Annotated in this window: 49 protein-coding genes (1 of these 49 only partly in view); 19 read left to right on the plus strand and 30 right to left on the minus strand. The window is 69.9% G+C overall.

The genetic code is table 11. The annotated features are described in order from the left end of the window. Positions 1-67: the beginning of a hypothetical protein gene (locus IEZ21_RS30505; RefSeq protein WP_246568286.1), read on the minus strand. It extends 368 nt beyond the left edge of the window; 67 of the gene's 435 nt are visible here — the first part of the coding sequence; it begins with the start codon at positions 65-67; its stop codon lies off the left edge, out of view. Between the two features lie 148 nt (positions 68-215). Between IEZ21_RS30505 and IEZ21_RS30510 the strand changes: the two genes are divergently transcribed. Then, entirely contained in the window at positions 216-632 is a 417-nt protein-coding gene (locus IEZ21_RS30510) for a helix-turn-helix domain-containing protein (protein ID WP_189325074.1), read from the plus strand. A gap of 20 nt (positions 633-652) precedes the next feature. Here the strand turns inward: IEZ21_RS30510 and IEZ21_RS30515 are convergent, their stop codons facing one another. Further along, complete coding sequence (locus IEZ21_RS30515; protein ID WP_189325075.1) at positions 653-1,258, minus strand: ClpP family protease; 606 nt, start codon at positions 1,256-1,258, stop codon at positions 653-655. 1 nt (position 1,259) lies between these two features. Next, positions 1,260-1,931: a ClpP family protease gene (locus IEZ21_RS30520; RefSeq protein ID WP_189325076.1), complete on the minus strand. Its 672-nt coding sequence runs from the start codon at positions 1,929-1,931 to the stop codon at positions 1,260-1,262. Between the two features lie 293 nt (positions 1,932-2,224). On the opposite strand from IEZ21_RS30520, the gene IEZ21_RS30525 reads away from it, so the two are divergent. From IEZ21_RS30525 to IEZ21_RS30535, 3 genes are read left to right on the plus strand one after another with little or no spacing between them, the layout of a single operon-like run. Beyond that, positions 2,225-3,571, plus strand: coding sequence for an extracellular solute-binding protein (locus IEZ21_RS30525; RefSeq protein WP_189325077.1), 1,347 nt, complete (start codon positions 2,225-2,227; stop codon positions 3,569-3,571). Continuing rightward, the gene (locus IEZ21_RS30530) at positions 3,561-4,460 is read left to right on the plus strand and encodes a carbohydrate ABC transporter permease (protein WP_189325078.1); all 900 of its coding nucleotides are present in this window, start codon (positions 3,561-3,563) and stop codon (positions 4,458-4,460) included. The genes IEZ21_RS30525 and IEZ21_RS30530 overlap by 11 nt, the downstream gene beginning before the upstream one ends. Continuing rightward, a complete protein-coding gene (locus IEZ21_RS30535; protein WP_246568288.1) occupies positions 4,457-5,296 on the plus strand; it encodes a carbohydrate ABC transporter permease in 840 nt (279 codons plus the stop codon). The genes IEZ21_RS30530 and IEZ21_RS30535 overlap by 4 nt, the downstream gene beginning before the upstream one ends. Before the next feature lie 25 nt (positions 5,297-5,321). Here the strand turns inward: IEZ21_RS30535 and IEZ21_RS30540 are convergent, their stop codons facing one another. Beyond that, on the minus strand, positions 5,322-5,552 hold the full coding sequence (locus tag IEZ21_RS30540; RefSeq protein WP_189325079.1) for a hypothetical protein: 231 nt from the start codon (positions 5,550-5,552) through the stop codon (positions 5,322-5,324). A gap of 79 nt (positions 5,553-5,631) precedes the next feature. Beyond that, positions 5,632-6,792 carry an ROK family transcriptional regulator gene (locus tag IEZ21_RS30545; protein ID WP_189325080.1) on the minus strand — a complete coding sequence of 387 codons (1,161 nt, stop codon included), beginning with the start codon at positions 6,790-6,792 and terminating at the stop codon, positions 5,632-5,634. A 175-nt stretch (positions 6,793-6,967) separates the two neighbouring features. On the opposite strand from IEZ21_RS30545, the gene IEZ21_RS30550 reads away from it, so the two are divergent. The 4 genes from IEZ21_RS30550 to IEZ21_RS30565 are packed head-to-tail and all read left to right on the plus strand — an operon-like array spanning position 6,968 to position 11,431. Next, positions 6,968-7,921 (plus strand): carbohydrate ABC transporter permease, encoded by a 954-nt coding sequence (locus IEZ21_RS30550; RefSeq protein ID WP_189325081.1) that lies wholly within the window; start codon positions 6,968-6,970, stop codon positions 7,919-7,921. Between the two features lie 18 nt (positions 7,922-7,939). After that, the gene (locus tag IEZ21_RS30555; RefSeq protein WP_189325082.1) at positions 7,940-8,860 is read left to right on the plus strand and encodes a carbohydrate ABC transporter permease; all 921 of its coding nucleotides are present in this window, start codon (positions 7,940-7,942) and stop codon (positions 8,858-8,860) included. A 10-nt stretch (positions 8,861-8,870) separates the two neighbouring features. Further along, a complete protein-coding gene (locus IEZ21_RS30560; RefSeq protein WP_189325083.1) occupies positions 8,871-10,214 on the plus strand; it encodes an ABC transporter substrate-binding protein in 1,344 nt (447 codons plus the stop codon). A gap of 14 nt (positions 10,215-10,228) precedes the next feature. Then, complete coding sequence (locus IEZ21_RS30565; RefSeq protein ID WP_189325153.1) at positions 10,229-11,431, plus strand: Gfo/Idh/MocA family protein; 1,203 nt, start codon at positions 10,229-10,231, stop codon at positions 11,429-11,431. A 64-nt stretch (positions 11,432-11,495) separates the two neighbouring features. Here IEZ21_RS30565 and IEZ21_RS30570 read toward each other — a convergent pair whose 3' ends face one another. Next, on the minus strand, positions 11,496-12,191 hold the full coding sequence (locus IEZ21_RS30570; RefSeq protein WP_189325084.1) for a L,D-transpeptidase family protein: 696 nt from the start codon (positions 12,189-12,191) through the stop codon (positions 11,496-11,498). Between the two features lie 244 nt (positions 12,192-12,435). On the opposite strand from IEZ21_RS30570, the gene IEZ21_RS30575 reads away from it, so the two are divergent. The 3 genes from IEZ21_RS30575 to IEZ21_RS30585 all read left to right on the plus strand — a co-directional run bounded on the left by IEZ21_RS30575 (position 12,436) and on the right by IEZ21_RS30585 (position 15,602). After that, a complete protein-coding gene (locus tag IEZ21_RS30575; protein ID WP_189325085.1) occupies positions 12,436-13,413 on the plus strand; it encodes an alpha/beta hydrolase in 978 nt (325 codons plus the stop codon). A gap of 80 nt (positions 13,414-13,493) precedes the next feature. Continuing rightward, positions 13,494-14,537: a helix-turn-helix domain-containing protein gene (locus tag IEZ21_RS30580; protein ID WP_189325086.1), complete on the plus strand. Its 1,044-nt coding sequence runs from the start codon at positions 13,494-13,496 to the stop codon at positions 14,535-14,537. Positions 14,538-14,660: 123 nt separating this feature from the next. Then, positions 14,661-15,602 carry an SGNH/GDSL hydrolase family protein gene (locus IEZ21_RS30585; RefSeq protein ID WP_189325087.1) on the plus strand — a complete coding sequence of 314 codons (942 nt, stop codon included), beginning with the start codon at positions 14,661-14,663 and terminating at the stop codon, positions 15,600-15,602. Between the two features lie 114 nt (positions 15,603-15,716). On the opposite strand, the gene IEZ21_RS30590 is transcribed toward IEZ21_RS30585, so the two are convergent. The 7 genes from IEZ21_RS30590 to IEZ21_RS30620 form a co-directional block, all read right to left on the minus strand. Continuing rightward, a complete protein-coding gene (locus IEZ21_RS30590; protein WP_189325088.1) occupies positions 15,717-19,370 on the minus strand; it encodes a LamG-like jellyroll fold domain-containing protein in 3,654 nt (1,217 codons plus the stop codon). A gap of 327 nt (positions 19,371-19,697) precedes the next feature. Beyond that, the gene (locus IEZ21_RS30595) at positions 19,698-20,390 is read right to left on the minus strand and encodes a TetR family transcriptional regulator C-terminal domain-containing protein (protein ID WP_189325089.1); all 693 of its coding nucleotides are present in this window, start codon (positions 20,388-20,390) and stop codon (positions 19,698-19,700) included. Further along, positions 20,357-22,399 (minus strand): CocE/NonD family hydrolase, encoded by a 2,043-nt coding sequence (locus IEZ21_RS30600; protein ID WP_189325090.1) that lies wholly within the window; start codon positions 22,397-22,399, stop codon positions 20,357-20,359. The genes IEZ21_RS30595 and IEZ21_RS30600 overlap by 34 nt, the downstream gene beginning before the upstream one ends. Further along, a complete protein-coding gene (locus IEZ21_RS30605; RefSeq protein ID WP_189325091.1) occupies positions 22,396-24,135 on the minus strand; it encodes a dipeptide ABC transporter ATP-binding protein in 1,740 nt (579 codons plus the stop codon). The genes IEZ21_RS30600 and IEZ21_RS30605 overlap by 4 nt, the downstream gene beginning before the upstream one ends. Then, positions 24,135-25,034, minus strand: coding sequence for an ABC transporter permease (locus IEZ21_RS30610; RefSeq protein ID WP_189325092.1), 900 nt, complete (start codon positions 25,032-25,034; stop codon positions 24,135-24,137). Before IEZ21_RS30610 ends, IEZ21_RS30605 begins: the two co-directional genes overlap by 1 nt. Beyond that, entirely contained in the window at positions 25,034-25,987 is a 954-nt protein-coding gene (locus tag IEZ21_RS30615; RefSeq protein ID WP_189325093.1) for an ABC transporter permease, read from the minus strand. Before IEZ21_RS30615 ends, IEZ21_RS30610 begins: the two co-directional genes overlap by 1 nt. Positions 25,988-25,989: 2 nt before the next feature. Then, positions 25,990-27,573, minus strand: coding sequence for an ABC transporter substrate-binding protein (locus tag IEZ21_RS30620; RefSeq protein ID WP_189325094.1), 1,584 nt, complete (start codon positions 27,571-27,573; stop codon positions 25,990-25,992). 318 nt (positions 27,574-27,891) lie between these two features. Between IEZ21_RS30620 and IEZ21_RS30625 the strand changes: the two genes are divergently transcribed. Continuing rightward, entirely contained in the window at positions 27,892-28,827 is a 936-nt protein-coding gene (locus tag IEZ21_RS30625) for an MHYT domain-containing protein (protein WP_189325095.1), read from the plus strand. Positions 28,828-28,906: 79 nt separating this feature from the next. Here the strand turns inward: IEZ21_RS30625 and IEZ21_RS30630 are convergent, their stop codons facing one another. Together IEZ21_RS30630 and IEZ21_RS30635 are read right to left on the minus strand one after the other, a co-directional pair. Beyond that, positions 28,907-29,389 carry a VOC family protein gene (locus IEZ21_RS30630; RefSeq protein WP_189325096.1) on the minus strand — a complete coding sequence of 161 codons (483 nt, stop codon included), beginning with the start codon at positions 29,387-29,389 and terminating at the stop codon, positions 28,907-28,909. 360 nt (positions 29,390-29,749) lie between these two features. Further along, positions 29,750-31,087, minus strand: a complete 1,338-nt coding sequence (locus IEZ21_RS30635) for a DUF6777 domain-containing protein (protein WP_189325097.1) — start codon at positions 31,085-31,087, stop codon at positions 29,750-29,752. A gap of 161 nt (positions 31,088-31,248) precedes the next feature. Between IEZ21_RS30635 and IEZ21_RS30640 the strand changes: the two genes are divergently transcribed. The 3 genes from IEZ21_RS30640 to IEZ21_RS30650 are packed head-to-tail and all read left to right on the plus strand — an operon-like array spanning position 31,249 to position 33,791. Next, positions 31,249-32,529 (plus strand): streptophobe family protein, encoded by a 1,281-nt coding sequence (locus IEZ21_RS30640; RefSeq protein ID WP_189325098.1) that lies wholly within the window; start codon positions 31,249-31,251, stop codon positions 32,527-32,529. Between the two features lie 30 nt (positions 32,530-32,559). Continuing rightward, on the plus strand, positions 32,560-33,258 hold the full coding sequence (locus tag IEZ21_RS30645; RefSeq protein ID WP_189325099.1) for a class I SAM-dependent DNA methyltransferase: 699 nt from the start codon (positions 32,560-32,562) through the stop codon (positions 33,256-33,258). Positions 33,259-33,299: 41 nt separating this feature from the next. After that, the gene (locus tag IEZ21_RS30650; protein ID WP_189325100.1) at positions 33,300-33,791 is read left to right on the plus strand and encodes a carboxymuconolactone decarboxylase family protein; all 492 of its coding nucleotides are present in this window, start codon (positions 33,300-33,302) and stop codon (positions 33,789-33,791) included. A 149-nt stretch (positions 33,792-33,940) separates the two neighbouring features. Here IEZ21_RS30650 and IEZ21_RS30655 read toward each other — a convergent pair whose 3' ends face one another. The 11 genes from IEZ21_RS30655 to mgrA all read right to left on the minus strand — a co-directional run bounded on the left by IEZ21_RS30655 (position 33,941) and on the right by mgrA (position 48,020). Continuing rightward, the gene (locus IEZ21_RS30655; protein WP_189325101.1) at positions 33,941-34,735 is read right to left on the minus strand and encodes an aminotransferase class IV; all 795 of its coding nucleotides are present in this window, start codon (positions 34,733-34,735) and stop codon (positions 33,941-33,943) included. Positions 34,736-34,790: 55 nt separating this feature from the next. Continuing rightward, complete coding sequence (locus tag IEZ21_RS30660; protein ID WP_189325102.1) at positions 34,791-35,969, minus strand: FAD-dependent monooxygenase; 1,179 nt, start codon at positions 35,967-35,969, stop codon at positions 34,791-34,793. Further along, positions 35,966-37,534 (minus strand): class I adenylate-forming enzyme family protein, encoded by a 1,569-nt coding sequence (locus IEZ21_RS30665; protein WP_189325103.1) that lies wholly within the window; start codon positions 37,532-37,534, stop codon positions 35,966-35,968. The genes IEZ21_RS30660 and IEZ21_RS30665 overlap by 4 nt, the downstream gene beginning before the upstream one ends. Positions 37,535-37,593: 59 nt before the next feature. After that, entirely contained in the window at positions 37,594-39,168 is a 1,575-nt protein-coding gene (locus IEZ21_RS30670; protein ID WP_189325104.1) for an AMP-binding protein, read from the minus strand. Further along, complete coding sequence (gene pabB, locus IEZ21_RS30675) at positions 39,165-41,288, minus strand: aminodeoxychorismate synthase component I (protein ID WP_189325105.1); 2,124 nt, start codon at positions 41,286-41,288, stop codon at positions 39,165-39,167. The genes IEZ21_RS30670 and pabB overlap by 4 nt, the downstream gene beginning before the upstream one ends. A 28-nt stretch (positions 41,289-41,316) precedes the next feature. Next, positions 41,317-41,898, minus strand: coding sequence for a putative antibiotic biosynthesis monooxygenase (locus IEZ21_RS30680; protein ID WP_189325154.1), 582 nt, complete (start codon positions 41,896-41,898; stop codon positions 41,317-41,319). Between the two features lie 236 nt (positions 41,899-42,134). Beyond that, positions 42,135-43,133 carry a serine/threonine-protein kinase gene (locus IEZ21_RS30685; RefSeq protein ID WP_189325106.1) on the minus strand — a complete coding sequence of 333 codons (999 nt, stop codon included), beginning with the start codon at positions 43,131-43,133 and terminating at the stop codon, positions 42,135-42,137. Continuing rightward, on the minus strand, positions 43,133-43,921 hold the full coding sequence (locus tag IEZ21_RS30690) for a hypothetical protein (RefSeq protein ID WP_189325107.1): 789 nt from the start codon (positions 43,919-43,921) through the stop codon (positions 43,133-43,135). The genes IEZ21_RS30685 and IEZ21_RS30690 overlap by 1 nt, the downstream gene beginning before the upstream one ends. 5 nt (positions 43,922-43,926) lie before the next feature. Beyond that, the gene (locus IEZ21_RS30695) at positions 43,927-46,272 is read right to left on the minus strand and encodes an ABC transporter ATP-binding protein/permease (protein WP_189325108.1); all 2,346 of its coding nucleotides are present in this window, start codon (positions 46,270-46,272) and stop codon (positions 43,927-43,929) included. 70 nt (positions 46,273-46,342) lie between these two features. Beyond that, positions 46,343-46,753, minus strand: a complete 411-nt coding sequence (locus tag IEZ21_RS30700; RefSeq protein ID WP_189325109.1) for a hypothetical protein — start codon at positions 46,751-46,753, stop codon at positions 46,343-46,345. Positions 46,754-47,030: 277 nt separating this feature from the next. After that, on the minus strand, positions 47,031-48,020 hold the full coding sequence (gene mgrA, locus IEZ21_RS30705) for an L-glyceraldehyde 3-phosphate reductase (RefSeq protein ID WP_189325110.1): 990 nt from the start codon (positions 48,018-48,020) through the stop codon (positions 47,031-47,033). A 120-nt stretch (positions 48,021-48,140) separates the two neighbouring features. Here mgrA and IEZ21_RS30710 point away from each other — a divergent pair, with 120 nt between their 5' ends. Beyond that, a complete protein-coding gene (locus tag IEZ21_RS30710) occupies positions 48,141-49,040 on the plus strand; it encodes a LysR family transcriptional regulator (protein ID WP_189325111.1) in 900 nt (299 codons plus the stop codon). An 85-nt stretch (positions 49,041-49,125) separates the two neighbouring features. After that, positions 49,126-49,836 (plus strand): dienelactone hydrolase family protein, encoded by a 711-nt coding sequence (locus IEZ21_RS30715; RefSeq protein WP_189325112.1) that lies wholly within the window; start codon positions 49,126-49,128, stop codon positions 49,834-49,836. Positions 49,837-49,854: 18 nt separating this feature from the next. Here IEZ21_RS30715 and IEZ21_RS30720 read toward each other — a convergent pair whose 3' ends face one another. Further along, on the minus strand, positions 49,855-51,228 hold the full coding sequence (locus IEZ21_RS30720; protein WP_189325113.1) for a phosphoinositide-specific phospholipase C-related protein: 1,374 nt from the start codon (positions 51,226-51,228) through the stop codon (positions 49,855-49,857). A 250-nt stretch (positions 51,229-51,478) separates the two neighbouring features. On the opposite strand from IEZ21_RS30720, the gene IEZ21_RS30725 reads away from it, so the two are divergent. Together IEZ21_RS30725 and IEZ21_RS30730 are read left to right on the plus strand one after the other, a co-directional pair. Then, positions 51,479-53,197 (plus strand): IlvD/Edd family dehydratase, encoded by a 1,719-nt coding sequence (locus tag IEZ21_RS30725; RefSeq protein ID WP_189325114.1) that lies wholly within the window; start codon positions 51,479-51,481, stop codon positions 53,195-53,197. Between the two features lie 76 nt (positions 53,198-53,273). Next, the gene (locus IEZ21_RS30730; protein WP_373302337.1) at positions 53,274-54,107 is read left to right on the plus strand and encodes an aldo/keto reductase; all 834 of its coding nucleotides are present in this window, start codon (positions 53,274-53,276) and stop codon (positions 54,105-54,107) included. 22 nt (positions 54,108-54,129) lie between these two features. On the opposite strand, the gene IEZ21_RS30735 is transcribed toward IEZ21_RS30730, so the two are convergent. The 3 genes from IEZ21_RS30735 to IEZ21_RS30745 are packed head-to-tail and all read right to left on the minus strand — an operon-like array spanning position 54,130 to position 56,245. After that, positions 54,130-54,468 (minus strand): VOC family protein, encoded by a 339-nt coding sequence (locus tag IEZ21_RS30735; RefSeq protein WP_189325116.1) that lies wholly within the window; start codon positions 54,466-54,468, stop codon positions 54,130-54,132. Positions 54,469-54,488: 20 nt separating this feature from the next. Then, positions 54,489-55,271, minus strand: coding sequence for a response regulator transcription factor (locus IEZ21_RS30740; protein ID WP_189325117.1), 783 nt, complete (start codon positions 55,269-55,271; stop codon positions 54,489-54,491). Then, complete coding sequence (locus IEZ21_RS30745; RefSeq protein WP_246568290.1) at positions 55,268-56,245, minus strand: sensor histidine kinase; 978 nt, start codon at positions 56,243-56,245, stop codon at positions 55,268-55,270. The genes IEZ21_RS30740 and IEZ21_RS30745 overlap by 4 nt, the downstream gene beginning before the upstream one ends. Positions 56,246-56,301: the final 56 nt, after the last annotated feature.

Consider the following 56,301-nt stretch of genomic DNA (forward strand, 5'->3'; position numbering starts at 1 on the left):
CCATCAGCAGGGTGCTCAACAAGGCCGCCGCGACGGTGCACATGGGGCGGAGGCGGGATCTTGTCACCGTGGTTTCCTTCCTGGACATGACCATGGGCCGGGGCATGGACCGGTTGTGCCAGGAGGTACGGGAAGTGGTGACGGGGCGTTCAGGATTCGCCGAGGGCGGAACGCGATCCCCTTCCCGTCATGCGTCACGCTTCTAGGCTGGAGCGGTGAGCAGCCACGCGCCCGACGAAGCCCGCGTCATTCCCCTGCGACCGCGACCTGTACCGGCGGATCCGACGGAACCTGCTGTGCCCGCCGAGCCGGCGCCCAAGGAGCCGCTGTGGCGGGACGTCGTCGGTGACGTCCTGCGACGCGAACGGCTCGCTCAGGAACGTACGCTCAAGGATGTCGCCGACGCGGCCCGGATCTCGATGCCGTACCTCTCCGAGCTGGAGCGCGGCCGCAAGGAGGCCTCGTCCGAGGTCCTCGCGGCCGCCGCCCACGCGCTCGGACTCGGCCTCGCCGACCTGCTGGCCCGCGCCCACCACCAACTCGTCCGGCCCGCCCGGCCGCTCAGGTCCCGCACCGCGCCCCGCTCCACCGAGGCGCAGTCGCGGTTCGGCGATGTACGTCTGGCCGCCTGAGTCCGGGCGGACCGGCTCCGTTACGCCGCTGCCAGCACCCGTCGGCTGAGCACCTGGTCGGCGAGGCCGTACGCGACGGCCTCCTGCGCGGTGAACACCTTGTCGCGGTCCATGTCGACGCGCAGGGTCTCCACGGAGTGCCGCGTGTGGACCGACAGCACCTCCTCGACCTGGGAACGGATGCGCATCATCTCCTTGGCCTGGAGGCTGAGGTCGGCGGCCGTTCCCCGGGCGCCGCCGCTCGCGGGCTGGCCGAGCAGCACCCTGGCGTGCTCCAGGATCAGCCGCCGTCCGGGGTCGCCCCCTGCCAGGAGCACCGCCGCGGTCGAGGCGGCCTGGCCGACGCAGAACGTCGAGATCGGCGCGCTGACGTAGGTCATCGTGTCGTAGATCGCCATGAGCGAAGTGAACGAGCCGCCGGGCGAGTTGATGTAGATCCCGATCTCCCGCTCGGGAGCGGACGACTCCAGGTGGAGCAGCTGGGCGATGACGACGTTGGCGACGCCGTCGTCGATCTCGGTGCCGAGGAAGATGATCCGCTCGGCGAGCAGCTTGCTGTAGATGTCGTACGCGCGCTCGCCCTGCGGGGTGCGTTCGACCACGTTGGGGATCGTGTACTGGGCCATGTCAGAGTCCCATCCGTCGCTTCGAGGCGGCCGGGCGGACGTCGTCGAGGGACTCGACGACGCGGTCGACCATGCCGTACGCCTGCGCCTGCTCGGCCGTGAACCAGCGGTCGCGGTCGCCGTCGCGGGCGATCGTCTCCTCACTCTGTCCGGTGTGCTCGGCGGTGATCCGTTCGACGGTCTTCTTGGTGAACTCGAGGTTCTCCGCCTGGATCGCGATGTCGGCGGTGCTGCCGCCGATGCCGCCCGAAGGCTGGTGCATCATGATCCGCGCGTTCGGCAGCGCGAAGCGCTTGCCGGGCGTCCCGACGGTGAGCAGGAACTGGCCCATGCTCGCGGCGAAGCCCATGGCAAGGGTGGCGACGTCGTTCGGGATCAGCCGCATCGTGTCGTAGATCGCCAGGCCCGCCGACACGGATCCGCCCGGGCTGTTGATGTAGAGGCTGATGTCGGTGCGCGGGTCCTCGGCGGACAGTACGAGCAGTTGGGCGCAGACGCGGTTCGCGGACACCTCGTCGACCTGCGTGCCGAGGAACACGATGCGCTGGCCGAGGAGTTGGGCGGCCAGGTGGTCGTCGAACCGTGACGGAGGCGTGTCGCCCTCCTCGGCTCGGGGTGTCAGGGCCGGGGCCCAGCCGGTGGCCGGGGACCGGCCGGTGCTCAGTGGTGCCATCGCTCCTCCTTGTGGTGGCTGCCGCATCGCCGCGGTGCTCTCCACCCTCGGCCCGACTCGGGCGTGGCGTAAGGAATCTCGGCCCGTAGCAGATTCGCCGACAGCAGAGCGCGCGGTGCCGGTCAACTGCCGGACCGGTCCCGCTACTTGGTGGCCATGAGGGGGCATCCGGGGGTCTGGGCAGCCGCATGCCGCTTTGGTACGGTCCACAGCCACGTCAGCGACTCCCCAGCCAGCGCCTCCGAAGGGGGCTGACGCACCGGTCCGCCCGACGAGACCACGCAAGGAGGCCGATGCCGAAGAGCACGCAACGCTTATGCCGCCGTATCGCCCGGGCGGCCTGCGCCCTCGCCCTCGTACTGCCGCTCGCCGCCTGCGACGCCCTGACACCCGGGAGCACGGCCGCGGTTCCGGGTCCGCGCAGCGTCCCGTCCTCGACCGCCGTGCCGGAGGGGGACGTCACCCTGCGCGTCCAGTTCGCCGACGCCCCGCTGATGGTGGACGCGCTGATCGCCGCGTTCGAGAAGGGCCATCCCGGGATCAGCGTGGAGCCGCAGTACAAGACGTTCTCCGACTACGTGCAGAACCTCAAGCTGACCATGACCTCCGATTCCGCCCCCGACATCGCGCAGTACGCGGTGGGGATGACCGACCTCGCTCAGGACGGCCACATCCTCGACCTGGCGCCGTACCGGGAGGCGTACGGCTGGGACGAGTCGATCCCTCCGGTCAGCCTCGACCAGCTCACCGCGGGGCGGAAGAGCGAGGCCACCGGCGGGCGGGCCCTGTTCGGGGTCCCGGCCGGTCTGTCGATGACCGGGATCTACTACAACAAGGAGCTCGCCGAGCAGGCCGGGATCAAGGGTCCGCCCAGGACGCTGGCGGAGTTCGAGGAGCAGCTCGCCGCCGCGAAGGACGCGGACCTGACGCCGCTCGGTGTCGGCGCACTTACGGAGGGGGGCCTGCACCTGTGGGCCGCGCTTCTCAACCAGCTGATGCCCACGGACGACTACTGGGACTGGGTCAACGGCACCAAAGGCGCCACCATCGAGAACCAGGCCGGGATCACCGCCAGCGAGCTCGTCGTCGAGTGGAGCCGCAAGGACTACTACCACGAGTCCGCCAACGGCACCGGACAGATCGACTCCACAGCCCAATTCGCCAAGGGCGACAGCGTCTTCCTGATCAACGGCAACTGGGCCGCCGGACAGCTGGCGACCACCATGGGAGACAACGTCGGCTTCTTCCCGATGCCGGGCGAGAACGCCGGCGCCCCCACGGTGGCCTCCGGCTTCAGCGTCGCCTACGCCGTCTCCTCCCGGACCGAACACCCGGGAGCGGCAGGCGCGTTCCTCGACTTCCTGACCTCGCCCGAGGCCGGCCAGATCATCAGCGACAACGGCTTCCTGCCGCCCAACCCCGAGGCCGTGGCGAAACCGGAAGGCGTACTCGCCGACATCGCGGAGGGCCATCGACGGGCCATCGCCGACGACGGGATCACGACGTTCCCCGACTTCGCCGCGCCCGCCATGCTCGACCGGCTGCGCTCCGGAGTGCAGAAACTCATCGCGGATCGCGTCGAGCCCGCGGACTACCTCGACTCACTTCAGGACGAGTGGGAGGAACACCATGCCGAGTAGGCCGCCGGTCCGGCCTCCGGGCACCCGCGGGCGCGGTGCGTGGCGCGGCTATGTGTATGTACTGCCCGCATTCCTCGTCTACGTCGCCTTCGCGGTGCTGCCCGCCCTGCACACGGCGTACCTGTCGCTGTTCGAGTGGGACGGGGTCACGCTGGGCGAGTGGGTCGGCCTCGGCAACTATCAGGAGATCCTCCAGGACTCCGTGCTGCGCCGGTCGGTGTTCAACGCCCTTGTGCTGGTGGTGTTCTTCTCGTTCGTCCCCATCGCGCTCGGCCTGGCGATGACCGGGCTGCTGGCCCGCTACCGGCGGCCCGGCATGGGGGCGTACCGCTTCCTGTTCATGTTGCCGCAGGTCATCCCCCTCGTCGCGGTGGGTGTCACCTGGCGCTGGCTGTACGGGGACGACGGGCTGGTGAACCAGGCGTTCCGTACGGTCGGCCTGGACGGTGTGACGCGGGCGTGGCTGGGTGACTTCGACGCCGCGCTGGTCGCCGTGGGCCTGGTCGGCACGTGGGTGCTGAGCGGCCTGTGCATGATGCTCTTCCTCAGCGGCGTGCAGAAGGTGGATCCCAGCCTGTACGAGGCGGCGCGGCTCGACGGGGCGGGCCCGGTCCGGGAGTTCGTCTCCGTCACCCTGCCGCATCTGCGCGGTGAGCTGGCCGTGGCCATGACCGTGACGACGGTAGCCGCGCTGGCCAGCTTCGACATCGTGTACGTGACGACGAACGGCGGGCCTGGTGAGCAGACGACCGTTCCCGGTCTCCTCGTGTACCGGCTGGCGTTCTCCGAGGGCAAGGTGGGGCTCGCGGCGGCCCTGGCCGTCGTTCTCGGCTGTCTGATCCTCGCGATCGTCTACCTCATCAACCGTCTGTCGAGGACGGAGACATGACCGGCGCCATGACCACCGCCACGCGTTCGGAACGCTGGTCCGGCTACGGGCTTCTCACCATCATGGCGATCGCCGTCGTGATCCCGTTCCTCAGCGTCTTCCTCGCCTCCGTGCAGCCCGCGGGCACGCCGGTGGTGGGCCTGACCTGGCCGGAGAGGTGGAGCTGGGACAACTACCAGCAGGCCTGGTCGGTGGCCGGGTTCTCCGATCTCATCCGGCACAGCCTGATCATCGCGGTCGGTGTCGTCCCCGCCTGTCTGGTGCTCGCCGCGCTGGCGGGCTACGCGCTCGGCACCATGCGGCTGCCGGGCGGCAACGCGGTCGCGGCCTTCTTCATCGCCGGACTCACCATCCCGGTCGAACTGATCGTGGTCCCCCTCTACTTCGACCTGCGGGGCCTCGGCCTGACCAACTCGTACCTGGGTGTGATCCTGGTGGAGATCGCGCTGTTCATGCCGTTCAGCGTGTTCTGGATGCGCACGCACTTCCAGTCCACCCCTCAGTCGCTGGTGGAGGCGGCCCGCATCGACGGCGCCTCGTCGGCCACGATCCTGCTCCGGGTGCTGCTCCCGCTGGCCCGCCCGTCCCTGATGACGCTCGGTCTGCTCGTCTTCATGTGGTCCTGGAACCAGTTCCTGTTGGTGCTGGTCCTCATCCAGGACACCACCAGGCACACCGCGCCGGCCGGCCTCGGTTTCTTCGTGGGTCAGAACACCACGGACATCCCCACGCTGGCCGCGGGCACGATCATCGTGATGCTGCCGATCCTGATCCTCTTCGTGGTCTTCCAGCGCAGCTTCATCGCGGGACTGCTTCAGGGGGCGATGAAGGGATGACGAGGCGCTTGAAGGGCCCGCCCGGTCACGCCGCCTCGCGGGAGTCCGCGGGCGGTTGGGTCACAGGGGTGTTCGAGGCGCGTTCGTAGGCGGCCGCCCACTCCAGCACCAGCCGCTGGTACTCCTGCCGCTGTTCGCCGCTGAGCGTGCCACCCGTCCGCAGCCACAGGGCGCGGATCTCCTCGTTGACCTCGGCGGCCGAGCGCCCGCCGGAGGTCGACGCACGGTGTGGAGTGGTGGACATACCGTGAATCATACGGGCCTCGGTGTGAAGGCCAGGTGAGTGGTCGCCGTCATCGCGGCTACTCGCAAGTAGCGGCTGAGCTGCGGCGATCTCACGCTTCGACGCCTCCCAGCACCAGCACCTGGATCGCCAGTACGGCCGCTCCCCGTGCCCAGTCGTGGAAGTCGGACACCTTGGTCTCCAGGTTGACCGGTTCCGCCCGCGGGTGGCGGTTGGCCTGGATGGCCTCCTCGACCGCCGGGCCCGCGACGTCGACCAGGCCCACGCCCTCGCCGGCGAGGAGGATCTTCTGGGGCATGGCGAAGTTGGCGATCTGCGCGACCAGGGTGCCGAGGGCCCGGGCCGCCTCGTCGATGACGCGGGCAGGCATGGGATCACCGGCGGCGGCGAGAGCGAGGATCTCCTCGTACGACAGGTCCTGGCCGGTGGCGGCCTGGATCTGGTAGCGGATGTTGTGGCTGGTCAACAGGGAGACGGCGCTGCCGCGTCGGCCGTCGGGGGTGAGCGGGCCGTTGGGGTTCACGATCCAGAAGCGGCCGTAGCCCACTCCATCCTCCGCGGTCGCGACCCGTTTGCCGCCGATCACCAGGGCGTAACCGATGCCCGCGCCGATGGTGAGGACCGCGAACCGGTCGAGGCCTCGGCCGGCGCCGAACCAGCTCTCGGCCTCGACGAGTGCGGCCACGTCGTTCTCGACGACGACGGGCAGCCCGGTGCGCTCCTCGACGAGTCGGCCCAGGGGTACGTCGTGCCAGTCGAGGAAGGCCGACTCGTCGACGACGGACCGGTCGTGGGCACGGCCGCCCACGCCGATGCCGATCCCGGCGAGGCCGGGGAAGTCGCGCGCGAACTCGTCCGTCAACTCCCGTAGTACGTCGACGATTTCGTCCGGTTCATGGCCGGTGATCGGACGGTCGCGGCGGGCCACGATGTCGCTTCTGAGCGTGGTGACGACGCCGTACACCATGTCCTCGGTGATCTTGAAGCCCACGAATCTGCGGGATTCGGCGACGATGTCCAGGGGCTGGGAGGGGCGGCCCTGGCGGACCTCGGCGAGCGTGGCACCCTCGGCGACCTCGACCAGCAGGCCCGACTCGATGAGCGGCTTCGTCAGCCGGGTGACGCTGCCCGCGGAGAGGTCGAGTCGCCGGGCGAGTTCGCTGCGCGACAGCGGGCCGTGGGTGAGCACCTCGATCGCCACGGCACGCTCGCCGGGACTGAGCGGCAGCCAACTGGCGGCAAGTGTGGTCATGACCGAATCCTCGCACGTTTTATTTTGCTACGGAAGCAATAGGGAAGCGATACGGCCACCCCGAGGCCGGAAGAAGCGCTTCGAGAAGATGCGTGCACGGCTCTTGACGTACAGATTATTCCGCATCAAAAGTAAGTGAGGCCCGAGGACGAGCCGCAGAGCAGGGAGTCCCCCGATGACCGTCGCCTCCAGCAGCCCACCATCCCGCCTACCACTCAGCGGTGCCGAAGCCGTGGCGCCCATGAAGAAGGTCAAGGCCCGCGCCCAAGGTGACGGCGCCCTCGCGGCCGTCTTCATCGCACCGGCCATGCTGGGCTTTCTGGTCTTCCTGCTCTGGCCCACGCTGCGCGGCATCTGGCTCAGCTTCACCCGGTACAACCTGCTGACTCCGGCGGAGTTCGTGGGCCTGGACAACTACGTCCGTATGGTCAACGACCCGATCTTCTGGGACTCGTTGTGGGTCACCGTCGAGTACGTGGTCCTCAACATCGGTGTCCAGACGGTCGCGGCGCTCGCCATCGCGGTCCTGCTCCAGCGGCTCACGCAGTCGTCCCTGCTGCGGGGCATCGTGCTCACCCCGTATCTGATGTCGAACGTCGTCGCCGGCCTCGTCTGGCTGTGGATGCTCGACACCCAGCTCGGCATCGGCAACGAGATCATCAGCGGTCTCGGCGCCGACCGCATCCCCTTCCTCGCCGACGAGACCTGGGCCATCCCCACCATCGCCCTGATCAACGTCTGGCGGCACGTCGGCTACACCGCCCTGCTCCTGTTCGCCGGGCTCCAGGCCATCCCGAACGACATGTACGAGGCGGCCAGGGTCGACGGCGCGAGTGAGTGGCGGATGTTCTGGCGGATCACGATGCCGCTGCTGCGGCCGGTACTGGCGGTGGTGCTGATCATGACCGTGATCGGTTCGTTCCAGGTCTTCGACACCGTCGCGGTGACCACCGCGGGCGGCCCGGCCAACGCGACCAACGTCCTGCAGTACTACATCTACGGCTCCGCCTTCGGCCGCTTCCAGTTCGGCTACGCCTCGGCGATGTCGGTGGCCCTGCTGGTCGTGCTGAGCGCGATCACCGTCCTGCAGTACCGGCTCACCCGGGCCGGCCAGAGCGACCTCGGCTGACGGAAGGGAGATACCGACATGGCTGCCGTAACAGCGACCAACACCGGGATACGACCGGAGCGGCGCAGGTTCTCCTTCGGACGGGCCGCGGCCTGGACCGGAATGGTCCTGATCGTCCTCATCACCATGCTGCCCTTCTACTGGATCCTGCGCACCGCGCTCTCCACCAACGCGGGCCTGGGCGCCGACCCCACCAACCCGCTGCCCGTCGACCTCACCACCAGCGGCTTCGAGCGGGCCCTCGGTCTGCAGTCGGCCGAGGAGGCGGTCGCGCAGGGCGGCGCGGGCGGCGGGCTCGACTTCTGGCGCTATCTGCTCAACTCGGTGGGCGTCTCGACGGTGATCACCGCGTGCCAGATCTTCTTCTCCGCGATGGCCGCGTACGCCTTCGCACGGCTGCGCTGGCGCGGCCGGGACAAGGTGTTCGCCCTGTTCCTGGCCGGACTGATGGTGCCGACCATCTTCACGCTGCTGCCGAACTTCGTGCTCATCAAGGAACTCCAGCTGGTGGACACGCTGTTGGGGATCGCGCTGCCGACGATGTTCATGACGCCGTTCGCGGTCTTCTTCCTGCGGCAGTTCTTCATGAACATCCCCCGGGAGGTCGAGGAGGCGGCGCTGCTCGACGGCGCCGGGAAGATCAAGATCTTCTTCCGGGTCGTCCTGCCGATGGCGTCCACCCCGATCATCACGCTGTCGGTGCTGACGTACATCACGTCCTGGAACGACTACTTCTGGCCGCTGATGGTGTCGTACAGCGACAGCTCGCGCGTGCTGACCGTGGCGCTGGCGGTCTTCCGGGCGCAGACCCCGGCGACCGGCGTCGACTGGTCCGGGCTCATGGCGGCGACGCTGATCGCCGCGCTGCCGATGCTGGTGCTCTTCGCCTGCTTCGCCCGCCGCATCGTCAGCTCCATCGGCTTCACCGGGATCAAGTGAGGGAATGACCATGCGACTTCGTACGCTGACCGCGCTGGCCGGAGCGCTGACCTTGTCCCTGGTGACCGGCTGCGCGAACGGCGATTCCACCGGGGCCTCCGCGAACACGGTGACGTACTGGCTGTGGGACGCCAACCAGCTGCCCGCCTACCAGACCTGCGCCAAGGGGTTCGAGAAGGAGAACCCGGGCCTGAAGGTCAAGATCACCCAGTTGGGCTGGAGCGACTACTGGACCAAGCTCACCGCCGGCTTCATCGCGGGCACCCAGCCGGACGTCTTCACCGACCACATCCAGAAGTTCGGCCAGTTCGCCGATCTGCAGGTGCTGGAGCCGCTCGACGACCTGGGCATCAAGAACGACGACTACCAGCCGGGGCTCGCCGCCAGCTGGATCGGCCAGGACGGTCACCGCTACGGCGCCCCCAAGGACTGGGACACCGTCGCGCTCTTCTACAACCAGAAGATGGCGAAGGACGCCGGCGTCACCGCCGAGCAGCTCAACGACCTCTCCTGGAACCCCAAGGACGGCGGCACCTTCGAGAAGGCGATCGCCCACCTGACCGTCGACAAGAACGGCAAGCGGGGCGACGAGCCGGGCTTCGACAAGAACAACGTCAAGGTGTACGGACTCGCCACCCAGGGCGGCGGCATGGGCGACGGCCAGACCCAGTGGAGCACCTTCACCGGCTCCGCCGGGTGGAGCTACACCGAAAAGGCCCGGTGGGGCACGGAGTACCAGTACGACAGCAAGGCCTTCCAGTCCACCATCGACTGGTACTTCGGCCTGGCGAAGAAGGGCTACATGGCCCCCTTCGCCGACTACAACATCCAGTCCAACCAGGGCATCACGCAGTTCGCCGCGGGCAAGGCCGCCACCGTCTTCGACGGTGCCTGGATGATCTCCACGTACTACGGCACCAAGGGCATCGACGCCGGCACCGCCCTCACTCCGGCCGGTCCGACCGGCAAGCGCGCCACGATGATGAACGGCCTCGCCGACTCCATCAGCAAGGCCTCCGACAACAAGGAGGGCGCCCGCAAGTGGGTGGCGTATCTGGCCTCCGACGCGTGCCAGACCGTGGTCGGCAAGGCCGGGGTCGTCTTCCCCGCCACACCGGCCGGCACCGAGGCCGCCACTGCCGCCTACAAGAAGAAGGGCATCGACGTCACGGCCTTCACCGAGCCAGTGGCCGACAAGAAGAACTTCCGGACGTTCTCCTACCCGATCACCAACTACGCGGCCGACGTCACCGCGCTCATGCAGCCCGCCATGGAGGACATCTACGGCAACGGCAAGCCGGTGAGCAGCCTCGACGAGACCAACGACCAGATCAACCTCATCCTCGACCAGTGAAGGGCACCCCCTATATGACGTTCTCCCTCGGCATCGTCGGTGCCGGACAGTTCTCGGGACAGTTCGCCAAGCTGTTCCTGGCCCACCCCGGCGTGAGCGAGGTCTTCGTCACCGACCTCCTGCCCGAGCGGGCCGAGCAACTGGCGTCCACGGAAGGGCTGTCGGGCACCTTCCCCTCGTACGAGGCGATGCTGGAGTCCGAGGCGGTCGACGCCGTCGCGATCTTCACGCAGCGCTGGACCCATGGACCGCTGGTGGTCCAGGGGCTGAACGCCGGCAAGCACGTGTACTCGGCGGTGCCCATGGCGATCACTGCGGAGGAGATCGCGGCGATCATCGACACCGTACGCGCCACCGGTCTGACGTACATGATGGGCGAGACCAGCCAGTACAACCCGGCGACCGTGCACGCCCGCAACCAGATCGCCGAGGGCGCGTTCGGGCGGCTCTTCTACGCCGAGGGCGACTATGTGCACGACATGGACCTCGGGTTCTACGAGGCCTACCAGTACAGCGGCGGCGAGGACTGGAAGTCCACCGCCAGCTATCCTCCGCTGCTCTACCCGACGCACTCGGTGGGTGGGGTGCTGGGTGCCTGGCAGACGCATGCGGTGAGCGTGTCCGCGATCGGCGTCAAGGACGATCGTGGTGACGGGGTCTTCGACCAGGAAGTCAGCCAGTTCGGCAACGACTTCTCCAACGCGACCGCGCTGTTCGAGGTCGCGGGCGGCGGTTCGTTCCGTACGAACGAGTTCCGGCGGGTCGGCTACCCCTCGCACATCAGGGAGTCGCGTTTCCGGTTCTTCGGTACGGACGCCAGCATGGAGCAGCTCGCCACGGTGGCCATGTGGCAGGACAAGAAGGGCGTCAAGGACATCAGCGAGCTGCTGGAGCCCAAGCCCACCATGTCTCCTGACGACCCGTCACTCCAGCACATCGCGCCGGACCTCAGGGCCGCCTTCACCTCCGGTTCGGCTCCGGTGCACGACCGCTCGCGGCTGCCGCGGGAGTTCGACCACCTGCACAACGGCCATGAGGGGAGCCACCACTTCCTGGTGGACGACTTCGTGACCGCGGTGAACACGCGCACCCTGCCATCGGTGAACGCGTGGGTGGCCGCCCGCTACACCCTGCCGGGCATCGTCGCGCACGACTCCGCACGGCAGGGCGGGGCAAGGCTGGAGATACCGGACTTCGGGGACGCGCCCGAGGAGTGACCAGCCCGGTATCGACTCCGGCCCGGCTGCCCTTCGGGGCGGCCGGGCCGACCGGGCCGACCGGTCAGGTGCCCGGCTTGCGGCCGTACACGAAGACGTCGTCGTTCTTCTTGAGGAGCGACCAGTACTTCTTGGCGTTGGTCTTCGTCATGTTGACGCAGCCGTGCGAGCCGGGCGGGTTCCACATGCTCACGCCGACGGAGTGGAAGGCCTGGCCGCCGTCGAAGAACTGGCTGTAGGGCATCGGCACGTTGTAGATGGTCGAGACGTGGTCGATGTTCCGCCAGTAGATCTTCTTCAGGCCGGTGCGGGTCTCGTATCCGTTGCGTCCGGTGCGGACCGGGACCGGGCCGTAGACGAGCCTGCTGCCGTCCTGGATCCAGCTGAGCTGCAGTGTCAGGTTCACGCAGGCGATGCGGCCCTTGTTGACCGGGCACCTGCCGTCCCTGTTGGGGTTGTTCCCGACGGCCTTCTGCTTCTTCATCAGGTCCATCACGCCCCAGGTGACCGACCCCGCGTACCCGATGTTCGGGGTGATGCCGTGCTTGGTCTGGAAGGCCTTGATCGCCCGGCAGTCTGCGGCGGACTGCCTGCCGTCGACGGTCCGGCCGAGGAACCTCTCCACCTGCTTCTGATACGGACCGGCCTGCGTGCTGCAGCTCGCCGCCTGCGCCGGCACGGCGCCCAGCGCGACGGTCAGCGGCGCCACCAGTCCTGTGATGCCCAGTACGACGGCTCCCCGTCTGCGTATGTCCCCCATGATGCCTTCCCCCTTCGTCCACATGCGTGGTGCACTCTGTGCCAGCTAGACATGCGCCGGAGGAGTTGGGTTGTAGAGCGGCCCACGCTGCGACGAAACGGTTACGCAGCCTGCCGTCCCCGAGACGAAACGGTTACGCAGCCCGCCGTCCTGCGGGAGACTTCCGCCGGACGGCGGGCCCCGCTGTCTCCCGGGGAAGGTGAGGATCGGCGTCAGGCAACGACGCCGTATCAAGGAGGACCCGATGACCACCACTCCCCCGCCCTTCGACCCCGAGCTGGCCGCGGCGCTGGCCGTGATGGGCGAGCAGGCGCCCACCACCCTCCTGCCGGAGTGGATCCCGATGGCGCGGGGGCTGGGCGACGACGGTCCCTTCGAACTGCCCACGAACGAGGTGCTGAGCCGCGACGGCGCCTTCGAGGTCGAGGAGCGTTCGGTGCCCGGACCCGAGGGCGCACCGGACATCTCCTTGATCATCTGCCGCCCCACCTCCGTGCCCGGTCCGCGGCCGGTCGTCTATCACACGCACGGCGGCGGCATGGTGCTGGGCAACAGCCGGATGGGCATGGACCTGACGATGGAGTGGGCCGAGGAGCTGGGCCTGGTCGTGGTGTCGGTGGAGTACCGGCTCGCTCCGGAGCATCCGCACCCGGCCCCGGTGGAGGACTGCTACGCCGGCCTGCTGTGGACGGCGGAGAACGCCAAGGACATCGGCGCAGACCCGGACCGGATCATCCTGGCGGGCGGCAGCGCGGGCGGCGGGCTCGCCGCGGCGCTGGCACTGCTGGCCCGCGACCGGAACGGGCCGCGTGCGATCGGCCAGATGCTGCTGTACCCGATGCTCGACGACCGCAACGACACCCCGTCCGCCCTTCAGATGGCCGGCCTCGGCATCTGGGACCGTACGGCGAACGACACCGGCTGGACCGCGCTGCTCGGTGAGGCCCGCGGCACGGCGGACGTCTCCCCGTACGCGGCTCCGGCCCGCGCCGAGGACCTGTCCGGGCTGCCGCCGGCCTTCATCGACGTGGGCTCGGCCGAGACCTTCCGCGACGAGGACGTCGCCTACGCGTCCCGGATCTGGCAGGCGGGCGGCCAGGCCGAGCTGCATGTGTGGCCGGGCGCGTTCCACGGCTTCGACGGACTCGCCCCGCAGGCCGCGCTGTCCCAGGACGCCCGGGCGGCCCGGGTGCGGTGGCTGCACCGACTGCTCGGTGAGTGACACGACACTCACCGGCATACAGCCCATGGTGATTCCTGACTCATGGATCCAAATGGTGATTCCTGACCGAGAATGAGTAGATGGAAGAGCTGGCTGGCCGCCTGGCCGCGCTCGACCCGGACGCCGGAGCCGCCGTCCAGGTCATCGCCTACTTCGACCGGCTGGTCGAGGGGCGCGCCGGGCTCGAGGCCCTGGTACGGGGTGCGGCGGTGCTGTCCGGCTGCCCCGCACGGCTCGTCGACGAGGCCAGGCAGGTACGGCTCCGGGTCGAGGCCGACGGGCGGCGGCGCGACGAACTGGGGCCTGTGCGTCCCGAGTGGCCTTCGGCGCCGCTGATCCCGGGCGGGGCTCCCGCGGTGTGGCTGGAGCGCACGGGGCCGCGGACGGTGGTCGACGCCATGGTCCTGGAGCGGACCGCGAGCGCCGCCCGGCATGTCCTGGACCGCACCCGGGGGCGAGCTCCTGTGCACGGCCCGGCCGACGATCCGGCCCTGCTGGAGACGGTGCTCGACCCGACGGCCGCGGAGGCCGCCCGGCTGCACGCGGCGCGCGGGCTCGGCCTCGACCCGGACGGTCAGGCTCGCACGATCGCCCTGCGCGGCGGCTCTCAGAAGCAGCTCTCCCTGAGCCTTGCCTCCGGCGAGCGGGCCCTCGTCCAGCCGGTCCCAGGCCCTGAGCTGCCGCACGAGGGCCGGGTGGGTGTGGGCCCGTCGGTCCCCGTCCTGGAACTGCCCCGCTCCTGGTCCGCCGCCCGCACGGCCCTGCGCTTCACGGCCGGGGGCAGCGACCAGGATCCGGGCCCGCGCGTCGTCCACGCCGACGAACTCGGCACGCTCGCCCTGCTGTCAGCCGTGGTCGCCCCGGGCATCGAGCCCCCGCCCGACGTACGCGCCCTCGACCACGCCGCCGCGGCGGCCCCGTGGCTCCTGCCCACGCTGTACGCCGTCATCACCTCCCCGAGCCTGCGCACAGCGGCCACCGAGCTGAACCTCCACCACTCCACCCTCCAGGACCGCCTCGCCCACGCGGAGTCCCTGCTGGGCTGGCCGGTACGCACGCCGCAGGGCCGCCTGCGCCTCCAACTGGCCCTGACCGCCCGGCACCTGGCCCGGAACCAGGTCTGAGACCCGGGCTCGCCCGCCCGCTCCCGGGTGACCGCCCGGCCTTGGCAGCCAGGGCACTTCCCCCGCGCGCCCCGCTGTGCTTGTCTGGGGGCCGTTTTCGGTGGGTGGGGCGGGAGTTGCTGTATGCGCAAGGCGTGGGTCGGCGGGGTGCTGGTGGGTCTGCTGCTGCTCGGAGCCTGTGGAGACCCCTCCTCCGGGCCCGAGGCCGCGCCGCCCGAGCGTCCGGTTTCCGGCACAGCGGCGGCTATGGCGCCGGGCCCGTCGCCGTCCTCGACCACACAGCAGCAGCGGCCGCCCGCCTCCGCCGTGTCCAAGGCGCCCGCGAAGCGGCCCACCGTGCTGTACCTCGGTGACTCGCTCGCGATGGAGAACCAGAAGGTGCTCGGCGAGTTCCTCCAGGACGAGTTGAAGGCGCGCTACACCAGCGCCCCGTACTCGGGGACGACGCTCTGCGACTACCTGGAGGGAACCGGCGAGAAGTCGCTCGTCCCGGACAGGGACAAGGCGGCCGCCCTGGTGCGTTCGCTGCGGCCGGACTTCGTGGTGCTGCAGTTCTGGGCCAACGCCTGGGACTACACGTGGTGCATGGACGGGATCACGCACGGCAAGGATCCGGCCACGTACTTCGCGCGTTACACCTCCGACGCCCGCAAACTGACCGACCAGATCGCGAAAGCGGGCAACGGGAAGCGGCCGAAGGTCGTGTGGGTGCTCCAGGGCCCGGACCCGATCACCCCCGACCGGGTCCGCCGCGTCAACGAGATCTATGAGCAGCAGGCCGACGCATCCGGTGGCCTGGTCGCGGACGCCGGCAAGGAGGTCGGCCCGGCCGGCGCCCGCTACACCTGGTCCCAGCACCTGCCGTGCACGGCGTACGAACGCAAACACCCGGCGTACTGCACTCAGCCGGCCAACAACCGCACCGCCCTGCACCGCGACGACGACTACCTGCACTTCTGTCTGGCCCCCACCACCGCGAAGTCCAGGCCCTGCCCGGTCCGCTCCCCCGGCATCCTGCGTATGACCCGGGCGATCACCAAGGCGCTGACCGCCGCGACGAACTGAGAGAGCCGTGCACAGCAGGTGCCCGGGTCCGCTGACCTCTCGACGGACCCGGGCACCCGCGTGGGGTACCGGCGGCGCGGCGCCCTCATCGCCGCGCCGCCGGTGGTCATCACTTCATCGGGTCTCCCGGGCGTACGGGGCGACGGTGATCCGGTCGATCAGCGGCGCGTAGCGGGAGCGGAGCAGTACGCCGGGGAAGGTGTCCGAGGCGTACGAGGTGCCGTCGAAGTTCGGCAGCTCCTCGGAACGGAAGGCGATCGTGTTCTGCCCCTTCTTCAGCTGGACGGGGATGGTCAGCTCCCAGAAGTTGTTCTGGTGGAAGCTGTGCGGGAAGCCCACTCGCTGCACCTTGCCGCCGTTGATGCTGATGTCGGCGTGGCGGGCGAGCGGGTCCGGGTTGTAGTGGGTGGCCTCGGACTGCTCCGGGTTGGAGTAGCGGACCCGCAGCGCGTGCAGGCCCGTGCGGTCGGCCTTGACCGTGAACGTCGCGGTGTTGCCGTTGCCGGGGTCACCGCCGATGCCGGTGATCGCCGTGCCGTCGGTGGCCAGGGAGAGCTCTGCGAGCTTGGCCGAGCCGGCGAGCTTGGCGTCGCCCGCCTCGTACGTACGCGCCGGGAGCGCGCCCTCGGTGGGCGTGACCCGAAGGCGGTCGACAAGGGTGGTGGACGAACCTCCGGTCACCGTCACCTTGTTGACGCCGCCCGTCAGGGAGACCGCCGCGCTACTGGTGCCCTTGCCCAGGCGCAGGACGTCGTGCCCGTTGACGGACATCCGGGCGCCCGAGCCGGCGAGGGTGTCGACCTTGAGGGTGGCCTCGCGGTCGGCGCGTGAGTAGACCCAGAACGTGGCGGTCCCGTTCTTCGGGAGCCGGACCGCGCCCGAGCCGGTGGCGGCCGGCTTCGGCAGTGTGTAGACGGGCTGCGCGCCGCCGCCCAGCCAGGCCAACTCGCCCTCGTACACCTGGGTGTCGGCCGAAGCCTCGGGGAGCGAGAGGGTGAGGCGGTCGACGATGGCGTCGCCCTTGGTGGCGCCCTTGCCGTCGGCGCTCTTCGCGGCGAGCGTGATGGTGTGCTTGCCCTTGGTGAGCTTGACCTTGGTGTCGGTGTGGTCCCACACCACCCACTTGTAGCCGAGCGGCAGATGCAGCTCCTGCTCGCTGTCCGCCTTGCCGTCCACGCGCAGGAAGACGTTGGTCGGGCCCTGCTCCTTCACTCTGTCGAAGGTGTTGAGGGAGTTGGCGAAGACGCTGAGGTCGTACGTGCCGTCCTCGGGCACGTCCACGGTGAAGTCGAGCGTGACGTCCGAGCCGGTGCGCAGGCCGCCCACGTCGTAGCCGCCGGAGGTGTAGAACTTCGACACGTCGCGCGGCGAGCCCTCCGGGCCGTTCTTCGTGTAGCCGGACCCGGTGTGGGCGGCGTCCTCCGCCTCGTACGAGTCCTTCCACCGCACGGGCGGGGACTGGGTGCCCTTCGCCTTGCCGGCCGGGCTGAGGACGATCTCGTACGCCGAGGACTCCTTGAGCGTCGGCAGGTCTCCGTCGCCGAAGTCGACGACGACCTTGCCGTCGGCACCGACCTTCAGGTTCTGCTCGGAGAGCAGCTTCGGGCCGGTGTTGTCGCCGACCTGACCGCTCCAGTCGATCTCCTTCACCCAGGCGTGCACCCGGTCACCGAAGACCTTCTTCGGGACGTTGTCGAAGGTGATGTGCCCCTTGCCGACAGAACCGCCGAAGACCAGCCGGGACTGCTTCTTCTTCTCGTCCAGCGTGGCGACGCCCTGCATGGTGTAGTTCTCGCCGGGGAACGGCGGAGTCACCTTCACCGTGTGCCCGCTCATCGAGGCGTACGAGTTCAGCAGCCACCACTGGCCGTTGCCGCGGTTGGACTGCACCGCGGAGTCGGAGAGGTTGCCGTCGATGTTCCAGTACGCGATGTCGGCGTCCACCTTGGACTCCTCGATCGCGGACACCCACTGGATCATCTGGCCGGGGACCGAGGTGTGGTAGTTGAAGGCGTACTCGTTGATGTTGATGGGGAGTTGGGTGCCTTCGCGGTCGGTGCCCTTGAAGAGGTCCTTCTCCCATTCCCGGTACTTGGCGACGCTGTCGCGCACCGCCTCCGGGTGGCTCAGCTCGTGCCAGGTGATGACCTCGGGGAGGGTACCGGCCTCCAGGGTGTGGGTCAGGAAGCCCTTCACCTGGTCATACAGGACGCTGGTGTTGGGGCCGGCGATGCGGGCGTCGGGCAGCTTGCCCTTGATCAGCTTGTAGAAGTCGTCCCAGGTGGCGAAGAAGTCGTCGGGGTCGTTGAGCCAGCTGGTCTTGTCGTAACTCCACTCGCCGGTGCCGAACATGTTGCCCTCGGGCTCGTTGAACGGCACGAAGACGATGTTGTCCTGGTACTCCTTCGGCAGCTTCAGGACCTGGTCGACCTGCTTTTCGACCTTCTCCCGGTAGAGCTTGACCTTCTCCTGAGGGGTGTCGCCCGGCCACTGGTACGGGAAGCCGCGGTGGATGTCCGTCATGTAGATGTACACGTCACCGTCGGTGGAGTCGGCCAGCGGCTTCACCACCTCCAGCGCGTCGGCACCGGGATGCTGCGGACCGTCCTGCGCCTTGGTGGAGACCGTACGCAGGCCCATGCCCTCGATGAGGTTGTTGGTGGGGACGTCCGGCCCGTACACGCCGTAGAGGGTGCCGGAGGCGCCGCCGTGGAACTTGCCGGTGTCCGAGCCGAGGTCGACGGTCAGCTGGCCCTCGCGGACCACGGTGACGGTCGCCTTCACCTCGCGCCCGGCCGCTTTTCCGGCCACGGTGAACGTCCCGGGCTGGGCGTACTTGTCGGCAGGTATGTCGTCCCAGGTGATCGGGGTGTCGCGGTCATAGCCGTCGGAATAGGTGGAGCGGACAGCGGCGGGCAGTGTCGGGGCGGTCCCGTTCGTCGTACGGGCCTCGAAGGACGTCTTCGAGAGCTCCTGGAGGGTGGGCAGGGCCGGGACCGTGCCGGCCACCTGCTCGGCGCTGAGCGCCGCGTGCCACACCGTGAAGTCGTCGACCGCGCCCTTCAGCAGCGGATCCGGCCACAGGGACTTGCCGATGTAACCGGCGGCCGTGGCCGAACTCTCCAGCACGTCCTTGGCCTTGATGCTGGTCTCGGTGGAGGAAACCGCCACTCCGTCAAGGTAGGTGGTGAGCCGCCCTGCGGAGGTGTCGAGGGTGACGGTGACGGTCTTCCACTCGTCCGCGGGGAGCGGCGCGTAGCCCTTTACCTGGTTCTCCGCGCCCCCTCCGCCGGTGGTCACGGAGGTCTGCAGCACCCCGTTGCCGTTGTACGGGGTGGCGAAGAAGTACTTGGTGGTGTTGGTGCCCAGATCGAAGATCCGCTGCCAGGACGACTTGTCGCCGCTCCACTTCACCCGGGCGGAGACCGTCAAGTCGGTTGCTTCGCCGATGATTTCGCGGGGCAGACGGACGTACGCCCCGTCGGACGTATCCGGCCCGCCGGGCAGGGCGAGCGCCTTGCCGCCGCCCATGCCCTCGACGGACTGGGCGGTGGAGCCGTTCACCAGGTCCGCCGTCAGTCCGTTGCCGGAGCTGTCGGTGATCTTGCCGGAGGCGAGGTCGTCCTGGTCGAAGGTGTAGTGGGCGGTCGGCTTGGGCGGTTCGGCCGCTTGCGCGGGGCCGGCCGGCGCGGCCAGCAGGCCCGCGCCGAGGGCCAGCGCAACGGCGGCCGGGGCTCTGCGCCGCGCGGCTCTGTCAGCGGATGGCATGGATGACGTCCTTTCAGGAGGGCCGTCGAACCGGTTCGACGATGTGGCCACGCTCGTACCGGTTGGCACGGGGCGACCGGTGGTCAGGTGCTACCGGTGTTCAGGTGGCGGGGAACTCCGTGCGGCCGACGAGCACGGGCGGGGGCATCTGTCGGCGGCGCCGACGTTGTGTGTTGCGCGTTTCGGACATGGGCGGCTCGGACTTTCGGCTCCGGGAGTCGAGCTCTCTCAACTCGACCCGGCTGTACGGCATTTCGAACACGGTTCGTAGCGTCGGCGGCACCGTAGGGTCGTGATCCAGTCACGGTCAAGACTTTACGCAACCCTTTACGCAGAAGGCCCCTGACGCCCCGTCCCCAACTCCGTCTCTACCAGCCGGTAAAGATGCCGACGGGCGTCCTGTGTGCTCAGCTCGGGCGCCTGGCGCAGCCACTGGAGGGCCAGTCCGTCGGAGAGCGCCGCGAACCGCACCGTGAAGCCGGCCGGGTCCGCGCAGACGAACTCGCCCTCGGCGACGCCCCGTTCGACCAGGGCACGGATCTGACTGTGCCAGTCCTCGTACCGCCTGGCCTGGCCGCGGGCGAAGGCTCGCTCGGGGTCCTGGTCGCGGTCGCCCGCGCTCCAGTAGTCGAACCACATCCGCCAGTGCCGCTCGGTGTCCTCGGTGAACAGCGCGTCGATCAGCAGCCGCAGCGCCTCACGGCCGCCGGCCGCCTGCTCGGCGGCCTCGTGCAGTGCCGCGTAGTACCGCTCGATGTGCAGCACCATCGCCTCGGAGAGGATCTCCTGCACACTGCCGAAGTGATACGTGACCGTGCCGACCGACACGCCGGCCGCGGCGGCGACGTCGCGTACGCCCACCGACTGGTACCCGCGTTCCGCGATCAGCGGCACGGCCGCCTCCACGATGAGCCGGCGGCGCACCTCGGTGGGCTGCCGGGTGCGGTCGGCGGCGGCGACGGCACGGCGGGGCGTCCTGGCGGCCTTCATGCCGATGTCCTCGGGATGACGCGATGCCATGCGCGCTTGGCCACTGTCTCTCCGTCCGCCCATGCTTCGATGCGACTGTCCATGATGAACTCTGCGGCCGTGGCCCGCAGTTCCGTACGTGTCATGATCTCAGCGTCCCAGTCGCCGTCGCGCCGCAGCCGGATGCCCCACTCGGAGACCGCCCGCGCCGAGAGCGGATCATCGGCGCGGATCCGGTACGTCTCGCACGCGCGCTCCTCGTAGCGCAGCCCGTCCGGATAGGTCCGGGATCCCCCGTAGTTGGGGTCGACCTCCAGCGTCCACTCGCCCTTCGCGACATCGTGCGTGACCAGCCGCTCCGGCCGCGTTTCGGCGGGCCGCTCGTACGCAACCGGCAGCGGCGAGGCCTGCTCCGGCTCCTCGAAGCGGATGGGTTCCTTGCCGTCGTCGTACGCGGGATCCCGTACGGGAAGGAGTACGGCGCTGTCGGCCGGCACCACGGTCAAGCCGGCGCCGCGCTCGCCGTGCGGCCACACCCAGGGCCAGTACGTGTCGGAGACAGCGACCCGGATGCGATGACCGGGCGGGAAGGCGTAACCGGTACCGCCAAGCTCGAACTCCACCGTCTCGTACGTGCCCGGCGTCCACTCCACGGCCCTCTCGCGCCCCCGCCTGCTGAGCAGGTTGAGCACGCCGCGCGTGACGAGCGTGGACGAGCCGTCGGGCGCGACGTCGCACACGCGGGCGATCACATGGGCACGCGGGGTCGCGCTGTCGAGGCGGAGCCTCACACGCGGGCGGCCCAGGATCTCCACGCGGTCGTTGAGGGGTTCCGAGTCGAAGCAGACCGAGCGGCCGTCCTCCTCCCGCTGGTCCGGCGGAAGGTCGCTCGCGTTGCCGAACGGGAAGAAGCGGCCGGCGTCGATGCCGGTGTGCTGGGGCGTGCGGACGAGGACGGGGGCGTGGGTCTGTCCCAGCGGACGTTCGTCCCAAGTGACGGACGGTGAGGGCCAGTTGGACTCGCCCACCCAGCGGCCCGGCATGACGTCGTACGAAGTGGCGGGCGGAACCGGGTCGTTGATCCAGGCGCGGAGTTTCGGCTCGCGCATGATGCCGCCCGCGCCGGAGACGCTGTCGGATGCGGCCTCGCCCTTGAGGTGCTGGTTCCACCAGCGCAGGGTCTCCTGGAGGAAGCCGATCGCGGGGCCGGGTGGGAGCCCGCGGTCCGGGTACTGGTGCGACCAGGGCCCGACGATCCCTCGTACGCGGTCGTCCGGCAGGTGCTCCACGAGCCTCAGCACGGTGTCGCGGTACGGGTCGTTCCAGCCGCCCACGGCGAGCACGGCCGCGTCGATGGCGCCGTAGTCCTCGCAGACGCTGCCGTGCCGCCAGTAGTCGTCGCGCTGCTGGTGTGCCAGCCAGGTGTGCAGGAAGGGTTCGAGGGCGTCGAGGCGTTCGCGCCACATCGGCAGCCAGCGGTCCCTGCCGACGCTCCGTGGGTCCGGCGGGCGGGCGGCGAACGCGAGCATCGTGCCCGCCCAGGCGAGCATGTCGATGCCGAGGACGGCGCCGCCGGTGTAGTGCACGTCGTTGTCGTAGCGGTCGTCCGTCGAGCAGACCGTCACGATCGCCTTCAGCGGTTCGGGGGCGAGGGCGGCGATCTGCAGCGAGTTGAAGCCGCCCCAGGAGATGCCGAACATGCCGACCTTGCCGGTGCACCAGGGCTGCTCGGCAAGCCAGTTGACGACGTCCACCCCGTCCGCGAGTTCCTGCGCGTCGTACTCGTCGCCGGGCGTTCCCTCGCTGTCGCCGTGGCCTCGGATGTCGACGCGGACAGAGGCATAGCCGTGGCCCGCGTACCAGGGGTGCCGTTGGGCGTCCCGAGGGGCGGTCCAGTCCGTCTTGCGGTACGGGAGGTATTCGAGCAGGGCGGGGACGGGGTCGTCCGCGGCGTCGGCCGGTCGCCAGATCCGGGCGTGCAGGCGTGTCCTGCCGTCCCGGGTGGGGATCCAGACGTCCTCGCGCACGACCTGGCGCTCGAAATGCTCGCGGTACCTCACGCGACTCCTTCCCGCGCGAGAGGGCTCCAGCGGCGCACGCGGTGGCCGTCGCCGAGTTCCGTCCAGACGTCGTCCGGCTCGGCGGCATCCGTCCACTCGGGGGCGTCTGCCACGAGAGGCCGCGTGTCGGGGTCGGGTTCGAGGGCCGCCACCATCAGCTGCCGGGTGTAGGGGTGCCCGGGATCGGCGAAGACCGCGTCCGTCGGGCCCTCCTCGACCACGACGCCGTTGCGCAGCACGACCACCCGGTCGGCGATCCCCCGTACGACGGCGAGATCGTGGCTGATGAACAGGCAGGCCAACTCCCGCTCCCGCCGCAGATCGTCGAGCAGCCGCAGTACATCGGCCTGTACCGACACGTCCAGCGCCGTAGTGATCTCGTCCGCGATCAGCACATCCGGCTCCCCGGCCAGCGCTCGCGCGATCCCGATCCGCTGCCGCTGCCCGCCGGAGAGCTGGGCGGGCAGCCGGTCGACGAACGCGGGATCGAGGCGTACGTCGGAGATCAGCTGCCGGGCGCGTGCGGCTGCCTCCGCGCGCGAGCCCGCCGTGCCGAAGAACCGCAGCGGCCGTCGCACCGCGTCACCGACCGAACGGCGCGGATTCAGCGACGTATCGGCGTTCTGGAAGACGAGCTGGACCCGGCGCCGCAACGACAACGGCCGTTTGCGGGCGGGTCCGGCGAGATCACCCGACTCGTGGGTCATCGCGCCGCCCGACGGAGCGCGCAGGCCGGCGAGCGCCCAGGCGAGCGTGGACTTTCCGCTGCCCGACTCCCCCACCAGGGCGAGGACTTCACCGCGCCGGACCTCGAAGGACACTCCGTCCACGGCACGGGTCACGGCACGGGACGATCCATAGTCGACGGTGAGGTCCCGCGCGGAGACGGCGACAGGAGAAGCGTCGGAAACGACGGCCCTGGGCCGCACCTCCCGCTCCCCCGCCTCACCCACGAGCGCGAGCCCGGCGTCATCCAGCCGCGGCACGCTCGCCAACAGCCGTCTGGTGTACGGGTCTTGGGGCGCCGCGAACAGCCGGCCGGTGGGCGCGGCCTCCACGATCCGCCCGGACCGCAGCACGGTCACTTCGTCGGCCATGTGCGCGACGACGCCGAGGTCATGGCTCACCAGCACGGCGGCGAGGCCGAGTTCGTCGCGCAGGGCCCCGATCAGGTCGAGTACACCGCGCTGGGTGACGACATCGAGACCGGTCGTCGGCTCGTCGAGGACGAGGACCTTCGGCCGGGCCGCGACGGCCATGGCGATGGCGACGCGCTGCTGCTGACCGCCGGACAGCTCGTGCGGGTAGCGGCGGGCGAGTTCGGCGGGGCGAGGCAGCCGGACCTGTTCCAGCAGGTCCACGACGGGTATGTCCCCGCCGACCTCCGCGATCTGCCGTCCGATCCGCATGGACGGTGTCAGCGCCTGCCCGGCGTTCTGGCCGACCATCGCGACCGTCCCACCCCGCAGCCGCCTCAACTCCCGGGCAGGCAGGGCGAATACATCGGCGCCGTCGACCCGGACGGTACCCGCCGTCACCCGCGAGCCGTGCCGCAGATGTCCGAGCAGCGTCGCCGCGACCGTCGACTTCCCGCTGCCCGACTCACCGACCAGCGCCAGCGTCCTGCCCGGTCGTACGTCGAGCGAGACCTCATGGACGACGGAGACGTCACGTCCGCCCGAGCGGTAGGCGACGGACAGGGAGTCCACGGACACGATGGCTGTGGTGGCGGTCATCAGCGCCCCTCCCTGACGCGGTCGACGCCCCACGCCTTGGACAGGGCGTCGGCCGCGAGGTTGAGCCCGATCACGAGCGTCGCCAGGGCGATGATGGGCGCGAGGCTCGCCATCGGTACGACGGTGATGGCGGTGCGGTTCTCGGCAACCATCAGTCCCCAGTCGGGAGTCGGCGGATCGGCGCCGAAGCCGAGGAAGGAGAGCGAGGAGATCAGCAGCACCACCCATGAGGCCCGCATCGCGAACTCCACGCACACCACATCGGTGATGTTCGGCAGGACCTCGCGCCGCAGGATCGCCCAGGTGCCCTCGCCGCGTGCTCGGGCGGCGGTCACATAGTCGGCGGGCACGATCGCCAACGCCGCGCCCCGCACGACACGTACGACCTGAGGGACGTATACGACGGCGATCGCGAGGACGATCACCGACGGCCCCGTGCCCAACGCCGTGACGACGACCAGCAGCACCAGAACGGGCGGCACGGAGAGGACCGCGTCGAGCACCCGCCCCAGTACGTCGTCGAACCAGCCGCCGCGCAGCGCCGCCGCGCACCCGGCCACCGTGCCGAGCGCGACGGTCAGCAGCGTCGCTGTCACGGAGACACCGAGCGCGTACCGGCCGCCGTACAGGACGCGCGTCAGTACGTCGCGGCCGTACTGGTCGGTCCCGGCGAGATGCTCCCAACTGGGCCCGAGCAGTGCCTGGTCGGCGTTGTTCGCGATGGGGTCGTACGAGGTGAGAACCGGTGCGAGCAGGGCGATCAGGACATGGACGGCGACGATCGCGAGGCCGATCGTCGCCGCCCGCGAGGACCGGAGCGTGCGCCAGGCGCGGGCCGCGGTGGAGGGCTTGGCGAGAGGGGCGGCGGGTGCGGGGGCAGGGGTTTCCAGGGTGGTCATCAAGTCCTCCCGCGCGTACGGAGCCTGGGGTTGAGGGCCATGGCGCCGAGGTCGGCGGCGAGGTTGCAGGCGACGTACACGATCGCGCTGATCAGGGCGATGGCCTGGATGACGGGCAGGTCCCGGTTCTGCACGGAGGACAGCATCAGTTTGCCGATACCGGGATAGTTGAAGACGTTCTCGACGACCGCGACGCCGCCCGCGAGCCAGGCGACGTTCAGGGCGATGACATGCAGGGTGGGCAGCAGGGCGCCGGGGAGCGCGTGCCGGGTGACGACCCGCCACGTCGACAGGCCCTTGAGCCGGGCCGTGGTGACGTACTCGCTCGCCATCACGTCGATGACGGACGTACGGGCCATCCGGACGATGTACGCGGCCATGACGATCGCGAGGGCGAGGGCGGGAAGCCATACGGCGGGCAGGAGTTGGCCGACGCTCGCCTCGGGCCCGTACAGCACGACGGCCGGGAACACCGGCAGCGCGACGGAGAAGCACAGCACCAGCACGGTCGCGACGACGAACTCCGGCACGCTCATCCCGACCAGGCTGACCGTGGAGATCAGATGGTCCGGCCAGCGGTCGCGGTACAGGCCGGCGAGGATGCCGAGCAGCAGCGAGCCGGTGACGGCGAACAGGACCGTGATCAAAGCGATCAGCGCGGAGTTGCCGAGATACATGCCCACTTCGCCGCCGACCGCCTTGCCGGAGACGAGCGAGACACCGAAGTCGCCGTGCAGGGCGCCGGCCGTCCAGTCGACGTATCGCTCCCAGGCGGGCCGGTCCAGCTTCAGCTGCTCGCGCAGCGCGGCCACCGCGTCCGGCGTGGCATCCCGGCCGAGGACCTGCGTGGCGACATCACCGGGCAGGGCCTGGACGGCGAGGAAGACCAGGACCGAGGAGAGGAAGAGCGTGCCGACGGCGGCGAGTACGCGGCGGGCGATGAACGAGAGCATGCTCAGGCTCCCTTCAGGCCGATGCCGAGATAGTCGAACTCGAAGCCGTACTCGGCGTATCCGCGCACCTTTCGCGAGAGGCCCACGAGCCGGTCGGCGAACATCGGGGTGATCGCCCCGCCCTTCTCGATCACGAAGGTCTGCGCCTCGCCGTACAGTTCGCGCCGCCGTTTGTCGTCCGTCTCCTGCCGGGCCCGGTCGAGCAGCGCGTCGAAGTCCTTGTCGGACCAGGCGGTCTCGTTGTACGAGGAGCCGCTGCGGAAGACCTGGGTGAGGAGCTGGTCGACGGGTCTGCCGGTGAACCAGTACGTCGCCATGAGCGGCTTCTTCATCCAGATCTGCGTGTAGTACGAGTCCGCCGCGGCCGACTTGACCCGGATCCGGATCCCGGCCCGCCGGGCCGAGTCCTGGTAGGCGAGGGCCATGGGCGTGAAGACAGGGTCGTACGAGGACGTGTGGAGGTCGACCGTCAGGCCTTCATGTCCGGCTTGCTTCAGCAGGTACTTGGCCTGCTCCGGATCGTGCTCGGGGTGCGTGGTGATGTGGGCCGGGTCGCTCGGCGGCACCGGGTTGTCCCAGCCGGCCGTTCCCGCGCCCTGCAGGGCGACCTTCACCACGTGTTCGGGGTCGTAGGCGAGCTTCATGGCCTGCCGGACGCGTACGTCGGTGAAGGGCTTCTCCGTGGTAAGCATCGGCAGCACGTACCACTGGCCGTTCTCGACCCGGGCAATCGTCGCGCGGTCGGAGGCAGCGACCACGCGGGCGGTGGCGAAGTCGAGGTTGGTCTGGGAGAGCAGGTCGACCTGTCCGGCCAGCAGGGCATTTGATCGGGCCGACATATCGGCAACCGAGTAGAAGGAGATGGCGTCCAGGACCGGGCGGCCCGCCCAGTGGCCCTCGTATGCGGTGATCCGGCCGGGTCCCGCGGGAGTGAACGACTCCAGCTTGAAGGGGCCGGTGCCGATGCCGGTGCGGCTGATGCCGCCGGCGCTGCCGTCGGGGATGACATAGCAGTTGTAGTGCGTGAGGAGGCTCGGGAACTCCGCGTTCGGGGTCTTGAGCGGCACAACGAGCGTGTGGGCGTCGGGAGTTCGCAGCCTGTCGAGGTCGACGAGCGGGGCGAGGACTGCCGCCTGCGGGGACGCCGTCTTCTCGTCGAGGATGTGGCGCAGGGTGTACGCGGCGTCGGCGGAGGTGAGCCTGCGCCCGTCGTGGAAGGTGACGCCCTTGCGGAGGCGGAAGGTCCAGGTGCGGGCCCTGGCGTCCGGCTCCCAGGACTCGGCGAGGTCGGGGGCGACGGTGCCGTCCGCGCCGATGCGGACCAGCCGGTTGTAGAGGGCGCCAAGGTATTCGTATGCGGACAGGGCGCTCGCCGGGTCGAGGGTCTCGGCGTCCGAGGCGGGCGGCCGGGCAATCCGGAGGGTGCCGCCGCGATCCGGGGTGCCCTGTTTCTCGTCCGTGGGCAGGGTGGGCGCGGCCGAGGCGCCGGTACAGCCGCTGAGCAGCCAGGACGCGCCGAGCGACGCGGCGCTCGCGGCTCCTGCGGCGAGGACCGACCGCCGTCCCGGGTGGTGGGTGTCGGACATGTGTGCCGACCACCCCTCTCGCTATTCGTTCGGTGGAACGATTGAGTGAACGGCGTGAACGATAACGTGGGCAGAGACCCCCGCCAACCCGTGGAGCGCGGAACTTAACCTTGGGAAACCCAGGTGTTACGGGTTCCGGGGACGGGCGTACTCGGGATGGACTCACATGCGAACCGGTCGGTTTGCGCCAACTGAGGGCAGCATTTGCGTCAGGCCGCGCCAACACGGCCGAGTACCGACGGTAAGGGCTTGCTACGCCGACCCTTCGGACGCGAATCTTCCCTTTTCAACTAGCCATGCCTCGGGGGGAAATGGCCTATGCAAGGCACAGTGGACGGATTCAGCTACGGCGCTGTCACTCCGGTGGCCGCCTATCTCATGGCCTGCCTGGGCGGGGCTCTGGGGCTGCGCTGCATCGTCCGGACCCTGTTCAACAACAAGCAGTCGTGGAAGCCCGGTTGGCTGGCGCTCGGCGCGGCGGCGATCGGATGCGGCATCTGGACGATGCACTTCATCGCGATGATCGGCTTCCAGGTCGAGGAGACACGTCTGCGCTACGACGTCGGCCTGACCGTGCTCAGTCTCGTCGTGGCGATCGTCGTGGTCGGCATCGGCGTCTTCATCGTGGGATACGGCGGCGCCTCCGGTGGCACGCTGTCCATCGCGGGGATCGTCACCGGTCTCGGCGTCGCCGCCATGCACTACTTGGGCATGGCGGCCATCCAGATGGAGGGGAGCATCCAGTACGCCCTGGGCACCGTCACGCTCTCCGTCGTGATCGCCGTCGTCGCCGCGACCGCCGCGCTGTGGGCGGCCGTCTCGATCCGGGGCTTCCTGATGAGCCTGGGCGCCAGCCTGGTCATGGGCGTGGCCGTGAGCGGCATGCACTACACGGGCATGGCCGCGATCAGCGTGCATCTCCACGACACGACCGGCGGCCCGCAGACCGGCGACTCGCCCATGTCGCTCCTGCTCCCCATGCTCATAGGGCCGGTCATCTTCCTGGTGCTGGCCGGAGCGATCGTGATGTTCGACCCGCTCCTGGTCTCAAGTGACGGTGAGGGGAGCCGGCCCGTCTCTGGGCGCCGGCCCGACTCTCGGCGCAAGCACGCCACGGCCGAGAGCGACGCCGAACCGTCCGCGCCACGGCCCGGCTCGCTCTTCGAGGGGTTCGACGGTTCCGAGGGACCGCCCGATTCCGCGGGACGTCGCCAGGGACAGTACGAGGCATCGAAGTCCGCCTACGAGTGGTGAGTTGCCCTTTGCTGCAGCGCACAGCGGTCGACTCGCCCCACAGTGGTGTGCGGCGGGTCGACCGCTGTGCCGCTCCGGCTCACTCGCCGGCGGCGGCCTTCTCCAGGGTGGCGATGTCCAGCTTCGACATCTTCATCATCGCCTCCATCGCCCTGGCCGCCCTCTCCTCGTCGGCGTCGCCGATGAGCTCGAGCAACCTGGACGGGACGACCTGCCAGGAGACGCCGAACCTGTCCTTCAGCCAGCCGCAGGGGCCCTCCTGGCCGCCGCCCTCGGTGAGCTTGTTCCAGTAGAAGTCCACCTCGTCCTGGTCGTCACAGCGGATCTCGAAGGAGACGGCCTCGTTGAACTTGAACTCCGGGCCGCCGTTCAGGGCGACGAACTTCTGTCCGTTCGCCACGAACTCGACGGTCACGACGGTGCCGGCGGGGCCGGGCCCGGCCTTCGTGTAGCGGAGGACCCGGCCGAGCTTGGAGTTCTTGAAGACCGAGACGTAGAAGTCCGCGGCCTCTTCCGCCTGGCCGTCGAACCAGAGACATGTGGTGAATCCGTCGGTGGTCATGGGCTACCTCCTGGTGGATGAACGCTGTCGCCTGTGTTGACTGGTCCTCGTGCGGAAACTAATCGCTCCGCTCGGGTTGGGCGGGGTGCCTCCGGCGGTTGGGCGGTTTGGGTTCGTTTTTGGGTGCGGGTGTGTGGGTGGCTGGTCGCGCAGTTCCCCGCGCCCCTGGGTGGGTGGTGGGTCGGGGTCGTGGGCCGGTGCGTCAGCCCGTCGCAGGGCGGGCATACGGCCCTTACCTGGTACACGGTCCTGGTCCTCCGAGACCGAAGCTAAGCGACGGGCATACGACGCACCGGCCCACGCCCCCTCCCGCCGGAGGGAGGGTGCCGGTTCGTTGTGGTGCGGGCTTTTGCGGTCCCTTCAGTTTGGGACCGGCTCGGAATCAGGGGCCGGGGCGCTCATCGTGTCGGGGGACCCCTGGTCGGGGGGCGGGTCGGCGGGCTCGGAACCAGAAGCCGGGTCGCTCGTCGTGTCGGGGGGCGAGTCGGCGGGCTCGGAACCATAGGCCGGGTCGCTCGTCGCGTCGGTGGGCTCGTCCGGAGGGGGTTCGGGCGTTGTTGGCTCGGGTTTCGGGGACGTCTCGTCGTCCGGATACGTCTCGTCCGGAGATGTTGTTTCCGTGGGCGGCTTGGTCGGTGAGGTCGGCGGGCAGGGGCTCTTGTCGGGCGGGCAGGACGGGGGAAGCGGGCTCTCGGACGGGGACGGGCGTTTTTCGGGTGGCTTTGTCTTCTTGTCCTTGGCGCCGGTGTCGCCCTTGTAGCGCTCGATCCACTCGCCGTTGTCGGGGTCGTAGAGGACGAAGCTGTTGACGGGCTGGGGCGCGGGCGAGACGACCACGACGTTCGACGGCCGGTACGAAGGCCAGGAGTCGCCCGTCCTCTTGGGTGTGCCCTGCTGCGCGACCGGCGGTGTCAGCGGGTTGCCGCAGGCGCAGCGCACCCGGGGTACGCCGCGGTCGTCGACGAGGACGGCGGTGCCGGACTGCAGGACGGCCTGGTAGCTGTTGGCGGCGCCGTCGCGGTAGCCGTGGTTGGTGACGCGGGTGTCCATCCGCAGCTGTACGGGGGTGAGCGAGCGCAGATAACCGGGGACGCCGGAGGGCTCGAGGCCCAGGACGGAGGCGAAGGCCTTGTTCTTGGCCGGGGTCTCCTGGAGGTAGGTGATCTGCTTCTCTACGTCGCAGGCTGCCTTGTTCCGCGTACCGCCGTAGAGGCCTGGTGCCGAGCCGTCCACGCCGCGCGTCACGTTGGAGGAGTCCGAGGTGGTCGTGGGCGAGGGCGTCACGGGGACGGTCGAGTTGTCCTGTGCCGTCGACTCGGTGAACCGGTCGGGGCCCGCCTTGCCCGCCGCCTGGAGGAAGACCTCGCTGCCGGAGCCCGGGGTGCCACCGTCGGGGCGGGTGAGGACGACGGCCAGGACCACGGCGGCGACGGCCACGAGGGCGATGACCGCGACGCGGGGCGCGGACTTCCACCACGGCAGGGCGGGTCCGTCACCGGGGCCGGGCTCGGCCGGACCCAGCGGGCCGCTGGGCCCGGAAGGACCACCGCCTCCTGGGCCCCCGGCCCCCGAGCCGCCGCCCGACGGGCCCAGCGGGGCACGGTCCCCAGGCGACTGCGGGGAAGGAGGCCCGGACGGACCCAGCGGGCCCGAGGGCGGTCCGGCGGGGCGGCCGGAGGACGGCGGTTCGACGCTCACGAGCTCTTCTTCCCGAAGGTGAGATTCACGGCATTTCAGACTTTTTATGCCGATTAATCTGCAATGAATCCATTGTGTGCTCCTGTTCCGTATCGTCCGCAAGCCGACGCGGTCGGCTCTCTCGGCAGGCGCGCTGCCGCAGCCCTGCCTAGCGTGGCAACGTGAGCACCCGGACATCTCCTGACCAGGCAGTGGCCCGCCATGGGTGGGTCGAGGCCGTCGTGACGGTTCTCGCCGGAGTGGCCGTCATGGTCGTGGTCGCCGCGCTCGGGCTGTGGGCGGCCGGGGCGACGGATCTGCCGGAGGGCGCGTTTCCGCGGGTCGTCCTGGCCACCGTGGTGGCGGCGGTCGGCGGTTCGGTCGAGTTCGCGGGCAACGCCGGAGCCCTCGCCGAGACCCAGGCGAACCTGACGGTGCTCCCCCTGTCGGTGGCCCTCGCCGGAGTCCTGGTCATCGCCGCTGGATTCCTGAGGCCGCTGCGCCATCGAGCCGTGGCCGGGGCTCCGGAACTGGCGGGCTGGGCCGCCCGTATCGCCGTCGTCTGGTTCCTCGCACTGATCGCTCTCTCGCTGCCGGCCCGCCAGACCTTCGACATCTCGCTCGGGGAGGACGGCCTCGGCGACATCGGCGACCTGTTCGGGGATGTGGCTTCGCCCCGGGTGGGCTTCGAGGCCGACGTACCGGTGACGCTGTTCTTCGGGCTGCTGTGGCTCGCGGGCGTGCTGGTCCTCGCGCTGCTGGTGTCGCGGAAGGCCCCGCTTCCGGCCCGGCTGCTGCGCTTCCAGGAGTCGGTACGGCCGGCCGCGTTCGCGATGGTCGTGCTGCTCCTCGCCTACGTCGTCCTGGGCCTCGTCATCGCGCTGGTGGTGGCGGCGACGCGCGGGTATGCCGTCGAGACGTTCGCCTTGATCCTCCTCGGGTTGCCCAATCTCGTCTGGCTGACCTTCACCGTCGGTCTGGGCGCCTCGTGGGAGGGCCGCGTCGACGGACCGTTCGGGCTGCCCATGCCACGGCTGCTGGACCTTGTGATGCGTACGCCGGACATCTCGAGGCTCGATCTGCGGACGCTCGCCGAGCACGACGGCAGGGTGTGGTGGCTGGTCGTCGTGAACGCCGTGCTGCTGCTGGCCGCCGCGTTCCTGATGGCCGCCCGCTCACCGGCCCGGACGCGGCTTTGGCAGCATGCCCTGCACATGGCGGTCGCGCTCGCGCTCACGGTGCTCGCCGTCTGCCTCGTCGGCAAGATCTCCGCGCACTACGGCCTGTCGTTCCTCGGCATCGGCGACCTCGGCGGCGGGCTGTCCGGTGATCTTCTGCTGCGGCCACGGCTGTGGACCGCGCTGGGGTTCGCCGCGCTCTGGGGGCTGGTGGCCGGTTTCCTGGGAGGGCTGCTCGCCTGGCGTGTGCACCGGCGGGGCGAGGTGGCCAGTACCCGACTGTGAGGCCGATGAGGCGTACTACGGTACGTCTCCATGATCGAGCCGGACTTCCTGCACACCACCCGTACGGGGTACGACGCCTGGGCCGTCCCTTATGCCGAGCTCTTCGCGAACAGACTCGACGACTATCCGCTGGACCGGGCGATGCTCGCCGCGTTCGCCGAGTTCGTGCGGGCGGACGGCGGCGGGCCGGTCGCCGACCTCGGCTGCGGGCCCGGCCATGTGACCGCGCTGCTGCACTCGCTGGGGCTGACCGCGTCCGGCGTCGACCTGTCGGCGGAGATGATCGCCATCGCCCGTAAGGCGCATCCGGAGCTGCGGTTCGATCAGGGGTCGATGACCGCGCTACCTCTTGATGACGGTGAACTCGGCGGGATCCTCGCCCGGTACTCGATCATTCACACACCGCCCGAGCGGCTGCCGGAGATCTTCGCCGAGTTCCACCGGGTGCTGGCGCCGGGCGGTCATCTGCTCCTCGCGTTCCAGGCCCTCGACGATCCCACTCAGCTCGCGGAGGCCTTCGACCACAAGGTGGCGCTCGCCTACCGCTGGTCTCCCGGCCGCGTCGCCGATCTGCTGCGCGAGCGAGGGCTCGTCGAGGTGGCCCGTCTGGTGCGGGAGCCCGACGAGGACGACGAACGGGGCTTCCAGCAGGCCCATCTGCTGGCTCGCAAGGGCGAACCGGCCGCTTTCCGGCGGCCTTTGCCCACGAGACGGAAGAATTCGGCCTGATTCCGCTGCACGGCCCGTCAATACGGGGTTAGAGTCACCCCATGTCCCACAGCGATGCCATAACCCGCGTGTCCCTCAAGAGAATTACTCCCGACGTCTCCACAGCGATGGGCGCCCTGCACGGTGCCGCCGTTTCCGCGGCGCGGGATGCCAAGATCGAGCCGGAGCTGCTCGAGTTGCTCAGAATTCGCGCGTCGCAGATCAACGGCTGTGCGTTCTGCCTCGACATGCACACGAAGGACGCCCGCGCGCAGGGCGAGACCGAACAGCGCATCTACGCGCTGAGTGCCTGGCGGGAGACCCCGTTCTTCACCGAACGGGAGCGCGCCGCACTGGCGTTGACCGAGGCAGTGACCCTGGTGCACGACGGGCGGGTCCCGGACGCGGTGTACGCGGAGGCCGCCGAGGTCTTCGACGAGGAGCAGATCGCGGCACTGATCTGGGCGGCCACCGTCATCAACGCGTACAACCGCATCGCCATCGCGCAACGTATGGCTCCGGGGGCTTATCAGCCCAAGCAGAAGTCCGACTGAGGCCTTGAGAGAGTGAAACCAGACCTGAATCCGGCCTGAATTCGGAAATGGGTCGATGGCGCCGGGCGATTGAATTCGTCCGGCGCCTTCGGTTTCGGATGTGTCGTTTTCGTCTCGGGTAGCAGAGGCACCCCTATGTGATGTCGATTTCAGGTGGTCGGCAACGGCTCCATGATGTCGTCCAGCCATTTCCTCCATTCCTCGGCCCGCATCGCCGGACCCGCCTCCATCGGTCGTCCCTCCCACGCGACCACCGGGCGGATCCCGTGCAGGGCGTTCACCAGCCACACCTCGCGACCCTCCAGCTCCTCCAGGGTCCGCTCGCGCTGAGCGAGCTGGACGCCGGTGGCCGCGGCCCGTTCCTGGATGAGCCCGAGGGTGACTCCCAGGAGCAGGGGCAGCCGCGTCGGGGGCGAGCAGAGGGTGTCGTCCTCCCACCACAGGAGGCTTGAGCTCGATCCCTCCAGGACGAGGCCCGAGGGTGCGATGAGTACGGCCTCCTCTGCGCCCTGTCCGGCCGCCCGCTGCCGGACCCGGGCCAGGACGTCGAGGTCGGGGCCCTTGCGGCGGGGCACGGTCCGCGGATCGGGCTGGCCCGCCGCCCACACCCGCACTTCGGGGGCCAGTTCCGGGGCGTGCCGCAGCAGGAGCCTCAGCTGGAGGGATCCGCGGACGAGTTCGACACGGGGGAACCACGTTCCCGTCCGGGGCAAGGCCGTGGTCATGTCCCGCCAGAACTCGGTGAGTTGTCCGGGCGGTGGGGCGCCGCAGTCGGCGCAGGCGCGCTCGAAGCGTGCCCGGTGCCGCTCGAAGCCGCGCACCAGTCCGTCGCGCAGCAGCCACGAGTCCGCGGCCAGCAGTCGGGTGTCGGCCGCCAGGCCCCGGGCCAGACCACTGCCCGGGGTCCAGGCCAACAGGCCCTCCGCGGTTGCGGGTCGCGTCATAGAGACTCCTCTCAATTCACTCCGTGTCTCATCGGATGCCCTGGTAACAGGCGCCCTAGTACTTACGGCCCACGCTCGCCGGCGGGCCCTTGCGTGGCCCGTAGGGAGCATGCTCCAGCCAAGCTCCGCACCACGGCATTACGGGTGCGAGTGCCGCTGCCGCGCGCTGTTTGACCCGTACGATCCGCCGCCGGGGCCGCAGATGGTCCAATGCGGTGCCGGCGGCAGCGCTGTTGAACAGGGCCGCCGCGCGCCGGGCCGCCGCGAAGTGGGCGACCGCTTCCGGCACTCCGGTGGCAATGGCCTCCGCTGCCGCAGCCGCGTCGGCGATTCCGCTGTTCATGCCACGTGCGCCGAAGGGCGGGAAGAGGTGCGCCGCCTCGCCGACGAGCAGCACCCGGTGGTACGGGTCGCTGAAGGAGGCGGCGACCTTGCGCAGGAAGCGGTACGTCGACACCCACAGGATCCGGTCGGCGTACCCCTGACCCACCACGGCCGGCAGCCAGCCGCGTACGGACTCCTCGGTGCCGTACACCTCCTGACGGTCGTCGTCGCGGCACTGGAGGTCGAGCTGAAAGCCGCCGGTGAACGGCACGCGCATCACGCTGCGTCCGCCGACGCCGGGATGCTCGTAGTGGAAGACCCGTTCCAGCGGGAGTTCCGCGCCCGGGATGTCGGCGACGTCCACGACGACGTGGAAGCCGTTCGCGTGGCTGCCCTCCAGGGCGATGCCCAGTTCACGCCGCAGCGCCGAGCGCGCGCCGTCGGCCGCGATGACGTGGCTGCCGGTCCAGGTGCGGCCGTCGTCGTCGGTAAGGGTGACGCCGGTCGGCTTGGTCCGTACGCCCACCACCTCGGCACCCCACACGAACTCCACTCCGGCGTCCTTGCAGGCGGCGAGCAGGAAGCGCTCGGTGTCCACCTGGCGCAGGCTGGTGAAGGGCGGCGGTCCCGATGGCGGCGGGAAGGTGCGGGAGTAGACCTCGCGGCCCCGGTAGAGGGTGCGCTTGGTCTGCCAGGTGCGTCCGTACGCGGTGATCTCGTCGGCCAGCCCCGGTCGCATCGACTCGAGCAGGTGCAGGGTCTCCCTGTGGACGAACAGGGCGCGGCTGCCCGGCCGTTCGCGGCCCTCGGGGTCGGCCTCCAGGAGGGTGACCGGCAGGTCGCGGGCGCGCAGGGCGAGGGCGGCCGACAGGCCCACGGGTCCCGCGCCCACCACGATGACGGGGCTCATGTGCGGGTGCCCTCGGTCAGCATGCGGGTGATCTCCACCCGCTTCACCTTCCAGGTGGCGGTCATCGGCAGCTCCTCGAACCGCCACTGCCGTGGTTCAGCCATCGCGGGCAGGTCGTCAGTGGCCTTCCGCCAGCGCTCCATGTCCAGGGGCACGTCGCCGCGGACGCACACGACCGGTACAGGTTCGCGGTCGGCGCCCCGCACGATGACGACCTCGCGCAACTCCTCCAGGCGGGACATCAGGGTGTCCTCGACCTCCAGGTTGCTGTGCACCGAGTCGATCTGGTCGATCTCACGGTCGATCAGATACAGGGCACCCAGGCGGCTCTGGTAGCCCATGTCGCCCATCTGCCACCAGTCACCGTCGAGTTGGCGCAGATACTGCTCCCGCGCGCCGAGATAGGTGAGGATGCGCCCCCTGGTGCGGGCCTCGATCGGTCCGGGTGTTCCGGGCCTGGCCCGCCCGCCGGAGCCGTCGGCGATGCGTACGCGCGTGAAGCCCGGGATGCCGATCCCGACCCGGCGGCCGTCGGCACGGGCGGCGCTGCGCCGGGTGAACCACTGGAAGGCGACCGGGCCCGTCTCGCTCTGCCCGTACAACTGGATCAGATACGGCGAGCGGCGCTTCGAGGCGTCCAGCAGCCGCCGCACGGTCCGCGGATGGATCGCGTCGAAGGTGGAGCCGTACGAGCGGACCCGGGACAGCGGCGCTCCGGGGGCGTCGGCCAACTCCTCCCACAGTACGAAGGTGTTGGGGTGGGTCTCGACGATGCCGGGGCGGTGGCGGGTGAGCAGGGGGCCGACCGAGGCGGGTTCGGGGTGGGTGATCAGCACCAGTGGGCTGCCGAAGTGCAGCAGCACGCCGAGGAGGTGGTAGAAGCGCGAGTGCACGAACGACATGTGCAGTGCCGCGATCTCGCCGCGGGTGGGCCAGCCCATCGCCTTCTGCGGTACGAGCCGGTTCCACATGGTGTTCGGGCAGTGCACGGCAAGCTTGGGGACGCCGGTGGTGCCCGAGCTGTGCGTGATCAGGGAGGGTTCGCGGGGGTGGAGGCGTACGGGCGCGGGTGGCTTGCTGCCGGCGTACTGCTCCAGGGGGACGGCTCCGGGTGCGTCGTCCACGGAGAGCGTCCGCCGTACGAGCGTGGGGAGTTCGACGTCCTTGAGCGGTCCTTCCAGCTTGGCCCGGTCGGTGATCAGCCAGGGCTTGTGGAGGCGTTCGAGGAGCTGTCCGGCCACCGGGCCCGCCAGGGCGGGCGCGAGCAGCGCGGGTACGGCGCCGATCCGGGAGACGGCACAGGTCAGCAGCACGATGTCGACGTTGTCCGACTTGTGGATGACCACCTCCTCCGACGGCCTGACCCCGGCCTCCCACAGCCGGCCGGAGAGTTCGTCGACGAGGTCCGCGAGCACCGTGTAGCTGAGGTAGACGCCGAGGTCGGGGTTGACGTCCAGCGGCCGGTCCAGCGTGACGAAGGCCGCTCCGTGGCGGTCTGCCGCCTGCCGGAACATCGGGCCCAGATAGAAGCCGCGGTCGGGGAGCAGGGGCTGCTGCTGTCGCATGCGCCCAATCCTTTCTGCTGTGGTGCCTGAGGCCGGGGTCGACGAGTCGGCGCTCATGGTCACCACGCGCCCTGGCGGACGAGGTGGCGGCGGAGTTTTCCGGTGGGGGTGCGGGGCAGCGTCGGCACGAAGCTCACGCTGCGGGGGACCTTGAAGGCGGCGAGGCGCTCGCGCGCCAGGGCGATGAGTTCGGCTTCGAGGCCCGCCGGTATCGGGGTGACGGGGACGACGAAGGCGCGTAACCGGTTCGCGCCGCGCCGGTCGGTGACGGCGGCGACGGCGACCTCCTTCACCGCGTGATGGGTCCGCAGTACGGCCTCCACCTCCAGCGGGGAGACGGTGATGCCGCCGACCATTTCCATGTCGTCGGCGCGGCCCAGGTGCCGGATGGTGCCGTCGGGTTCGCGGCGCGCCCGGTCCCGGGTGGCCAGCCAGCCGCCGACCAGGGTGCGCTCGGTCTCCTCGGGCCGGTTCAGGTAGCCGGGCGTCAACGTCGGTCCGCGGACCCACAGTTCGCCCGAGGTGCCGTCGGACACCGGGCGTCCCGCGCTGTCGCGCACCTCCACCTCGAAGCCGGGTACGGGGCGGCCGACGGTGCCCGGGTGGTTGTGCTGGAAGCTGTTGGCGCAGAAGGCGTGCCCGGCCTCGGTGGAGCCGATCTGTTCCAGCACGGGAGCGCCGAGCAGTGCGGTGATCTGTTCCCCGAGCCCGGCGGGCATCCCCTCACCGGCCGACACCGCGGCCCGTACGGAGGCGAAGCAGGTGGTGTGCCCGCCTGCCCGGTCGGCCACGAGGGCGGCGTAGGCCGACGGTACGGAGTAGAGCAGGGTCACCCGGTGCCGTACGACGATCTCGTCGATGGCCGCGGGGGTCGGGCGCCGGTCCACCAGTACCGCGGAGGAGCCGGAGAACAGCGGGAAGGCGAAGGTGTTGCCGAAGCCGTAGGCGAAGAACAGCTTCGACACCGACAGGGTGACGTCCTCCGGGGTGATCTTCAGCAACCGCCGGCCGATCAGGTCGTGGTACGTCTTCGGGTCGCCGTGGCAGTGCACAACTCCCTTGGGACTGCCGGTGGTTCCGGAGGTGTACTGGATGTACAGCGGGGTGTGCGCGTCGACCGGGTGGGCGTCGGCGGTCGGCTCCGCGGTGCGGGTGAGCGCGACCAGCTGATCGGCGCCGAGGCGGGCGCGGTCCGCGAACCGGTCCTCGAGGCCAGGGCCGGTCACGCACAGCGCGGCCTCGGTGTCCTCGGCCATGAACTCGTGCTCCGGGGCGGTGAGTTCGGGGTTGACCAGTACCGCGACGGCTCCGAGCCGGGCGGTGGCGAGGAAGGCCGTCACCCAGGCGACGGAGTCGGGCAGCGCGATCAGCACCCGGTCGCCGGGACCCACGCCGTGGTCGGCGAGCACGGTGGCCGCGCGGGCCGCGAGGTCGTGCACCTCTCCGTGGGTCCAGGACTGGTGGCCCTGGCGGAACGCGGTGCGTGCGGTCCAGTCGCGCCGTTCGGCGAGCGCGGCGAGGTGGGCGGCCAGGTTTCCGGGGGCGCCCGCGTCGGCGAAGGTCCGCGTGGCGTGCAAGGTCGTCAGACTGGTCGTGGACGGCGCGGTCGGCCGGTCTGTGTGCGTGGTCGTCATCGGGTCGGCTCCTCGGCAGCGGCGGCGGGGACAGCGGTGTGCTCCTGGTGGACGGCCCGCATCTGTGCCGCGGTCTTCAGCAGCATCTCGTCGTACTCGGCGGCCGGATCGGAGTCGAGGACGATCGCGCCGCCGGCCCCCAGGTGCATCAGGCCGTCGGTGAACACGGCGGTGCGGATGACGATGCTCAGGTCCGCGCCGCCGCCGCAGCCCAGGTAGCCGAGGGCGCCGGAGTACACGCCGCGGGCCTCGGTCTCCAGGGAGTCGATGATCTCCATGGTGCGCAGCTTGGGCGCGCCGGTCATGGAGCCGCCGGGGAAGCAGGCGCGTACGCAGTCGACCGCGTCCGTGCCTTCGCGCAGCCGTCCCTCGACGGTGGAGACGAGCTGGTGGACGGTGGCGTACGTCTCGGTGGCCATGAGGCGGGAGACCCGTACCGTGCCGGTCTCGCAGACCCTGCCCAGGTCGTTGCGGAGCAGGTCGACGATCATCAGGTTCTCGGCGCGGGTCTTGGGATCCGCGGCCAGCGCGTCCCGGAGCCGGGCGTCCTCGTCCGGGGTGCCGCCGCGCGGTGCGGTGCCCTTGATGGGCTTGGCCTCGGCGATGCCGTCCGGGGTGATCCGCAGGAACCGCTCGGGGGACGAGCCGGCCACGTCGAGGTCGCCGAACCTCAGGAAGGCCGCGTAGGGCGCCGGGTTGACGCGCCGGAGCACCCGGTAGAAGTCGTACGGGTCGGGCGGCGCGGGTAACCGGGCGGCGTTGGTCAGGCAGATCTCGTAGCTGGTGCCTGCCCTGAGTTCCCGTTGGCAGGCCTCGATGTCCGCGAGGTAGGTGGCCCGGTCGCGGACCAGCCACGGTTCGGCGGCTTCGAGGTCCGGCGCGGAGGTGACGGGCAGCGGCGGCTTGTCCGTGGACACGAAGGTGAGCTGGGCCATCGCGCTGTCGAGCCAGTCGGTGGCCTCGCGGGTGGCCTGCGGGGTGTCCTCGGCCAGGCAGACGGCGTAGGTGAAGCCCTCCTCGTGGTCGACGGCGATCAGCCGGTCGGCGAACAGCCAGCAGGAGTCGGGGGTTTCGGCCCGGTGGCGGCCCGGCGAACCGCAGTCGGCCTTCAACTCGTAGCCGAAGTAGCCGACATAGCCGCCGGTGAAGTCGAAGGGCAGCCCTGTGCCGTCGGCATGACGGGTCGCCAGCTGTCGCTTCAGGTAGTCGAAGACTGAGGAGCGGACCTTGCGCAGGGGCCGTCCGGGGCGCTCGACTTCACAGAGGCCGGTGTCGACGTCGTAGCGGACGAACTCGGCGAGCGGGCCCCTGCCGTCCCCGAAGAACGAGAAGCGGGACTGTCCCTCCTCGACGCGGGAGCTGTCCAGCCAGAACGCCCGCGGGGCGTCGGCGCACATACGGGTGAAGGCGGCCTCGGCGTCCACGGCGGTGGCGATGCGGCGGGTGTGCAGCCGGTGGGCGGGACGCGGGGCCCGTCGTTGACGAGGGATCGCGGCTGCGGCCGGGGTGACCGCAGTGTTCTTCGTACGCGGCCTGTGATCCCGCTCCGCGGTGAGGTTGCGGAAGTTCACCAGCATGCGGTGGCCGTAGTCGGTGAGTACGGACTCGGGGTGGAACTGCACCCCCCACAGCGGCCGGGTGCGGTGCCGCAGCCCCATCAGGACGCCGTCCTCGGCCCAGGCGGTGGCCTCCAGGGTTTCGGGCAGCGGCTCGCGCACGGACAGGGAGTGGTAGCGGACCGCGGTGAAGTGCTGCGGCAGCCCCTGGAACAGGTCCCGGCCGTCGTGCCGGACCGTGGAGAGGTGGCCGTGCCGGGGCTCGGGGGCGGCCTCGACCAGTCCGCGCTCCCCCAGCGCGATGCCCTGATGTCCCAGGCAGACGCCCAGTACGGGGATCTCGGCCTCGGCGAGCACCCTGGCGGCGATGCCGAAGTCACGCGATGCGGCGGGGTGTCCCGGCCCCGGCGACACCACCACATTGTCGAACTCCCGCAGATCCGGGATTTCGTCGGCCGGGGTGTCATTGAGGATCACCGCCGGCTCCTCGCCGTTGACCTCGGCGATCAGCTGGAACAGGTTGTACGTGTACGAGTCGTAATTGTCGATGAGCAGGGTCTTCACCCGCCCACCTCCTTTGTCGTTCCCGGGCCTATGCGGCCCGACGTTTGTGCCGTCCGCGGAGCATCGTCTGAATCGGCGGGTACAGCCATTTCTTGAAGAAACGCTGAAGCCGTGGCATGAGAATCCAGGTGACGATGGCCGTCACACACAGACACAGCAGCAGGGTGCGGAGCAACGGGTTGAGGTCGCCGATATAGGGCAGCACGAGGAGATTGAATAAGAGCACCGGCGGAAAGACCGCGCTCATATTGATCAGCCACAGCTTCCATTTCGGTGGCGGTCGCGGAGTGGCCGGCGTGGCGGCCTGGGCTTCGAACCATGCCCTGGAGCCCTGCACGCTGCGGCGCCCGGTCTCCCGCGCGAGCCCCTCCGCCTGGGCCGCCCACTCGACCCGAGTGGGCGAGTTCTCCCAGGTCCGGGCCGAATCCTCGCTGTCAAAGCGGTAGACCACATGCCAATCAGCCTCTCCGTCGACGAGCACGCCACCCCCGAGAAAGCCCGGCTCACGCGCACACGCGCGCAGCGCTGCCCACCCCCAGCGATGGAAGGCGGACTCACAGCCCGGCACCACGAGATACGCCACGGTGACGGTAACGGGATTCCTGGTCACTCCTCCGGGTACGGAAAGAAACCCTCGGTCGCTCAAATCTTCAACGAGGTTTTTCAAGCTGCCCGAAATGCACCCTTAAGTCACCTTTTCATGCATCTTGACAGCTTCTGCCGAGGGGTACCCCTGGGTAACTATTACGGAATTCTGACGGTCCCCTTGAGAGCGCTTGCACGGCGAGTCGGAAAATGGAAACGCTCTTTATTCTGCTTGCCAAGAACAGCGACCGCGTAAACCATTCACCGATGAAAGACCGGCAGGGCCCAGCGTGGCGGTTCGGGCGGTGGCCCTTGATTTCCCATCGGCCCGGGCCCGGCCGCCCGGAGATCCACCTGAGTCGGCGCATGACCCGTCTGTGCGGTTTCACTCGCCGCCGCCCGCAGCGCGGCGACGAAAGCGCGGCAGGATTCGTACCGGTCGTCCGGGCTTTTGGCGAGAGCCTTTGCCAGTACGCCGTCGACCGAGGCGGCAATATCGGGGCGCGACTCGGCCAGGCGGGGCGGCTGGTCGAACTGATGCGCCCATAGCAGCGCCATGTCGTCGTCTCGCTGGAAGAGCGGTTTGCCGGTCAGGGTTTCATGCATGACGCAGGCGAGGCTGTAGACATCGCAGCGTCCGTCGACGGGGCGTCCGGCGATCTGCTCGGGCGCCACATAGTCGAGCGTGCCGACGAACTGACCGACCGTCGTGAACCCGGTCAGCGACAGGGACTTCTTCGTGAGGCCGAAGTCGGTGAGGTAGGCGTGCTCGGGGTGATCGCTGTCCGTGCCCTGGGCGACCAGGATGTTGCCGGGCTTGACGTCCCGGTGGACCAGGCCGTGGTCATGCGCGGCGTCCAGCGCGGACGCCACCTGGCCGACGATCCGCGCGGCCACCGCGACCGGCAACGGGCCCTCGCGGTCCAGCAGATGACGCAGGTCGCGACCGGAGACGTACCGCATGGCGATGTAGAGCACGCCGTCGGTCTCGCCCGCCTCGAAGATCGGCACGATGTGGGGGTGGTCGATGGCGGCGGCCACGTACGACTCGTGGGTGAAGCGTTTACGGAAGGTGTCGTTGCGGGCGAGCTCCGGGGCAAGCAGCTTGAGGGCGACGGTCCGGTCGAGGCGCAGGTCCTTGGCGCGGTACACGACGGCCATCCCACCGCGACCGATCTCACACTCGATCCGGTAACCCGCGATCCGCTTGCCGACCAGGTCGGAGTGCCGCCCCGAATGGAGGTTCGTCTCGTGCGACATCAGGGCTCACCGTCGCTCGTCACGATGCGGGTGGGGGCGTGGCGGGTGTCTGCGACGGCTGGGGTCGGCTCCGGGTCTTCCACGACTCGGGTCGCCTCCGGATCTCCTACGACCTGCGTCGGCTCGGGGGCTCGCACGGCCTGCGTCGGTTCCGGCCCGGACGCGCCACCGGCGTCCCCCACCACACGCGTCGGCTCCGCCCCGGGCGCGCCACCGGGGTCCACCACCCGCGTCGGCTCCAGTGCGCCGGAGGCAGGCGCTTCCGGGGCGGCAGGGGCAGGCGGCGGGTCTCGTCGGTCCGCGGCCGGGGGCTCCGTTGTCGCGTACGTGCTCAGCCGTGTGCCGTCGCAGTACACCCACCGCTCGTGTTCGGCCTCGTACAGCCATATGGACTCCCCGTCGACGACGATCCCCACCCGCAGCCCCTGCGTACGCCCGCGGAACGTCCCCCCGTCGAGGCGTCCCTCCGCCAGGTCGTCGACCGCCTGGCGATAGCGGCCGAGCGCCTGCTCGAGGCGGGTGAGCAGCGGGCGCGGGTCCGCCGTGCGGGCGAGCGGCTGTGCCGCGGCGGGCGGCTCCTGGGGTACGGCGATCAGCAGGCGGCCGTCGACCCACGCCGACCAGCCGTTGGCGCAGACGATGTGGCCCCAGTCGCCATGCCGGTCGACGAGCTGGACCGGCAGCAGGGCGTCGAGCGGCACGGTGGGCCGGGCGGGGTCCGGGGCCTCCCAGGCCGACAGGCCGTCGCGGGGGACGATGTGCGTGGGGTGGAAGCCGGGAGTCGTCATCGCGCCTACTTCCGCATGACCTCGGGTTCGTGCCGCCTGAGCAGCCGGGCCACCACGTATCCGAAGACCATCGACAAAGCGACGAGCATGCCCATGTTGAGCAGCCACACGTCCGACTCGTGCCGGAACAGCGGGTCGGAGGTCAGGTCGCCCGGCACGATCCGGGCGAGACCGACGGTGCCCGCCATCGCGCCGAGCGCCCACCGCGACGGCACCAGCCACGCCAACTGCTCGACCCCCAGCACCCCGTCCAGCTTCAGCAACGCTCCGCAGAACACGACCTGCACAATGGCGAGGAGCACGAGCAGGGGCATCGTCACCTCCTCCTTGCGCACCGTCGCGGACACGAGGAGACCGAGCGTCATCGCCGTGAACGCGAGCAGCGCGACGGCGAGCGTGACCTCGACGAGGGGCGGCATGAGCACCCCCTCACCGCCCGGCGCGTTCAGATCGACGCCCAGCAGCGCCACCAAGGTCAGTACGATCGCCTGCAGGATCGTGATCGTGCCGAGGACGATCACCTTGGACATCAGATACGCCGATCTGGACAGTCCGACAGCACGCTCACGCTGATAGATCACCCGTTCCTTCACCAGCTCCCGTACGGCATTGGCCGCGCCCGTCAGGACTGCGCCCACGCACAGGATGAGCAGCGCGTTCATCGCGGTCTCCTGGGTGAGCCGGCTTCCGGCGAGCGCCCTGGCCATCGCGCCCATCACGAACGGCAGCGCGATCATGATGGCGAGGAAGGTCCGGTCGGCGGACAGCGCTGCCGCGTACCGGCGCACCAGCGTGCGCACCTGCGCGCCCCAGCTCTGCGCCTTGGGCGGCGGTCCGACAGCCTCGGCGCGGACGAGCCCCGGACGGTGCGGCTGCGCGCTGGAGTTGGTGATGTACCTCCGCTGCAACGGCGACGCCCGGTAGTCCCCCGCCCAGTCCCGGTCACGGTCCCGCTCGAAGGCCTCGAACGCCTCGGGCCACTGCTCGAAGCCGAAGTAGGCGAGGGCCTCCTGAGGCGGCCCGTAGTAGGCGATCCTGCCGCCGGGCGCGAGCACGAGCAGCCGGTCGCAGACGTCGAGGCTTAGCACGCTGTGTGTGACGACGATGACGGTGCGCCCGTCGTCCGCGAGGCCGCGCAGCATGTGCATCACCGAGCGGTCCATGCCGGGGTCCAGGCCGGAGGTCGGTTCGTCGAGGAAGAGCAGCGACGGCTTGGTCAGCAGTTCCAGGGCCACGCTGACACGCTTGCGCTGGCCGCCGGAGAGGCTGTGGACGGGCTGCCCCGTACGCTCCTCCAGGCCCAGCTCGCGGATCACCTCGTCGACCCGTTCCCGGCGCTCGGCCTTTGCGGTGTCCTGCGGGAACCGCAGCTCGGCGGCGTATCCGAGGGCCCGGCGCACGGTCAGCTGGGCGTGCAGGATGTCGTCCTGCGGTACGAGGCCGATGCGCTGGCGCAGTTCGGCGTAGTCGCGGTACAGGTCGCGGCCGTCGTACAGCACCGTGCCCTTGTCGGCGGGACGCTGCCCGGTCAGCGCGTTCAGCAGCGTGGACTTGCCCGCGCCGCTGGGACCCACGACGGCGAGCAGGCACTTCTCACCGACGGGGAAGGACACCTGGTCCAGCAGCGTCTTGCGGCCGCGGTCGACGGCGACGGTCAGATCCTGTACGTCGAGCGAGACCTCACCGGTGTCGACGTACTCCTGCAACTGGTCGCCGACCAGGCAGAACGCCGAGTGGCCGATCCCCACGATGTCGCCCTCGGAGACCAGGGCCCGCGACACCGGCTGCCCGTTGAGGAACGTTCCGTTGTGGCTGGCGAGGTCGACGATCTCGTACGTACCGTCCGCGTGGGCGCGCAGTTCCGCGTGCCGTCGGGAGACGGTCAGGTCGTCGACGACCAGGTCGTTGTCGCCGCTGCGGCCGATGCGGACGGCGGTGCTGGCGGGCAGCGGGCGTACGGTCGTGGGTCGCCGGAAGGTGCCGGTCGCGGCGGGCAGGGAAACGGCGGACGGGCGCTCGGCGGGCTCGACGGTGAGCGGAGGCCTGCTGGTGAGTACGGCGCGCGGGCCGTCGGCGGCGTTACCGAAGCGCAGGACGCTGCCGGGGCCGACGTCCCACGCCTGGACGCGGCGGCCGTCGGCGTACGTACCGTTCGTGCTGTTCTCGTCCTCGAGCTTCCAGTGACCGTCTTCGGGCCGCAGCACCGCGTGATGCCAGGACACCCGGGCGTCGTCGATGACGATGTCGCACAGTGGGTCGCGCCCCACGTGATAGGCCCGGCTCGGGCTCATCACCATGGAACCCGTCTCGGTCTCGAGGACGAGTTCGGGCGCAACAGACCGCTCTCCCATGACCGAATTCTATCGATTCGTTCATATATGCGCCTGGGCGGAGACGGACCGCCCGAGGTGCGGACAGGAGTCAGGCGGCCGGGACGGTCAGCAGGGGAATCGTCCGCTGCATCCGCAGCGCGTCCACCGACTCGGCCAGCAACTCGTACTCGGTGGTGTCGTCACTCGTGGCGATACGGACGAGCCGCCCGGCGGCCAACAGGTCGGCGGCCAGCTCCTGTTGGGTCAGGTCGCCGCACCAGGCGCGCAGCATGCCGGGTACGTCGGGCGTGGTGTCCGCGACCGGCGCGACCGAGTTCGGCGGGTAGTAGGAGGCCTCGGGATCCGGGTCGAGCCGCTCGGCGATCCAGGAGGCCCGGTCCCGTAACCACCACATGGCCAACGCCAGGGTGGGCGCCCGATAGCTTCCCAGGGGTACGCCCACCCGGCGCCCGCCGCATATTCCGTACGCCGTGACATGGCAAAGGAACTCGTCGTGCACGATCTCTCCCCCGTTGCCCGGCCTGCCGCCGGTCCGGCCTCTCTTTCCTTGCGATGTGCTGGTCGTGCACGATGGGGTTCCTTCGGCCTGCGGCCGAGGGAGCTCAGGAGCGAGTGCTCAGGATGCGGGTCATCGCGATACGAGTGCTCAGGGTTCGAGTACTCAGAGTTTCAGTATCGTCACTCCTGACACTCTGTCACTACGCCATTTCAGCCAGTCTCTTGGCATATTCACGGCCCGCATTGGCTGAAACGTTGCGGACCTTGACGCCCACGCCTCACGGATTGATGATCGCGTCGATTCCGGCCAGCTCGTCCGGGGCGAAGTCGAGGTTACGGGTCGCCGTCACGCTGTCCTCGAGCTGCTGAGGGCTGCTCGCGCCGACGAGCGCGGAGGTGACCCGCCCGCCGCGCAGCACCCAGGCCAGCGCCATCTGGGCCAGGGTCTGACCGCGCGACTTGGCGATGCCGTCGAGGGCGCGCAACTGCTGCACGAGGTCCTCGGTGACCGTGTCGGCGCTCAGGAACGGGCTGTCGCTCGCGGCCCGCGAGTCCTCCGGGATCCCGTCGAGGTAGCGGCCGGTGAGCAGGCCCTGCTCCAGCGGCGAGAAGGCGATGGAGCCCACCTCGAGCTCGTCGAGCGCGTCCAGCAGCCCGTCCTCGGGACGCCGGTCGAGCATCGAGTAGCGCGGCTGGTGGATCAGCAGCGGGGTCCCCAACTCGCCCAGAATGCGGGCGGCTTCGCGCGTCTGCTCCGGCGAGTAGTTGGAGACGCCGACGTACAGCGCCTTGCCCTGCTGGACCGCCGAGTGCAACGCCCCCATCGTCTCCTCCAGAGGAGTGTCCGGGTCGGGGCGGTGCGAGTAGAAGATGTCCACGTAGTCCAGGCCCATACGGGCCAGGCTCTGGTCGAGCGAGGACAGCAGGTACTTGCGCGAGCCCCACTCCCCATACGGGCCCGGCCACATCAGGTATCCGGCCTTCGTGGAGATGACCAGCTCGTCGCGGTACGGCGCGAAGTCCGCCGTCAGCGCCTCACCGAAGGCCGACTCCGCGGCGCCGGGCGGCGGACCGTAGTTGTTGGCCAGGTCGAAGTGCGTGACGCCCAGGTCGAAGGCGCGGCGCAGGATCTGCCGCTGGGTGTCCACCGGCCGGTCCGGGCCGAAGTTGTGCCACAGGCCGAGCGACAGCGCGGGCAGCTTCAGACCGCTGCGTCCGGTGCGCCGGTAGGGCATGTCCGTGTAGCGGTCGGGGTGTGCGGTGTACACGCGTACTCCAGAGGGCCGGGAAAGAGGGAAACGGGCAAAGACGGCTCCACTCTCGCGCGGGCACCGAGCAGTGGTCCAACAGGAGAATCGGATGGGATTCAGCGGATACGCTTCTCAATCATGGAACTGCGCCACCTTCAGCACTTTGTCGCCGTCGCCGAGGACCAGCATTTCACCCGTGCCGCGGAGCGGCTGATGGTGTCGCAGTCGGGCCTGTCCGCCTCGATCCGCGCCCTGGAACGTGAGCTGCGGGCCCCGCTGTTCGTCCGCACCACCCGCCGCGTCACGCTCACGGAGGCCGGCCGCGCCCTGCTGACCGAGGCGGAGCGGATTCTCGCCCAGGTCCGCGCGGCCCGGGACGCCGTGGCCGCGGTGCAGGGCGTGCTGCGCGGCACGCTCTCCGTGGGCACCGAGCAGTGCATTGCCGGAGTGTGCGTGGCCCCGCTCCTCGCCGCGTTCCGGCGGCGTCACCCCGATGTCGAGATCCGGCTGCGGCAGGCGGGCTCCGGCGCGCTGGCCGAGGAGGTCGCGGCCGGCCGCCTCGACCTCGCGTTCGCGGTGACGACGCGCGCCGACACCGACCAGCTCCGCTGTCTGCCGCTGGCCAGTGAGCCGATGACCGTGCTGTGTCATCCGGCGCACCGCCTGGCGGAAGGCGGCGCGGTCACCCCGGAGGATCTGGGCGGCGAGGACTTCGTCGACTTCCACCCCGACTGGGGCCCCCGGCGCACCACGGACTCGGTCTTCGCGGCGGCGGGCGTGCACCGTACGGTCGCCCTCGAGGTCAACGACGTACACAGCCTTCTCGATCTGGTCCAGGAGAACCTCGGCATCGCCGTCGTACCACGCCACTTCAGCCACAAGCGCGAGGCCTCCGCCCTCACCGCACTCCCCCTGAAGGACGTCGCCGAGACCGCGTACGAGACGGTCGCCATGCTTCCGCCGCCGGACGCGACCAGTCCGGCGGCGCGGGCACTGATGGACCTGCTCGAAGCGGAGGCCGCGACTCCGGAGACCTGAGCCCGTCCGGGCAGGGGCCGCCCGCTGTCGCTTCGTACGCCTCCTGCATGCTGGAGGCAAGATCGAGTGACAGGAGTGACGCGCCATGTCCGAGACACCCAGGTCGACCGGGGCCCCCGCCCATCAGAACGTGACCTTCTCCAGTGCCGGGACCACCGCGCACGGCTATCTGGCACTGCCCCCGTCCGGGCAGGGCCCAGGCGTGATCGTCATCCAGGAGTGGTGGGGTCTGACCGACCACATAGCGGATGTCGCCGACCGGCTGGCGGCGGAGGGTTTCGTGGCGCTCGCTCCCGACCTGTACGGCGGGAATGTCGCGCACGACAGCGGCGAGGCGCTGCGCATGTTGCAGGACCTGCCGGTCTCCCGCGGTGTCGAGCTGCTCTCCGGCGCCGTCGACCACCTGCTGGCGCTCGACGAGGTCACCTCGGACTCCGTCGGCTCGGTCGGCTTCTGCATGGGTGGCGGCTTCGTCCTCTACCAGGCCGCCGTCGACCCGCGCGTGCGCGCGGCGGTTCCCTTCTACGGGGTCATCCAGGGCGAGTTGCCCGACTTCTCGGGCCTCAAGGCCGAGGTCCTCGGCCACTACGGCGAACGCGACGCCGCCATCCCGGCCGACAGCCTCGACACCCTCCGCGAGACGATCCAGCGGCAGTCCGGCATCACCCCGGACATCCGCCTCTACCCCGCCGATCACGCCTTCTTCAACGACGGCCGCCCCGAGGTCCACGACCCCGAGTCCTCGGCCCTGGCCTGGGGCAGCACCGTCGAGTTCCTGCGCACACAGCTGGGTTGAGTTCCCTCCGCACGTGACTCAGTAGGTGTACGTGTTCAAGGTGGCCACCGCCGACGACGGCGAGCCGAGGTCATAGCGGTCCACGGCAAGGAAGTTGGGCTTCTTGCGGGCGGCCGGCTGGCAGAAGCGCTGGGCGCGGTCGGTGAGTTTGGTGTTGTCGGTGGTGGCCGTGCCCGCGATGGGGACGTCGCGGAAGTGGTTCATGACGAAGAGCGGGCGGAAGGGCGGCTCGGTGCGGGTCAGCGGGATGTTGGTGTTGGCGTCGTACCAGCGGCTGTGGCAGGACCAGTCGGAGGTGCCGACGCCGGATCCCATGGACCAGTAGTTCTCGACGGTCCACTCCCGCTGGTACATCACGCCGAAGCTGTCACGGGTGAGCCCCGCGGCCTGGTCGGCGGAGCGGCTGTGGTCGCTGAAGATGAGCAGGCGGTCGTTGTCGGCGATCAGGTCCGCCATCCGCGGCCAGCCGCTGGTGCGTACGCCGGTCCGGTCCGGGCGGTAGAGGACATCGGACAGGCCGTTCACGCGGGCCAGTTCACCGCGCAGGACGCCCGGATCGACGTAGTCCTCGAGGAATACGGTGATGAACTGGCTGGGGTTCTGCTTGAGGAAGTCCACCATGCGCTGGAGGTCGACCCACAGCGCTACGGGGCTGCTGACGAGCGTGCAGCTGTTGTGGCACAGGATCGCGCCGTCGGGGGTCTGGTGGATGTCCAGCATGAACCCGCGTACGCCGTCGGTGAGTTGCTGGTTGATGCCCCGGGTCTGGTTCGGCACTAGGTTCACGAAGGGCGGGGCGAAGCCGCCGTCGACGCCGTTCGCGTACGCGTTGTGGGAGGTGAGGAACGTGACCTGGTCCAGGGTGCGTTGGTCCGGCGACGGCATCGGAGCGGTCGGTGACGTCACCGGGGTGAGGTACCAGTTGGCCAGGCCGCCCGCCGGGCCCACGGCCAGCTGGGCGGGGTAGTTGGCGCCGGAGGGCTTGGCGGCGACGGTCAAGTAGCGCTCGGCGCCGGGGACTTTGAGGGCGTACTGATCGGCGCCGTTCGGTCTCACCTCCCACGCGGCATCGGCGCTCGCGCAGGCCACGGTTCTGGCCTGGTCCCCGGAACGGCCCAGACAACTGCCCGCCGTGTCGGTGCTCTCCAGCACGTACGAGGCGCCGTTCGGCCGGAGCGTCCACTGCTGGCGGTCCTCGTTGCCCCTGGGGTTGCGCTGGACGACCGCTCCCCCGCTGTCGGCCGCGTTCAGTCCCGTGGTCGCGCTCTGTACGTAGTAGGCGCCGACGCCCGGCACCTCCGCGGCGGGGGCGGGCGAGGGAGCGACGAAGACGGTGGCCAGCGCCGCGCCCGCGGCGGTGGCGGCGAGCAGGGGGCGACGGTTCCGGAGCATGGGGGGTCCTTTCCGCTGCACGAGGGTGCGGCCGCATACCGGTCAATTCCGGTACGCGGCCGCACAGTTGGCGATCGGGTACGACAACGCTGTGATCCTCGGCGGTACGGCCCGTCATGGTGCCGTATCCGGTCGGCGGGTGCCAGAGGGTCAGCTCGTCCTGCGCGCTGACGCTGTTCAGTGCCTCTTGCACTGAGCTAGCGTGAACCGCTCCAGCCCAACGCCCGCAAGCGCGCCGGAGGGACGACGAATGCCGCCTGAACTGCGCAGCGCACAGTGGTACGCGGGGACGGACCGCAACGCCTACATCCACCGCGCGTGGATGCGGCGCGGCCTTCCCCGGGACGCCTTCTCCGGCAGGCCGCACATCGCCATCGCGAACACTGCGTCGGATCTGACCCCCTGCAACGCCCATCTCGGTGAGGTCGCCAAGTCCGTACGGGACGGAGTGCACGAATCCGGCGGCATTCCGCTGGAGTTGCCCATGGTCTCGCTCGGCGAGACCCAGATGCGGCCCACCGCCATGCTCTGGCGGAACATGGCCGCGATGGCGGCGGAGGAGATGTTCCGCGCCAACCCGATCGACGGGGTCGTGCTCCTCGGAGGCTGCGACAAGACGATCCCCGCCCTGCTCATGGCCGCCGCCTCGGTGGGTCTGCCCGCAGTCGTGGTACCCGGCGGCCCGATGCTCACCGGCACATTCCGCGGCAAGCCGCTTGGCTGTGGGACGGATGTCTGGCGGCTGAGCGAGGAGGTCCGCGCGGGGACGCTGTCGCAGGAGGACTTCACCCGCTCCGAGTCGTCCATGATCCGCAGCCGTGGGCACTGCAACACGATGGGTACGGCGTCGACGATGGCCGTCGTCGCGGAGGCCCTCGGCATGACGCTGCCCGGACTGGCCGGAACGCCCGCCCCCGACAGCCGTTTGCTCGAAGCCGCCCATGAGACGGGCCAGTTGGCCGTCGCGCTGGTGGCCGAGCAGCGCACTCCCGCCGACGTCATGACTGCCGCCTCCTTCCACAACGCGATCGTCGCGCTCGCGGCCACCGGCGGGTCCACCAATGCTGTCGTACACCTGCTGGCCATCGCCGGCCGGCTCGGCGTACCGCTGAGCCTGGACGACTTCGACCGGATCGGATCCCATGTCCCGCTCCTGGTCGACCTGTTGCCGGCGGGCAGGCACCTCATGGACGACTTCCACCGCGCGGGCGGACTCCTCGTGGTACTCCGCGAAGTACGCGACCTGCTCGACCCCGCGGCGACCACCGTCACCGGGCGGTCCCTCGTCGACTTCCTTGACAACGCGGAGAGTTGGGACCAGGAAGTGATCCGCCCGCGCGAGACGCCGCTGCAACTGGACGCGGGCATCGCCGTGCTGCGCGGCAACCTCGCCCCGAGCGGAGCCATCATCAAGCCCGCCGCCGCCTCACCGGGACTGCTCCAACACCGAGGCCGGGCAGTCGTGTTCGACCACATCGAGGACTTCCACGCCCGCATCGACGACCCGGATCTGCCGGTCGACGCGGACTCCGTACTCGTGCTGCGCGGCTGCGGCCCCAAGGGCTACCCCGGCATGCCCGAGGTGTCGAACATGCCCCTGCCGCGCAAGCTGCTGGAGCGGGGCGTACGGGACATGGTGCGGATCTGCGACGGCCGGATGAGCGGCACGGCGTACGGAACGGTCGTCCTCCACGTCGCCCCGGAGGCCGCCGCCGACGGTCCACTGGCGCTCGTGCGGGACGGCGACTGGATCACTCTCGACGTTCCCGCACGCACGCTCACCCTCGAGGTCGACGACAGCGAACTGGCGCTGCGTACGCCCAACAAGACGACCCTGGACGGATTCGCGAACCCCAGCCGGGGCTGGGAGCGCCTGTACGTGGACCATGTGACCCAGGCGGACACCGGCGCCGACCTCGACTTCCTGACCGGTTCTTCGGGGTCCGCGGTGAGCCGTGAATCGCATTGAGCCGGCCACGCATGCCAACTGCGCTGTTAGCGTTGCCTCTTGAGTGAGGGGGCGGAGACAGCAGTTGACATCGACCATGTTTCGCATCGGCGGGGATCTGGACGTACGGCGGCTCGGGTTCGGGGCCATGCAGTTGCCGACCGAGCCCGCCCCCGACCGTGAAGCGTCCATCGCGGTCGCCCGGCGGGCCGTCGAGCTGGGAGTCACGTTGATCGACACGGCGCATCTGTACGGCGGAGGTGCCAACGAAGAGCTGCTCGCCGAGGCCCTGCACCCGTACCCGGAGGGGCTGCTCATCACCACCAAGGTGGGCGTCGCGCGATCCGCCGAGACGGGTGAGTGGGGGCTCGACGCGAGGCCGGCCGTGCTGCGCGCTCAGGTCGACGACGCCCTCCGCCGGCTGCGCGTCGAGCGGCTCGAACTGCTCCAGCTGCACCGCATCGATCCTCAGACGCCCCTGGCCGACCAGCTCGGCACGCTGCGGGAACTCCAGACCCAGGGCAAGATCGGCCGCATCGGGCTGTCCGAGGTCACCGTCGCCGAACTGGAACGGACGCGGGAGATCATCGACGTCATGAGCGTGCAGAACCGCTACAACGTGCTCGACCGCGAGCACGAGCCGGTGCTCACGGCCTGCGAGGCGGCGGGCATCGCGTTCCTGCCGTGGCGGCCCGTCGCATGGGGTTCGTCGGGCGAGCGGGCCGAGATCGCCGCCGTGGCGGCCGAGCTCGACGCCAGCCCCACGCAAGTGACGCTCGCGTGGCTGCTCGGCCACTCCCCGGTCATCCTGCCGATCCCGGGCACAGCCCGGATCGACCACCTGGAGGAGAACCTCGCGGCGGAACACCTACAGCTGACCTCGTCCCACCGCGACCGCCTCGACCAACTGGCCGAGCAGGCAACGGCGTAGGCCCGCGGCAGCCAAGCCCTGGCTAGGAAGGGGCTCCCCCGAAGCCGATCTCGTTGCCGTCGGGGTCGCGGTACAGCGCCTTGCGCACACCGTTGGAGTAGGTCTCGCGCTTCACGGGCTCGATGCCGCGCTCGGCGATCTGCGCGACGCGGGCGTCGAAGTCATCGACGAAGATCGTCTGGATGCCGTGCCCGGCATGCTCGGCATTCTGCTCGATGGCCACAAACCGGTTCTCGGCGAGCTCCCACACGGCTTCCGTCTCGGATGCGATGTAGGTCGGCTCCCCCAGCAGCCGCGAGTACCAGTCCTTCGCGGCCTCATAATCGCGGACGTACATTCCGGCGAAAAGGTCGAGTGACATCCGGTCATGCTAAGCGCCTGTCAAGCGCCCGGCGACACGAGCCCGGTCTCATAGGCGAGGACGACGGCCTGGGCACGGTCGCGGAGGGCGAGCTTGGCGAAGATGCGAGCGACGTGGGACTTCACGGTGGCTTCGCTCAAGGTCAGCTTGGCGGCCAGTTCGGCGTTGGAGAGACCGCGGCCCAGGAGGGTGAGGACTTCGAGTTCCCGTGGAGTCAGGGCGGCGAGGTCGCGGTGCGGGGGCGCCGGTTCGGTGCTTCGGCACTCATCGTTGCCGTCGGCACTGCGCCCATGTTTGCCTCCGGCGCTGCGCCCATGTTCGCCTCCGGCGCTGCGCCCATGTTCGCCTCCGGCACTGCGCCCATGTTCGCCTCCGGCAAAACGCTCGACAAGGCGCCGTGTGATCGAAGGGGCGAGCAGGGCGTCGCCCGTGTTGACGAGGCGTACGGCGGCGGCGAGGTGCTCGGGGGTGACGTCCTTCAGCAGGAAGCCGCTCGCGCCCAGGGCCAGGGCCTCGTACACGTAACGGTCGAGGTCGAAGGTGGTGAGCATCAACACTCGGCATTCCGGGGCCTGTTGCAGGATGAGCCGAGCCGCCTCCAGGCCGTCCATGTTGGGCATCCGGATGTCCATGAGGACGACGTCCGGCCGCAGTTTGCGTGCCGCCGCCACCGCCTCGGCTCCGTCGGCCGCCTCGCCGACGACTTCGATGCCACGGGTCGTCAGGATGAGTCGGAATCCCGTACGAATCAGGGTCTGATCGTCGGCGACGAGGACCCGCGGGGCACGCTCGACGGCGCTCATGGGCGGTCCAGCGGGATACGCGCCCGCACGCGGTAGCCCCCGCCGAGGCGACGTCGCGCATCCAACTCGCCCCCGTACACCGCGACCCGCTCGCGCAGTCCCAACAGCCCTCGCCCCGTACCGTCCCCACGCCCGACCGACCCGGTCCGCGGCGGCGCGGACCCGCCGACGCCCGCTTTGCCGATCCGCCTGTCCGTGCCACCGGCGCCCGAACGTCCGGTCTTCTCACCCGGCCGTGCCCCCCTCAGCACACTGGGCCCACTGTTCAGTACCTCCACCCGGAGGGAGTGGTCGGTGTAGCGTACGGTCACTTCGGCCTCTCCACCGTCGCCGTGTTTGAGGGCGTTCGTCAGGGCCTCCTGGACGATTCGGTACGCGGTGACGTCGATCCCGGTGGGCAGGGGGCGGGGCTCGCCGGAGATGCGTACCTCTACGGGGAGCCCGGCGAAGGCGATCCGGTCGACCAGTCGGCTCAGCGCGCTCAGGCCGGGCTGGGGCGCCAGGCCCGGGCCGGCCGCCACGAGGTCACCGTCCCCGCCGTCCCAGCCGCCCTCGTCGTCGCGCACCCCGTCGCCGCTCTCCTCGTCCTCGCCGCTCTGCGACGGTGCCAACACGCCCAGCAAGTATCGCAGTTCGGTCATTGTGGAGCGGCCCGCGTCCTCGACGGCCCTGATCGCCGCCTCGGCCTCGTCGGGCATGATCTTCAGTACGTCGCGGGCGGCCCCGGCCTGCACCACCATGAGGCTGACGTTGTGGCTGACGATGTCGTGCAACTCCCTGGCGATACGGTCCCGTTCGGCCCGGACGGCGCCGCGGGCCGCGCTCTGCCGCTCCCGCTCGAGCAACCAGCCCTGTTCCTCCACGGCTCTGCGGTACCGGCGCCGCGCCCGCAGGAACGCCACACCCAGCCACACGGCGGCGGCACACGCCACCACCAGCGCCGCGACAAGCAGGCCCACCCCCGACGACCACACACGCTCACCTTCGCAGAGCGGCCCGCGATGCGCATCATCCTCCGGATGCAGGCGCC

The sequence above is a fragment of the Streptomyces flaveus genome, from assembly GCF_014647675.1.
In the GTDB taxonomy this organism is placed as follows: Bacteria; Actinomycetota; Actinomycetes; order Streptomycetales; family Streptomycetaceae; genus Streptomyces; species Streptomyces flaveus.

Excerpts from the sequence above, each read along its gene's own strand:
- IEZ21_RS30535 (WP_246568288.1), top strand. The coding sequence starts at position 4,457 with ATGACCGGCGCCATGACCACCGCCACGCGTTCGGAACGCTGGTCCGGC.
- IEZ21_RS30520 (WP_189325076.1), bottom strand. The coding sequence starts at position 1,931 with ATGGCACCACTGAGCACCGGCCGGTCCCCGGCCACCGGCTGGGCCCCG.
- IEZ21_RS30610 (WP_189325092.1), bottom strand. The coding sequence starts at position 25,034 with ATGACCACCCTGGAAACCCCTGCCCCCGCACCCGCCGCCCCTCTCGCC.
- IEZ21_RS30620 (WP_189325094.1), bottom strand. The coding sequence starts at position 27,573 with ATGTCCGACACCCACCACCCGGGACGGCGGTCGGTCCTCGCCGCAGGA.
- IEZ21_RS30555 (WP_189325082.1), top strand. The coding sequence starts at position 7,940 with ATGGCTGCCGTAACAGCGACCAACACCGGGATACGACCGGAGCGGCGC.
- IEZ21_RS30665 (WP_189325103.1), bottom strand. The coding sequence starts at position 37,534 with ATGCGACAGCAGCAGCCCCTGCTCCCCGACCGCGGCTTCTATCTGGGC.
- IEZ21_RS30630 (WP_189325096.1), bottom strand. The coding sequence starts at position 29,389 with ATGACCACCGACGGATTCACCACATGTCTCTGGTTCGACGGCCAGGCG.
- IEZ21_RS30655 (WP_189325101.1), bottom strand. The coding sequence starts at position 34,735 with ATGACGCGACCCGCAACCGCGGAGGGCCTGTTGGCCTGGACCCCGGGC.
- IEZ21_RS30645 (WP_189325099.1), top strand. The coding sequence starts at position 32,560 with ATGATCGAGCCGGACTTCCTGCACACCACCCGTACGGGGTACGACGCC.
- IEZ21_RS30725 (WP_189325114.1), top strand. The coding sequence starts at position 51,479 with ATGCCGCCTGAACTGCGCAGCGCACAGTGGTACGCGGGGACGGACCGC.
- IEZ21_RS30545 (WP_189325080.1), bottom strand. The coding sequence starts at position 6,792 with ATGACCACACTTGCCGCCAGTTGGCTGCCGCTCAGTCCCGGCGAGCGT.
- IEZ21_RS30580 (WP_189325086.1), top strand. The coding sequence starts at position 13,494 with ATGGAAGAGCTGGCTGGCCGCCTGGCCGCGCTCGACCCGGACGCCGGA.
- IEZ21_RS30595 (WP_189325089.1), bottom strand. The coding sequence starts at position 20,390 with ATGGCATCGCGTCATCCCGAGGACATCGGCATGAAGGCCGCCAGGACG.
- IEZ21_RS30735 (WP_189325116.1), bottom strand. The coding sequence starts at position 54,468 with ATGTCACTCGACCTTTTCGCCGGAATGTACGTCCGCGATTATGAGGCC.
- IEZ21_RS30710 (WP_189325111.1), top strand. The coding sequence starts at position 48,141 with ATGGAACTGCGCCACCTTCAGCACTTTGTCGCCGTCGCCGAGGACCAG.
- IEZ21_RS30625 (WP_189325095.1), top strand. The coding sequence starts at position 27,892 with ATGCAAGGCACAGTGGACGGATTCAGCTACGGCGCTGTCACTCCGGTG.
- IEZ21_RS30730 (WP_373302337.1), top strand. The coding sequence starts at position 53,274 with ATGTTTCGCATCGGCGGGGATCTGGACGTACGGCGGCTCGGGTTCGGG.
- IEZ21_RS30525 (WP_189325077.1), top strand. The coding sequence starts at position 2,225 with ATGCCGAAGAGCACGCAACGCTTATGCCGCCGTATCGCCCGGGCGGCC.
- IEZ21_RS30565 (WP_189325153.1), top strand. The coding sequence starts at position 10,229 with ATGACGTTCTCCCTCGGCATCGTCGGTGCCGGACAGTTCTCGGGACAG.
- IEZ21_RS30650 (WP_189325100.1), top strand. The coding sequence starts at position 33,300 with ATGTCCCACAGCGATGCCATAACCCGCGTGTCCCTCAAGAGAATTACT.
- IEZ21_RS30670 (WP_189325104.1), bottom strand. The coding sequence starts at position 39,168 with ATGACGACCACGCACACAGACCGGCCGACCGCGCCGTCCACGACCAGT.
- IEZ21_RS30515 (WP_189325075.1), bottom strand. The coding sequence starts at position 1,258 with ATGGCCCAGTACACGATCCCCAACGTGGTCGAACGCACCCCGCAGGGC.
- IEZ21_RS30560 (WP_189325083.1), top strand. The coding sequence starts at position 8,871 with ATGCGACTTCGTACGCTGACCGCGCTGGCCGGAGCGCTGACCTTGTCC.
- IEZ21_RS30550 (WP_189325081.1), top strand. The coding sequence starts at position 6,968 with ATGACCGTCGCCTCCAGCAGCCCACCATCCCGCCTACCACTCAGCGGT.
- IEZ21_RS30605 (WP_189325091.1), bottom strand. The coding sequence starts at position 24,135 with ATGACCGCCACCACAGCCATCGTGTCCGTGGACTCCCTGTCCGTCGCC.
- IEZ21_RS30740 (WP_189325117.1), bottom strand. The coding sequence starts at position 55,271 with ATGAGCGCCGTCGAGCGTGCCCCGCGGGTCCTCGTCGCCGACGATCAG.
- IEZ21_RS30715 (WP_189325112.1), top strand. The coding sequence starts at position 49,126 with ATGTCCGAGACACCCAGGTCGACCGGGGCCCCCGCCCATCAGAACGTG.
- IEZ21_RS30585 (WP_189325087.1), top strand. The coding sequence starts at position 14,661 with ATGCGCAAGGCGTGGGTCGGCGGGGTGCTGGTGGGTCTGCTGCTGCTC.
- IEZ21_RS30615 (WP_189325093.1), bottom strand. The coding sequence starts at position 25,987 with ATGCTCTCGTTCATCGCCCGCCGCGTACTCGCCGCCGTCGGCACGCTC.
- IEZ21_RS30530 (WP_189325078.1), top strand. The coding sequence starts at position 3,561 with ATGCCGAGTAGGCCGCCGGTCCGGCCTCCGGGCACCCGCGGGCGCGGT.
- IEZ21_RS30570 (WP_189325084.1), bottom strand. The coding sequence starts at position 12,191 with ATGGGGGACATACGCAGACGGGGAGCCGTCGTACTGGGCATCACAGGA.
- IEZ21_RS30590 (WP_189325088.1), bottom strand. The coding sequence starts at position 19,370 with ATGCCATCCGCTGACAGAGCCGCGCGGCGCAGAGCCCCGGCCGCCGTT.
- IEZ21_RS30695 (WP_189325108.1), bottom strand. The coding sequence starts at position 46,272 with ATGGGAGAGCGGTCTGTTGCGCCCGAACTCGTCCTCGAGACCGAGACG.
- IEZ21_RS30660 (WP_189325102.1), bottom strand. The coding sequence starts at position 35,969 with ATGAGCCCCGTCATCGTGGTGGGCGCGGGACCCGTGGGCCTGTCGGCC.
- IEZ21_RS30720 (WP_189325113.1), bottom strand. The coding sequence starts at position 51,228 with ATGCTCCGGAACCGTCGCCCCCTGCTCGCCGCCACCGCCGCGGGCGCG.
- IEZ21_RS30690 (WP_189325107.1), bottom strand. The coding sequence starts at position 43,921 with ATGACGACTCCCGGCTTCCACCCCACGCACATCGTCCCCCGCGACGGC.
- IEZ21_RS30575 (WP_189325085.1), top strand. The coding sequence starts at position 12,436 with ATGACCACCACTCCCCCGCCCTTCGACCCCGAGCTGGCCGCGGCGCTG.
- IEZ21_RS30540 (WP_189325079.1), bottom strand. The coding sequence starts at position 5,552 with ATGATTCACGGTATGTCCACCACTCCACACCGTGCGTCGACCTCCGGC.
- IEZ21_RS30685 (WP_189325106.1), bottom strand. The coding sequence starts at position 43,133 with ATGTCGCACGAGACGAACCTCCATTCGGGGCGGCACTCCGACCTGGTC.